Genomic DNA, 56,574 nt, shown 5'->3' with positions numbered 1-56,574 from the left:
TGCGGCCGTGCTCTTGCTGCTGATGGGCGCGCTGATGGGCGCATTGGTTGCCAGTGGCGATCCGGGCGGGCAGACGCGCGAAGCGATGCTGCAGGCCCAGCAGACCATCGAACTGCAGCGGCAGGCGTATGGCTACGGCAGTTGGAGCCAGGCCGTCGCGCAGCGTTTCAGCGACCTTGGCGCGATGCTGTCGGGCATCATGATCGTCGGGCCGGAAGTGCTGGGCATGTTCCTGATCGGCAGCTGGTTCGCGCGCAGCGGCGCACTGGCCGAGCCGGCACGTTTCGCCGGCCTGTACGCGGCGCTGCGCTGGGTCGCGCTGCCGGTGGGGCTGGCGCTGATGCTGGTGAGTGCGTACTGGGTGCCGTATCTGGCGCCGGGCACATTCACGCCGGCCAGTGGGGCGGCCTACGCGCTGTCGTCGGTGGCCAGCCTGCTGATGTGCCTGGGCTACCTGGCCTGGGTCGTGCGCGTGCGCGATCGGCTGCACTGGCTGGCGCCGGTGGGGCGGATGGCGCTCACCCACTACATCGGCCAGTCGCTGGTCTGCACGTGGATCTTCTACGGATACGGCCTGGGCCTGTTCGAGCAGGTGCCGCGGCTGTGGCAGGTGCCGTTCGCGCTGGCGTTGTTCGGCGTGCAGGTACTCGTCAGCCATTGGTGGCTGCGGCACTTCCGTTTCGGTCCGCTGGAATGGGTGTGGCGCGCCATGACCTACCTGCAGTGGCCGCCCCTGCGCCGAGGCGACGCGCGCGCGTGAGCCCGGTATCGTCACGCATGGCTCGCGGCCGGGCGTGGCATGCTCGGGGTCCTGTCTGAAGGTGGGCGACCGTCCACCTGCCATCTGTTCGAGTACTGCCAATGACGACGCACTACGACTATGACTTGATCGTGCTGGGGGGCGGCTCCGGTGGCCTGGCGGCGGCCTTCCGCGCCGCGCAGCACGGTCGCCGGGTGGCCATGCTGGAGCCCGGTGAACTCGGCGGCACCTGCGTCAACGTCGGCTGCGTACCGAAGAAGGCCATGTGGCTGGCGGCCGATCTGGCCGGGCGCATCGGCCTGGCTGCGGCAATGGGCTTTGATGTTCCGCTGCGTCCGGCGCTGGACTGGAAGGAACTGGTGGTGCACCGCCAGGCGTACATCGCCAACATCCATGCCAGTTATCTCAAGCGCCTGGACGAGAACAAGGTGGTCCGCGTGCCGCGCCGCGGCCGTCTGGTCGATGCGCATACCGTGGAATGCAGCGACGGCGTGCGCATCAGTGCCGAGCACATCCTGATCGCCACCGGCGCGCATCCGCAGCGCCCGGATATTCCGGGGGCGGCGCTTGGGCTGGTCTCCGATGATTTCTTCAACCTGTGCAGTGCCCCGGCGCGCGTGGCCATTGTCGGCGGTGGCTACATCGCCGTGGAGCTGGCCGGCCTGCTGCAGGCGCTGGGCAGCCGGGTGACACTGCTGGTGCGTGGCGACCGCCTGCTGGAACGGTTCGACGCGGAGCTGACCGCGCAGCTCGCCGACAACCTGCGCCACCAGGGCGTGCAGCTGCATTTCGGCTATCGCCTGCGCGAGTTGCAGCGCGACGGCGATGCAGTGGTGGCGTTGGGCCATGACGGGCCTGCCGACGGGCAGTTCGACGCGCTGTTCTTCGCCACCGGTCGCCGCGGCAACAGTGCCGACCTCGGGTTGGAAGCGCTGGGCGTGGTGGTGGGCGACAAGGGCGAGGTGGAGGTCGACGCATGGCAGACCACGGCCGTGCCGAGCGTGCACGCGGTGGGCGACATTGCCGGCAAGGTCGGTCTGACCCCGGTGGCCATCGCCGCGGCGCGCACGCTGATGGATCGCCTGTTCGGCGGCCAGCCGCAGGCGAAGATGGACTATGAGAACGTCGCCAGCGTGGTGTTCTCGCACCCCGCGCTCGGCGCGGTGGGGCTGAGTGAGGAAGAGGCCTGCGCGAGGTACGGCGATGTACGCGTGTATCGCAGCAACTTCCGCCCGATGCTGCAGGCACTGGCCGACGGTACCCAGCGCAGCCTGTTCAAGCTGGTCTGCGTGGGCGAGGAGGAGCGTGTGGTGGGCGTGCACCTGCTTGGCGAGGCGGCCGATGAAATCCTGCAGGGCTTCGCGCTGGCGGTGAAGATGGGGGCGACCAAGGCACAGTTCGATGCCACCGTGGCGATCCATCCGACCTCGGCCGAGGAAGTCGTGCTGATGCGATAACACGGCCATTCCAGCAAGGCCGTCGCGTCGGACGCGTGCGACAATCCCGTCCCGATTCCTCTGTTGCAGCCGCGCGCGCGGCTGCCCGCCGTCCTGATGCCGCCCACCGTGTCGTCGCTTCCCACCTCGTCCAGCCGCATCGCCGCCGGTGGCATCGCGCTGGCCGCGGTCGGTGCGATCGCGGCGTCCGGCAAGGCGGTGATCATCAAGCTGGCCTATCGGCATGGCGTGGATGCGACCACGCTGCTGGCGCTGCGCATGCTGATGGCCTTTCCGCTGTTCGCCGCGCTTGCGGTATGGTCGGCGCGGCGCGCCACGGCGCTGTCATGGGCGGATCGGGGCAGGGTGGTGTGGCTGGGTTTCACCGGCTACTACCTGTCCAGCCTGCTCGACTTCCAGGGGTTGCAGTACATCAGCGTGACCCTGGAACGGCTGATCCTCTATCTCAATCCGACCCTGGTGCTGCTGATCAGCCTGGTGCTGCTGAAAAAGCGCCCCGGCCGCTGGCAGCTCGCCGCGCTCGTGCTGAGCTATCTCGGCGTGCTGCTGGCGTTTGGCCACGACCTGCAGCTGGAGGGCGGACGCATCGTGCTGGGCAGTGCGCTGGTATTGGCCAGTGCACTCAGCTATGCGTTGTACCTGTTCGGCAGCGGCCAAGTGGTGGCGCGGATCGGTGCGATCCGCCTGACCGCCTATGCCAGCTGCGTCGCATGCGTGCTGTGCGTACTGCACTTCGCGCTGCTGCACCCGCTGGCCGCGCTCGGCCAGGCGCCGGCGCCGGTGTATGGGCTGTCGCTGCTCAATGCGACGGTGTGCACCGTCCTGCCGGTGCTGGCGATCATGCTGGCGGTCAAGCGGATCGGCTCGTCGCTGGCTGCGCAGGTCGGTATGCTCGGGCCGGTATCCACCATCGTGATGAGTCTATGGCTGCTCGACGAACCGATGGGTCCCTGGCAGATCCTGGGGACCGCGCTGGTACTGGTCGGCGTGCTGCTGGTCAGCCGCGTGCGCGCGTGACGGGCGCGCCCCCGCCGGCAGGCGATGATCCGGCGGCCCAGGCCCGTGAACGCATCCTGGCGGTGATCCGGGCGATTCCGCGAGGGCAGGTGATGGGCTATGGCCAGGTGGCGGCCAGGGCCGGATTGCCGGGCCGGGCGCGATTGACCGCGCGCGTGCTCGGGCAGAACGAGGACCCCGACCTGCCGTGGCATCGGGTGCTGCACTCTGACGGGCGCATCGCGATGCCGGAGGGATCGCGTGGCTGGCGTGAACAGACCCAGCGGCTGCGCGCCGAAGGCGTGGCGGTCGAACGCGGCAGGGTCAAGCACATGCCGCGCAGCGCCGATGATCTGGACGCGGCGCTGTGGGGTCCGGGCTGAGCGTTCGCCCGGGCCGGGTCGGGGGTGAACGGGCCGCGCTATGATGCACACGGTTCCAAAGGATGCCCCCATGTTCCCGCGACTGCCCACCGTCACCAAGGCGCTGTTGATCGCCAACATTCTGCTGTTTCTGCTGCAGCAGCCGTTCCTGCTCGGCAACGGCACGTTCGAGCCGTTCATGCTGCAGCCGCTGCGCAGCGGATTCGATCCGTTCTCGCCGGGCGGCAATTTCCAGCCCTGGCAGCTGCTGACTTACGGCTTCCTGCATGGCAGCGTGGGCCACCTGTTCTTCAACATGCTCGCACTGTTCATGTTCGGCGCGCCGCTGGAACAGACCTGGGGTGAAAAGCGGTTCCTCACCTATTACCTGGTCTGCGTGGTCGGCGCCGGGCTGTGCCAACTGGTGGTTGGCATGATGATGGAAAACCCGGCCACGGTGCTGGGCGCGTCCGGTGGCGTGTTCGGCCTGCTGCTGGCCTACGGCATGCTGTTCCCGAACCAGCGGGTGATGCTGCTGTTCCCGCCGATTCCGATGAAGGCACGCACCTTCGTGATCGTGTTCGGTGCGATCGAGCTGATGCTGGGCGCCACCGGCTGGCAGCCCGGCGTGGCCCACTTCGCCCACCTCGGCGGCATGCTGTTCGGCTGGCTGCTGATCCGCTACTGGCGCGGCCAGCCGCCGTTCAACCGTCGCCCGCCGGGCGGCCCGCGGCCCAACCATCTGCGTCGGGTCAAGTAGGACGGGGCAGGGCCGTCAGATGACGGTCGCAGGTCTGTACCGGCACGTGCTGGTACAGACCTGCGACGCGCTTCGTGTTCGTCGTCGAGATCGCCGTGCCGGTCACCGGCCTGATCGCCGCATACAGCGGCCCCCTGCAGCCAGAGCGGTAGTCCCGTGCGGCGCGGGCAGGCCGCAACGAAAAAGGCGCCCGGTGGGCGCCTTCTTCGTTACCTCACCGCGACAGGCTCAGCGCCAGACCTTGATCTGGTCGCCATCCACGCGCTGCATCGGCTGGCCCGGCTTGCAGCTGAAGGTCGCACCGAATGCCGGCAGGTTGGACAGCGGGCCATTGGTGCGCCAGCGGCCCGGCGCCAGGATGTCCGAGGTCACGCGCTGCGCCGCTTCGTTCGGCGACAGCTGCTGCGGCCACAGGGTGGCCCAGGCACGGAAGAAACCCTGGCGGGCGGCCGGCTTGGCGTTCGGTTCGACCGCGTTGTAAGCCTCCCACGCCAGTTCCAGGCCGGCCAGATCGGCCAGGTTCTCTTCGCGGGTCAGCTCGCCGTTGACCTTGGCGCCCTTGACGCCGGGGAACTCGTAGCCGCTGTACTGGGCGGCCACGCGGTTGCCGAACAGGGTCCAGGCGGTCTTGTCGGCCGGGGTCCACCAGCTGCGCAGTTCGCCCTTGGCATCCACCAGTGCGCCCTTGGCGTCGATGGCGCGGGTCAGCTCGTGCGCGACCAGCGCACCGAAGCTGCCGAACTTGTCGGCGGTGTCGGCCTTGGCGTTGAATACCGGGCCCTGCAGCACGGCGGCGGTGACGATCAGGCGGTTCTGCGCGATGTCATACGCCAGTGCCGGCTGCTGCGGCAGCACGTCCCAGCGGCGGTCCGCGTTGCCCTTGCCGATGCGCTTCATTTCCTCACGGTGGCGCCAGGTCGAGGCGATCAGCATGTTGCCGCCGAAGCTGCCACGGCCCATCGGCTGCACGGTGTAATCCAGGTCGCGCAGCGGGGTGCCGATTTCGATCTTCATCGCGGCCAGCTTGGCCTGTGCCTCGGTCTTGGCGTCCGCGCTCATCCAGGTGCTGCGCTTGACCGCTTCGATCTGCACTTCGCGCAGCTTGTCCACGATCAGCGCGGCCTGGCGGCGGTCATCGGCCGACAGGTACTTGCTGGCGTACTCGCGGCCAAGCATCGGGCCGGCGGCCACGTTGATGGCATCCAGGGTCTGCTCCCAGCGCGCCGGGGCGATGGTCTCGCCGCGGATCACCCGGCCGCGGAACTCGAATTCGGCGTCGCGGTAGGCCTTGGACAGGTACGGTGCCATCGCATCGCCCACGCGCCAGCGCAGGTAGGCCTTCCACTGGTCCGGTTTGATCCGGGTGACCATGCCGTCGAGCTGCTTGAACAGCGCCGGATCGGACAGCGAAACCAGGTCGTCATTGACACCCTGCACCTTGAGGAACGCATCCAGCTGCAGGTTGCGGTACCGGCCGGTGAGTTCCTTGGTGGAGATCGGCGCATAGTTGTTGAACGGGTTGTTGATGCCGGCCAGCGACTGCGCGTTGCGCGCCAGCTCGGTCTCCAGCGCGATCACCGCCTGCGACTCGGCATCCAGCTTGGCCGCCGGCGTGCCGGTCAGCGCCAGGATCTGCTTGACGTAGGTGCGGTAGCGGCCCATCAACGCCACGGTGTCGGCATCGGTGCGGGTATAGAACGCCGGGTCGGGCAGGCCCATGCCGCCCTGCATGAAGTAGCCGATGTGGCGGTCCAGCGCCTTGAGGTCCACGTCCGGTGCGAAGTTGAAGGCCACCGGGATGCCCACCTGGTGCAGCGCGGCGATCGAGGCCGGCACGTCCTTGGCCTTCTTGATCGCGTTGATGCGGGTCAGCAGCGGGGCGATCGGGTTGGAGCCGTCGGCCTCGACCGCGGCCTCGTCCAGGCCGCTGGCCCAGAAGTCACCCAGCAGTTTCTGCACGTTGCCCTGCGGGGCCGTCATCGCGGCATCCAGCAGTTCGCGCTGCTGCACGCGGGTACGCTCGGCCATCAGGCCCAACGCCGTGGTGGCTCCCACCTGCGGCACCGGGTTGGACTTCAGCCAGGCGGCATTGGTCGCCTCGTAGAAATCGGTGCACTGCGCGCTGGCGGCCGGCGCGCGGGCGGCCTTCTTCTTGGGAGCGGCATGGGCGTCGTTGGCGGCGACCAGGGTGACCAGGCTGAGGCCCAGCGCGACGGCGAGCGGACGGAAGTTGGGCATGTAAAGCAAATCCATCGAGGATTGAAGATCGCGCGAGTGTACCAAGCCGCACCGCACGGCGGCATGCATGGCGCACCCTTCGTCGGGCCCAAAAGCAAAGGCCCGGAAATCCGGGCCTTTGCGGGTTCAACAGGTCAGGCGGGGCTTACCAGATCACCACCTGCTGGTCGCCGGTGCGGACCATCGGCGAACCGGCCTTGCACTGGAACGCGGCCGCAAAGCTCGGCAGGTTCGACGGCGCGCCCATCGCGCGGAACTGCGAAGGGGCGTGCGGATCGGTGGCCAGGCGGACCTTGGCGTTTTCCGGGGTGTACTTGGTGCGCCACACGGTGGCCCAGTTGAAGAAGAAGCGCTGGTCGCGGGTGAAACCGTCGATCTTCGGATCTTCCTTGCCGGCCGACGCCTTCTGCAGCGCGTCGTAGGTAGTGGCCAGGCCGCCCAGGTCGGCGATGTTCTCGCCCAGGGTCAGGCTGCCGTTGACGTGCTGGTCGCCGACCTTGTAGCTGTCAAACTGCTTGACCAGCTTGCCGGTCAGGCCGCTGAAGTTCTTGGTGTCGGCCGGAGTCCACCAGTTCTCGAAGTTGCCGGTCGGCCCGAAGCGGCTGCCCTGGTCGTCGTAGCCGTGGGTCATCTCATGGCCGATCACCGCGCCGATGCCGCCGTAGTTCAGCGCGTCGTCGGCCTTGGGATCGAAGAACGGCGGCTGCAGGATGGCGGCCGGGAACACGATCTCGTTCTGCAGCGGGTTGTAGTACGCGTTGACCGTCTGCGGGGTCATGCCCCACTCGGTCTTGTCGACCGGCTGGCCGATCTTGGACAGCGCGAACCTGTAGTTGAACTCGTCCGCCGCGCGCACGTTGCCCAGGTAGCTGTCGCGGGTGGTGGTCAGGCCGCTCCAGTCACGCCACTTGTCCGGATAACCGATCTTCGGGGTGAAGGTCTCCCACTTGGCGATGGCCTTGGCCTTGGTCTCATCGCTCATCCAGGTCAGGCCCTGGATGCGTTCCTTGAGCGCGGCGGCCAGGTTCTTGACCAGCACTTCCATCTTCGCCTTGGCTTCCGGGGAGAAGGCGACCTTGACGTACAGCTGGCCGAAGGCTTCGCCCGCATCATCCTCGATGGTGCCGAGCACGCGCTTCCAGCGCGGCTTCATTTCCTTCTGGCCGTTGAGGATCTTGCCGTAGAAGTCGTAGCTTTCCTGCACGAAGGCATCGGCCAGGTACGGCGAGGCGGTGTCCACGGTGCGGAAACGCAGGTAGGCGCGCCACACCGACGGGTCGGTATCGCCCAGCGCCTTGCTCACTTCCTGGTGGAAGGCCGGCATGGCCAGCGAGAACGTCTTCGGCGTGGCAACGCCCTGGGCCTCGAAGAACTTGCTCCAGCTGAAGTTCGGGGTCAGCTTGTCGGCGTCGGCCACCGTGACCGGGTTGTAGTTCAGCTCGACGTTGCGCGACAGCTCCACGCTGGACTTGGAGGCCTTGGCCAGGCGGGTCTCGAACTTGACCACGTCGGCCGCCTGCTTGGCGGCGTCGGCGGCAGCCACGCCGGACAGCTCCAGCACCTTGGCCACGTGAGCCTGGTAGGCCTTCAGCTTGTCGGCGTACCTGGCGTCGGTGTAGTAAGTGGTGTCAGGCAGGCCCAGGCCGCCCTGGCTGGCGTACGCCATGTTCATGCTGGAGTTCTTGAAGTCCGCTTCCGGGCCGAAGGCGAACAGCACATTCTGGCCCTTGGCCGCGCTGCTGCGCAGGTAGTCGGCGATGGCGTCCTTGTTCTGCAGGCTGTCGATCGCGGTCAGGTCGGCCTTCAGCGGCTCGACGCCCTGTGCGTTGATCTTGGCCTCGTCCATGCCGGACGCCCAGAAGTCGCCGACGATCTTCTCGATGCCGGTCGGGTTCTTGATCGCGGCCACCTGCTCGGCGAGCTGGTGCTGGACGGTCACCGAGCGCTCGTCGAGGATGGTGAAGGCGCCCCAGCTGGTGCGGTCGGCCGGGATCTCGTTGGCGGCCAGCCACTTGCTGTTGACGTAGTCGCCGAACGCGGTGCACGCATCCAGGCTGGTATCCAGGTCGGACGGGTGGAAGGCGTTGTACGCCGGCAGCTTGGCCTCGTCCAGCGTCAGTGCGGGCGCAGCGGCGGGCGCCGGCGTGGCGGTGGAGGCGGCGCTGTCCGCAGCGGGCGTTTCGGTCTTGCCGCAGCCGACCAGCGCGGCCGAGACCGCCAGGGTCAGCAGAACAATCTTGGGTGTGCGAGCGATCACTTGAATGGCCTCCAGGCCGATGAGTCATGCGGAGTGCCCCCGGGAGGGCCGTGGGCCAGACGATACGCCGGTGGCCCAGCCTGCAAGGGTGTCGAAGGTCATGGCCGGTGGTCAAGGGGGACCGGCAGGCGGCCAATGCCCGGGCCGGGTACAGCGACCGGCCGGGATCGGCACGTCCCCGACGGCCGGGCAGCGGCCCATCCGGCGGTGTATATAGTGCCTATGGCACACGCATCGGCCCGGACGTGGGACGCGATCATCATCGGCGCCGGTCACAACGGCCTGGTGTGCGGCGCCTATCTGGCCCGCGCCGGCAAACGCGTGCTGATCCTGGAGCGCCGGGCCACGGTCGGCGGCGCTGCGGTGACCGAGACCTTCCATCCCGGCTTCCGCAATTCGGTGGCGTCGTACACGGTGTCGCTGCTGCAGCCGCAGGTGATCGCGGACCTGGACCTGGCCGGCCACGGACTGCAGGTGGTACCGCGCCGCATCAACAATTTCCTGCCGCTGCCGGATAACCGCTATCTGCTCGCCGGGCAGGGCAGGACCGCGGCCGAAGTGGCGCGCTTTTCCGCCCGCGATGCCGAACGCCTGCCACTGTATGAGCAGCGCCTGGAGGTGTTTGCCGACGTGCTGCGCGCGCTCGCGCTGCAACCGCCGCCGAACGTGGGCGAGGGCGGCTGGCTGCATGCGCTGCCGGCGTTGTGGCAGGCAGGCAAGCTGGGCAGGCAGCTGTACGCGTTGTCGCCGGCCCTGCGCCAGGAGCTGCTGGACCTGTTCACCATTTCCGCCGCCGAATACCTGGACCGCTGGTTTGAAAGCGAACCGATCAAGGCGCTGTTCGGTTTCGACGGCATCGTCGGCAACTATGCCAGTCCCCATGCGCCAGGCACCGCTTACGTCCTGCTGCATCACGCCTTCGGGCAGAGCAACGGCGTCAAGGGCGCCTGGGGCCACGCGCTCGGCGGGATGGGCGCGATCACCCAGGCGATGGCGGCGGCGGCGACCGCGGCCGGCGCCACCGTGCGCACTGGCGCGGGCGTGCGCCGCGTCCTGGTTGAACACGGTCGTGCGGTCGGCGTGGAAACGCTGGCCGGCGAGCGCATCGGCGCGCGCAGCGTGGTCGCCAACGTCAATCCGAAACTGCTGTACGAACGCCTGCTGGCGCCGGCCGAGGTGCCCGAGGCCACCCGCGAGCGCATGGCCCACTGGCGCTGTGGGTCCGGTACCTTCCGCATGAACGTGGCGCTGTCGCACCTGCCGTCCTTCACCTGCCTGCCCGGCCCGGGCGATCACCTCACTGCCGGCATCATCATCGCCCCCAGTCTGGATTACATGGACCGCGCCTGGCAGGACGCGCGGGCGCACGGGTGGTCGCGCGAACCGGTCGTCGAGCTGCTGATTCCCAGCACGCTGGACCCGTCGCTGGCGCCGCCGGGGCAACACGTGGCCAGCCTGTTCTGCCAGCACGTCGCGCCCCAGCTTCCGGACGGCCGGCACTGGGACGACCATCGTGAAGAAGTCGCCGACCTGATGATCGCCACGGTCGAGCGCCACGCGCCGGGATTCGCCGCATCGGTGCTGGGACGGCAGAGCCTCAGTCCCCTGGATCTGGAGCGCACCTTCGGGTTGATCGGTGGCGACATTTTCCACGGCGCGCTCAGCCTCAACCAGCTGTTCAGTGCGCGACCCATGCTGGGTCAGGCCGACTACCGGGGGGCGTTGCTGGGGTTGTATCTGTGCGGTGCGGGCACCCATCCCGGAGGCGGCGTCACCGGTGCGCCGGGCCACAACGCCGCCCGCGCCATCCTCGCCGACTAGCGGCGCAGCCAAAGAAAAAGCCCGGCGGATGCCGGGCTTTTTCGTGGTGCGGTTCTGGATGGATCAGAACTTGTAGGTGATGCCCATGTACATGTAACGACCGATGCTGTCGTACAGGGCGGCACCGGCGTCGGCACCGAAGTAGTTCACCGGCGGATCCTTGTCGAACACGTTGTCCACGCCCACGTAGACGTCGATGCCCGAGTTCGGGAACTTATAGCCGACCTGCATGTTGTGGTACAGGTACGACGGGTTGCGGATCGGGCTCTGCGAACCCGGGTTGGAGTTGTAGCTGTCCGGGGTGACGCGCAGGTTCCCGTCGACGTAGGTCATGTCCCACGAAGCGCGCCAGTCACCACGCTTGTACGTGGTGGTGAACTGACCGCGCCAGCGCGGATCGGTGTAGTACGTGACGTATTCGGTGAACTCGTCCGGGAACGACTGGAAGGCCCACTCACGCGACTGGATCAGACGGGTGCCGACCAGGCGCATGGTGGTGAAGCCACCCAGCAGGTTGAAGCGGTAGTCCATTTCCAGGTCGACGCCGACGCGACGCGACTTGGCCAGGTTTTCCGAGATCGCGACCCAGTTGTAGATGCTGTATTCCGGGAACGCGGTGCCGGTCGGCGAGGTGTAGCCGCCCACCGGGGCGCGCTTGATGGAATCGCAGAACGGGTTGTTCTGCACGCCTCCGGGCGAATCCACGCAGCGGGTGGCCAGGGTCTGGGCGGAGACCGAACCGATCGCGTCGGTCAGGGTCACGCGCCAGTAGTCCATCGACATGCCGAAGCCTTCCAGGAACTCCGGCTGCCACACGAAGCCGAACGACAGGGTCTTGGCTTCTTCCGGCTTCAGGTTCGGATTGCCGCCGCTGACGCCCGGACGGTTGGCCGAGTAGGTGTCAACCCAGTTGGCCGGGATGCCCAGCGCGGCGCAGTTGGCAGCGCGCAGAGCCGGGTCCTTGGCGGTCGCCGGACGGTTGCTGTTGGTGCTGAGCGTGCTGCAGGGGTCGGCGATGGTCGCGAAGTTCTGCGACTGCGGGTTGTACAGCTCGCCGATGCTCGGGGCACGCACGGCGCTGGCGTAGGTACCACGCACGCGCAGGCTGCTCAGGATTTCCCAATCCAGGCCGACGTTCCAGGTCTTGGTGTCGCCGATGGAGTTGTAGTCCGACCAGCGGCCGGCCAGATCCAGGTTCAGTCGGCGGATCAGCGGCAGGTCGGCCAGCAGCGGCACGGTGGTTTCCGCGAACACTTCCTTGACGTCGTACTCACCGCCGCGGCTCGGAATGGCGTTGAGGAAGGTCAGGCCCAGCGCCGACAGGGCGTCGGTGTTTTCCTGGCTCTGTTCCTTGCGGTACTCGACACCGCCGGCGAAGCCGACGTCGCCGGCCGGCAGCGAGAACAGCGAGTTGTTGGCGACCGAGGCGCTGAACACCTGCTGCTTCAGCTTGGACTGGTTCAGCGAACGGGTGTTGAACCACTCGGCCGCTTCCTTGGAAATGGCGCCGTTGCCGAAGACCGAGAACGGCACGCAGCCGGCGATCAGAGCCTGGTTGTAGCGCTGCCCGGTGTTCGGGTTGATCGCGTTCGGGTCCAGCGAGGCACGGCAGACGACACGGCCGCTGGAATCCAGGGCGGTATCCATACCGGCGTGCCAACGCTCGTTGATGCGGTTGTTCAGGTTGATGCGGTCGATGGTGGTCTGGCCGAAGTTGGCCGACGCTTCATACGTCCACTCTTCGCCCAGGTTGCCTTCCAGGCCCAGCACGGCGCGGGTGGTCTGGCGTTCGATCTGCTCGCCGCGACGGCCGGCATCGACGTTGAAGCGGGCCAGGATCAGATTGCTTTCCGCGTTGTTGCTGTCGGTCGAGATCGCACGATTGGTGGTGCTGCCATCGGCGTTCGTCACGGTCACGCGGCGCGAATCCATCAGCGCGCGCAGATCGTTGGAGATGTACGCGTTGTCGCGGCGCAGACGCAGGCTGCTGTCGAACGCCGGCTGGCCGTAGAACTCCGACTCGGTCTTGGTGTACTTGCCTTCGAAGAACAGACGGTGGTTGTCGTTCAGTTCGAAGTTGAGCACGGTGTTGAAGCTGACGCGGTCGAACGACGGCTGCAGGTCGGCAACGGCGTTCAGGTCGGCGAAGTCGCAGTCCACGCAGCTGGTGGCGCTGACGATGGTGCCGTCGTAGCGGTTCTTGCGGAAGGTGCCGTCATCGTTGAACAGGTAACGGTTGGACGGGCTGAACGCCGTGGTGCGGGTGCCGGTACGCGAGATCGTCATCGGCCCCAGATCCATCGTACCGCCGTACGAGATGGAGTGGTTGCCACCCGGGCTGGCCAGGATGGTCTGCGGATTGCTTTCGCTCGGCGGCTTGGTGCGGTCGTAGTTCGGGTTCGGCACCGAGACCTGGTAGCGACGGCCGATTTCACGGTCGCCACGGCCGAAGCGGCCCTGCTTGCTGTATTCCAGCGCGATGGCGGCGCTGCCGCGGCCGTCGGCGAAGTCGCTGCCGCCGGAGAAGCTGACGAACGAACGGTCGAAGCTGCCTTCGTCTGCCTGGCCCGCCTGGGCACGCAGCTCGAAGCCTTCGAAGCTCTTCTTCATGATGAAGTTGACCACGCCGGCCACGGCGTCGGCACCGTACACGGCCGAGGCGCCGCCGGTGATCACTTCAACGCGCTCGATCCATTCCACCGGGATCGTGTTGACGTCGACCGAGGTCGAGCCCGGGCTGGCGCCCACGTGGCGACGACCATTGACCAGCACCAGGGTACGCGACGGACCCATGCCGCGCAGATCCATCAGGCCCAGACCAGCGGTACCGATGAAGCGCGTCGAGTTGCCCAGCGAGTAGCTCGGGGTCAACTGCGGCATCTTGTTCATCAGGTCGCCGATGTTCAGCGCGCCCGTGCTGCGGATTTCCTCAGCGGTGATCGCCGTCACCGGCGACGGGGTCACAAAGCCGGTACGCGCGATGCGCGAGCCGGTTACGGTCACTTTGTCGAGGTCGATCGGGTTGGTGCCGGCTTCCTGCGCGAACGCGGGTGCCGAACCGGCGGCGACTGCCAGGCCGGCCAGCAGGGCGCTGGTCAGCGGGTGGCGGATGTGCCGGATGCTGTGGTTGGTCATCTATGAATCCCCTGGTGAAGTGAGACGGCCTCATTCCGTGGTGGCCGTTTTGTGTAGGTTCAGTCGCCGTCCTAGCGTCATTCGAACCTAACATGCAATTAACAAGAAATGTACATGACCATCACGCGAATGAACGAATCAAGCCCCTCGTTTTAAGAAAAGTGCAATAAATACAATCGCTTGGTTGTCATTACAGTTTGCTCATCCTGTCTTTATGAGTGAACTATGAATAGGTGACTTCGTGTCGTTTTGCGCAATCGGGCGGTTCGCCGACACAGTCCGACACAAAAAAAGGCCCCCGTCCGAAGACGGGGGCCTGGAGCGACACGGCAGCGTGGCCGGTCGGGTCCGGGTCAGTTGCTGCTCACGCCGAAGTCATACTTGGCCTGCACGTAGATGGCCCGGCCATACGGGTTGTACATGTAGGTGTTGTACGGCGAAGCGATGTTGCCCGCGTAGCTGTGGGCCTGGCCGTCGGGCATCTTGTTGAAGACGTTGTTGACCATCACCGACAGGGTCAGGTTGTCCAGTGCCCGGTAGTTCACGCTCAGGTTGTAGGTGGTGTAGGAGCCCCACTTGCCGGCCTTGTAGCCGGACGAATGGACGTAGTCGAAGCTCTCGCCCAGGTAGGACATGTAGTTGGCCGTCTTGCCGATGTAGTTGAAGTACATCGTGGTCGTCCACTTGTCCTTGGCCCAGCCGACCGAGCCGTCGGTGCGCACCTTGGCGTACGCGTCGTAGTACCACATCGCGTAGGGGTCACGCAGCAGGTCCAGGTAGTTGTCGCCCGGCTGCGGCTGCAGTTCACGCTTCAGGATATTGGTGTAGTTGCTGGTGAACTGGAGGGAGCCGAAGCGGCCGATGTCCTGCACATACTTGAAGCTGGCGGTGACCGCCTGCAGGTTCTGGCGGGCCACGTTGAGCTTCGGGGTGAAGATCTGCTCCAGGTTGCCCGCCGCATCGCGGGTGATCCAGTCGGCGACGTTGTCGCAGGTGGCCGACGTGGCGTTGTCCAGGTTGTTGCGGCAGTAATACTCCGCGCGCAGCAGCTGGTCCGAGCTGAGGTTGTCCACCTCGTTCTCGATCTTCCAGTTGTAGTAGTCCACCGACAGCGACAGGTTGCTCATCGGCGCCCATACGATGCCTGCGTTCCAGACATCGGCGGTGATCGGTTCCAGGTCAGGATTGCCGGCCTGGGTGCCGAACACCGATTCCTGCGCGTAGGGGCAGCCGACGGTATCGGCCGGGTCATAGCCGAGCTGGCCGCAGCGGTAGTAGTCCACCGCACCGTTGGCGTAGAAGCCGCTCTCACCCTGGAAGGCATCGGGCAGGGTCGGCGCGCGGAAGGCGGTGCCGTACTTGCCGCGGAACAGCAGGCTCTCGATCGGGCGGTACTCCACGCCGATGCTGTAAGTGGCCTTGTCGACGGTGTTGTCGGCGATCTTGAACGCGTCATAGCGCCCCGAGCCGGTCACGGTCAGCGATTCCAGCAGCGGCAGACGCAGTTCGGTGGTCAGCGCGTAGTTGCTGCGATGGCCGGCACCGGCCACCGAGGTGGTGCCCCACACCGTGCCATCCATCAGGCGCGCGTCGGGGGTGTAGTCCCAGCCTTCGCTGCCCGCTTCGGCCACCACGGCGAAACCGGCATCGCCGCCGGGCAGGGTGAACAGCGAACCGTTGGTGATCTGGAAGCGCCCCAGGTTCTGCCAGGTGCGGCTTTCACTGGTGGTAAAGCCGGTGAAGCTCTGGAAGTCGCCGGCCGGCAGCGTGGAGTAGAACGCGGTCCAGTTCGGGTTGTAGATGTTGTAGCCGTCATCGGTGGTGCCCAGCACCGGGCCCAGCACGCGGTCCTCGAAGTAGCTGTCGATCGCATCGGCCCAGCGCACGAAGCCACGTTCGGTCAGCTTGTACTCGCCACGGCTGAAGCTGGCGCTGTAGTCCCAGTTGCCGAACGTGCCGCGGCCGCCCAACGTGAACTGGTAGGCCTTGTTGCGGTCGGTGTTGAGGATGTCCTTGTAACCGTTGGGCCCGATGTCCTCCGGCGCGAACGCGCGCTGCAGGTTCATGTACTGATCGGTGCCCTGGTCGTAGAAGGCACCGAAGCTCAGGTCGCTGCCCCAGAAGGTGTAGCCCGAACCGGCGGTGTACTTGACCTCTTCCAGGCTGTACAGCGCATCGGCGAACAGCTCGAAGTTGTCGTTCACATCGAACGTCATCGAGCTGTAGAACTGGCTGCTTTCCTTGTCGTTCTTCAGCGTGCGGTAGCCGGCGCCATAGGCCGAGCCGCAGGACTCGCCGGAGGCACGGGTGCCCAGTACGGTGGTGCCGCCGAACTGCCCGGCAACGCTCGCGCAGCGGGTCGGGTCCATCATCACGAACCGGTTGCGGTCGGCAGGCAGGTACACCAGGAAGTCATTGGACGGCACCTGCGGGCTGTAACCGTGTGCATTGTTGGTGCGGGTCAGATCGCGCTGGTAGCCCCAGATCGGGCTGCTCTTTTCGTACTGCACGTTGACCAGTGCGTTGAAGCGGTCATCGGCGCTGTTGAAGCCCTTGGCCGCGCTGAAGCGGAAGTTGCTGCCGCCGCCCTCGGAGTAGGCGCCGCCACGGACGTTGAGCACGCCGCCGTCCATGCGCTCCTTGAGGATGATGTTGACCACGCCGGCGATCGCGTCCGAACCGTACAGCGAGGACTGGCCGCCCGGCAGGATTTCAATGCGCTCGACGATGTCGATCGGGATGCCGCTGAGGTTGTTGAAGGCGTCGCTGCCGTTGTACAGCGCCGGATACTGCAGCATCGGGCGGCCGTTGATCAGGTACTTGGTGTAGCCCGGATCCAGGCCGAACATGCCCGACGCCTCGGCGCCCTGGGTGAACGAGGCGGCGGTCTGCCCGCCCTGCAGGCCGCCGGTGGTCAGCGAGGACTGCTGCAGCACTTCGGCCACGCTGGTGAAGCCACGGGTCTGGATGTCTTCGGCGGTGACGGTCAGCACCGGGGTGTGCGTTTCGATCTGGGTCTGCGGAATGAGCGAACCGGTGACGGTGACGCGATCCAGGTTGGTCGCAGGCTCGTTGTCCTGCGCGAGGGCGCTGGCGCTGACAAACAGCAGGCCGGAGAGAACGGCGGCGGTGAGCGGGTGACGCGAAATCTTCAAACCTTGGCAGGACATGTGGATACCCGTGTTGTGGTGAAGTCGAAGCTTTCCCTTCCGTGGGGATGACACTCGGTTGTACGGACGGCTGTCAGGGAAAGTAACGCAGGCTTAACGTGGATGCCGCAGGGTTGTCAATTAATCGGCGCGCGTGAATGTACGAGGCAGGTAAAAAAGCTGGTAAAAACAAGTGGTTGCGCAATCCATAAAAAATGCGATCTGCACCATCATGAGTGGCAAGTGAATTTACACGCAGTATTAACAATTGAGATTGATCGTCAGATCGAGTTTCACACCGCAAAAAAAAGCCCCGCCGAAGCGGGGCCCTGAAGCGGGGTTGACGCGGCGATTACTTGCCGAAGTCGTACTTCATCTGCGCGTACACGGCGCGGCCGTAGATGCTGTAGAAGGCGTTGTTGTACGGCGTGCCGGAGGTACCCGGGTAGCTGTACACCTGGCCTTCCGGCATCTTGTTGAACACGTTGTTGACCATCACCGACAGGGTCAGATCGTCCTGCGCGCGGTAGTTCACACTCAGGTTGTAGGTGGTGTACGAGCCCCACTTGCCTGCCGACTTGCCCGACGCGGGGTGGGTGTAGTCGTAACCGTTCAGACCGGCCAGGTAGTTCGGCGTCTTGCCGACATAGTTGGCGTAGGCGGTGGTGGTGAACTTGCCGATCGACCAGGCCACGGCGGCATCGCTGCGCACCTTGGCGTAGTTGTCGTAGTTCCACATCGCGATCGGATTGCCCAGCAGATCCTGGAAATCTTCACCCGGCTCGGACTGCACTTCACGCTTGAGCATGTTGGTGTAGTTGCCCGAGAACTGCAGCGCGCCGAAGCGGCCGATGTCCTGCAGGTACTTGAAGCCAACGGTCACGGCCTGCAGGTTCTGGCGCGCGACGTTCATCTTCGGCGTGTACAGGCTGCTCAGGTTGCCGGCGGCGTCGCGCACGACCCAGTCGGCCACGTTCTGGCAGCTGGCCGAGGCGGCGTTGGGCAGGCTGTTGCGGCAGTAGTACTCGGCCAGCAGCAGCTGGTCGGTGCTGGCCGTGTCGACTTCGTTCTCGATCTTCCAGTTGTAGTAGTCGGCGGAGATCGACAGGGTCGGCATCGGCGCCCACACCAGGCCGGCGTTCCACACGTCGGCGGTGATCGGCTCCAGGTCCGGGTTGCCGGCGCGCTCGGAGTACACCGAGACGCTGTTGTCGTAACGGCAGTCGGCGGTGTTGCCCGGGGTGTAGCCCAGCTGGCCGCAACGGTAGTAGTCGGTCGAGTTGTTGGCGTAGTAGCCGCTGGTGCCCTGGAAGGCATCGGACAGGGTCGGCGCGCGGAAGGCGGTGCCGTACTTGCCGCGGAACAGCAGGCTTTCAAGCGGACGGTATTCCAGACCCAGGCTGTAGGTGGCCTTGTCGACGGTGTTGTCGGCGATCTTGAACGCGTCATAGCGACCCGAGGCGGTCACGGTCAGCGATTCCAGCAGCGGCATGCGCAGCTCGGAGGTCACCGCGTAGTTGCTGCGGTGGCCGTTGCCGGCCACGGCCGACGAGCCCCATGCCTGGCCGTCCAGCAGGCGCTGGTCCGGGGAGTAGTCCCAGCCTTCGCTGCCGCCTTCGACGACGACCGCGAAGCCGGCGTCACCGCCCGGCAGCGAGAACAGCGAACCGTTGGTGACCTGCGCGCGGGCCAGGTTCTGCCAGGTGCGGCTGCGGTTGTGCGCGTAGCCGGTGAAGCTGGCGAAATCTTCCGGCGAGATCGCCGAGTAGAACGCGCCCCAGTTCGGGTTGTAGATGTCCCAGCCGTCGGCGGTGGTGCCCAGTACCGGACCCAGTACGTGCTCGGCAAAGTAGTTGTTGATCGGGTCCTTCCAGCGCATGAACTTGTTCTCGGTGAGCTTGTACTCACCGCGGGTGAAGCTGGCGCTGTAGTCCCAGTCGCCGAAGACACCCTTGGCACCCAGAGTCACCTGGTAGGAGCGGCTCTCATCGCTGTTGAGCACGTCCTTGTAGCCCTGGCCGCCGATGTCTTCCGGCGCGAAGGCGCGCTGCAGGTTGACCACCTTGCCCGAGGACTGGTCGTAGAAACCGCCCATCGTGCTCTTGGTGCCCCACCACAGGTAGTTCGAGCCGGAGGTGTATTCGGTCTTTTCCTTGCTGTACAGCACGTCGGCGAACAACTGCAGGTCGTCGTTGACGTCGAAGGTCATTGCCGAATAGAACTGGCCGCTGTCCTTGCCGTTCTTCACGGTCTTGTAGCCGGCGCCGTACACCGAGCCGCAGGACAGGCCCGAGGCGCGCGAACCCATCACGGTGGTGCCACCGAACTGGCCGGCGACGCTGGCGCAGTTGGTTGGATCCATCATGTACAGGCGGTTGGTGTCGGCGTCGATGACCGCGAAGTCGTTGCCCGGCACCTGTGCGGTGTAGCCGTTGGCATTGGTGGTCCTGGTCAGGTCGCGCTGGTAGCCCCAGATCGGGTTGCTCGACTCGATCTGCACGTTGACCAGTGCGTTGAAGCGGTCATCGAAGGCGCTGAAGCCGTGGGCCGCGCTGACGCGCAGGTTGTTGCCGCCGCCTTCGCTGTAGGTGCCGCCACGGACGGTGAGCGTGCCACCTTCCATGCGTTCCTTGAGGATGATGTTGACCACGCCGGCGATTGCGTCCGAGCCGTACAGGGAGGACTGGCCGCCCGGCAGGATTTCGATGCGCTCGACGATGTCGATCGGAATGCCGCTGATGTTGTTGAACGTATCGCCGCCGTTGTACAGCGCCGGGTACGACATCATCGGACGACCGTTGATCAGGTACTTGGTGTAACCCGGGTTCAGGCCGAACATGCCAGCCGCTTCGGCGCCCTGGGTGAACGAGGCGGAGGTCTGGCCGCCCTGCAGGCCGCCGGTGGTCAGCGAGGACTGCTGCAGCACTTCGGCCACGCTGGTGAAGCCGCGGGTCTGGATGTCCTGCGCGGTGATGGACATCACCGGGGTCTGGGTTTCGATATCGGTCTGCGGGATCAGCGAGCCGGTGACGGTGACTTTGTCCAGCGTCGTGGCCTGGTCCTGTGCCAGGGCCGGTGCGGCCGCGGTGGCGATCAGGGCAGAGAACAGTGCAGCAGCGAGGGTGTTGCGACGAGCAGTATTGCGTGGGTAATTCATTGATAGTCCATAGAGCAGATACGAATGCACGACGTCAATGATTCCCTCCCGAAAACGCGCAGAAAACGCTCAACGTGGTGCCAATCGACCGTAACATGAACTTAACGAAAATTGCATGGATTCGTAGCAATCGCGATTCTTAGTCAGGCACCGTCAAGGTTGTATAGTGTTGGGTTCCCCTGAAGCGTTTCCGGAGTGCCCGCAGTGAGTGCCAGCCAGTCTCGTCGTCCCCATGCCAGCCAGGTGCAGAAGGGGCTGACGCCGCATCCGCGCATCCGCAACGTGATCGCCGTTGGCTCGGGCAAGGGCGGTGTCGGCAAGTCCACCACGGCCGTCAACCTGGCGGTCGCACTGGCCCGTCTGGGCGCGCGCGTCGGCCTTCTGGACGCTGATATCTACGGCCCCAGCGTGCCGATGATGCTCGGCCTGAGCGGGCGCCCGGAGAGCCCGGACAACAAGTCGATCGAACCGCTGCGCGCGTTCGGCGTGGAGACCATGTCCATCGGCTACCTGATCGAGGACGAGACGCCGATGATCTGGCGCGGTCCGATGGCGACGTCGGCGATGACGCAGTTCTTCAACGACACGCTGTGGGACGACCTGGACTACCTGCTGATCGACCTGCCGCCGGGCACCGGCGACATCCAGCTGACGCTGACCCAGAAGATTCCGCTGGCCGGTGCGGTGATCGTCACCACGCCGCAGGATATCGCCACGCTGGATGCGAAGAAGGCGCTGAAGATGTTCGAGAAGGTCGAGGTGCCGGTGCTGGGCCTGGTCGAGAACATGGCCGTGCACACCTGCAGCAACTGCGGCCACGTCGAGCACCTGTTCGGCCAGGGCGGTGGCGAGCGCATGGCTGCGCAGTACGGCGTGCCGCTGCTCGGCTCGCTGCCGCTGGACATCGGCATCCGGGAGCAGGGCGACGCGGGCACCCCGATCGTCGCCGCCGCACCGGACTCGCCGGCCGCGCAGGCCTATCTGCGGGCGGCCGAACGGCTGGTGGAAGAGATGGGCAAGCGCCCGCGGGCCAGCATTCCGATCCTGTCCTCGCTGCTCTGACCGGCGCCGGGGCCGGCTGCTAGAATCGTGCCCGGCCCCGACCTGCCCCTTGCCCTTCAGGACCCCTACATGAGCATCAAGAGTGACCGCTGGATCCGCCAGATGGCCGAACAGCACGGCATGATCGAGCCGTTCGAATCCGGCCAGGTCAAGCAGGCCAATGGCGAGCGCATCGTCAGCTACGGCACCTCCAGCTACGGTTACGACGTGCGCTGCTCGCGCGAGTTCAAGGTGTTCACCAACATCAATTCCACCATTGTCGACCCGAAGCACTTCGATCCGGGCAGCTTCGTGGACATCGTCGGCGACGAGTGCATCATTCCGCCGAACAGCTTCGCGCTGGCCCGCACCGTGGAGTACTTCCGCATTCCGCGCGACACGCTGGTGGTGTGCCTGGGCAAGAGCACCTACGCGCGCTGCGGGATCATCGTCAATGTGACCCCGCTGGAGCCGGAGTGGGAAGGCCATGTCACCCTTGAATTCAGCAACACCACGCCGCTGCCGGCGCGCATCTATGCCAACGAAGGCGTGGCGCAGATGCTGTTCTTCCAGGCCGACAGGGACGATATCTGCGAGACCTCCTACAAGGATCGCGGCGGCAAGTACCAGGGCCAGACCGGCGTGACCCTGCCGCGCACCTGAGCGGCAGGTCGGCTGTCTACCCCCCCCCGTAAACGAAAAAAGCGCGGAGCAATCCGCGCTTTTTCCGTTCATCGCCGCCGCATTACTTGCCGCGGCCGAACAGCAGCCCGATGCCCACCGCCACCAGGATCACCGGCCACCAGGTGAGGATCAGGCGGCCCATGTTCATGTTGGTCCAACCCAGGTTGCTGGCCAGCAGGAACAGGCCCACCAGGATCAGGACGATGGCGGCAATCAGGTTCGAACGCATCAGGGCAGGGTCCGTCAGGAGTGGGCCGGATATCCTAGCCGTTCCTTCCAGTACGCGACACGCTCGGCAAGCACGTCCGGATCGTGACGGTGGGCCTGGCCGTGGCCCCAGACGGGCCCGGGCCACGCCGGATCGCCGACGTGGCGGCCGATGACGTGGAAATGCAGCTGGCGGACGATATTGCCCAGCGCGCCGATGTTGATCTTCTCCACGCCGTCGGTGCCTTTGAGGGCCTTGCAGGCCCGGTTCAACTCGGTGCGCAGCTTGTCCTGCTGCTCGCCGTCCAGCTCGATCCATTCGGTGATGCCGGCCAGGCGCGGCACCAGGATCAACCACGGGTACCGCTCGTCGTTCATCAGCCGCACTTGCGACAACGGCCCTTCTGCTACCAGTACGCTATCGGTGGCCAGGCGTGAATCCAGTTCGAACTCGCTCATCCAAGATGCTCCGCAAAGAAGTCCAGGGTGCGTTCCAGCGCCAGGGCGGCGCTGTCTGGATCATACGCATGTCCGACATTGCGGTTGAAGGCGTGGTCGGCCGGGTAGACGAAGGTGGCCATCTGCGGCAGCTTCTCGCGGTGGGCCTTGATCGCCTCCGGCGGGATGCTCCTGTCCTGGGCACCGAAGTGGAACATCACTGGTGCCTTGGCCGTTTCGTCGAGGAACTGCACGTTGCGTGCGCCGTAGTAGCTGACCGACGGCAGGCCCAGGCGCAGCGCGGCCAGCAGCGCGATGCTGCCGCCCCAGCAGTAACCCACGGTACCGACCCTGCCGGCCGGGGCCAGCCGCGAGGCGGCGGCGCGGACGACTTCCAGGGCCTTCTCCACCCCCAGGGTGGTGACCCGCTCCAGCCCCCGCTTCACGCCATCCGGGTCGTAGGGCAGGGTGTCGGGATCGGCGGCCGGGCCGTCGACCAGGTCGAAGAAGGACGGTGCCAGCACCGCATAGCCTTTGGCGGCGAAGCCTTCGGCCACTTCGCGGATGTGCGCGTTGGCACCGAAGATCTCCTGGATGACCACCAGCCCGCCACGGGGCTTGCCGTCCGGTTCGGCCTGCCAGGCGCGGACCGGGCCGTGATGCGTATCGAGCGTGACCCACTCACCCATGATGCGAGACTCCCGTTGCTGAAGGGCGTCATTATCGGCCCCGCACCGGTTAGCGCGGTGTCGCCGGTCATGCCGGGTCTGGCGGCTTCGCCCGCGATCCGGTTCAGGGCTGGGCGTGCAACGCCGGTATACTTGCCGCCGTTTCCGGCCCCAGGTCATTCCGACCCAGGCCCCCAGAGTCCTGATCCATGTCCCAGCTGAACCCCAAAGTCGGCTTCGTCAGCCTTGGCTGCCCGAAGGCCCTGGTCGATTCCGAGCGCATCCTCACCCAGCTGCGGTCCGAGGGCTACGACATTGTGCCGTCCTACGACTCGGCCGATGTGGTGGTGGTCAACACCTGCGGCTTCATTGATTCGGCGGTGACCGAATCGCTGGATGCGATCGGCGAGGCGATGAACGCCAACGGCAAGGTGATCGTCACCGGCTGCCTGGGCAAGCGCCCCGAGCAGATCCGGGAGGCCTACCCGAACGTGCTGGCGGTGTCCGGCCCGCAGGACTACACGAGCGTGATGGAGGCGGTGCACGCCGCGCTGCCGCCCAGGCACGACCCGTTCGTGGACCTGGTGCCCGACTACGGCATCAAGCTGACCCCGCGCCACTACGCGTACCTGAAGATTTCCGAGGGCTGCAACCACACGTGCAGCTTCTGCATCATTCCCTCGATGCGCGGCAAGCTGGTCTCGCGTCCGGTCGACGAGGTGCTGCGCGAAGCCGAGCGGCTGGTGCGCGGCGGCGTCAAGGAACTGCTGGTGGTGTCCCAGGACACCTCGGCCTACGGCGTGGACGTGAAGTACGCCGAGCGCATGTGGCGCGACAAGGCTTACCAGACCCGTCTGAAAGCCCTGTGCGAAGGCCTGTCCGAACTGGACGCCTGGACCCGCATGCACTACGTGTACCCGTACCCGCACGTGGACGAGATCGTGCCGTTGATGGCCGAGAACCGGATCCTGCCGTACCTGGACATCCCGTTCCAGCATGCCAGCCCGCGCATCCTCAAGCTGATGAAGCGCCCCGGCGCGGTCGACAAGACCCTCGAGCGCGTGCAGCGCTGGCGCCAGCTGTGCCCGGACATCACCGTGCGCTCGACCTTCATCGTCGGCTTCCCCGGCGAGACCGAGGCCGAGTTCGAGGACCTGTTGTCGTTCCTTGACGAAGCGCAGCTGGATCGCGTGGGTGCCTTCGCGTACTCGCCGGTTACGGGTGCCACCGCCAACACTCTGCCCGACCCGGTGCCCGAGGAAGTGAAGCAGGAGCGCCTGGCCCGCTTCATGGCCCGCCAGGCCGAGATTTCCGCGGCGCGCCTGGAGGCCAGGATCGGCACTGTGCAGCAGTGCCTGGTGGATGTGATCGAGGACGGCATCGCCGTGGCGCGCTCGAAGGCCGATGCACCGGAAATCGATGGTCTGGTGCACATCCAGAATGCCGACGAGGCGCGTCTGCGCGTGGGCCAGTTCGTGGACGTGGAAATCACCGAAAGCGACGAGCACGACCTGTACGGCGATGCGCTGATCGACGAAGGCGCGGCCAAGACGCGGCTCGACATCAAGGTGCTGTGACCGACGCGGCCGCCCGCGAGGCGGTTGGCCGCCGGCGTTTCCTTGCGCCGGCGCGTGCACAGGTGGACCGGGCGTGCTTCGGTCACCCCCTGTTTACGGCATACGCGGCCTACGAAGATCTGATGGTGGCCGGTGACTGGCCGGCCATCGATGCCCTGGACGTCCGCCTGGCGCTGCCGGGCAGGCAACTGGTCGAGCAGGATGACGCCTTGCTCGCCGATGGACTGCATTACGAGCAGCGCATTGCGCAAGGCCGTATCGCGACCCGCCCGTGCAACTGGCATGACCTGTTCAATGCGCTGGTCTGGGCGCGCTATCCGCAGATCAAGCACGCGCTCAACGCGCGCCAATGCCGTGACCTCCATCGCGATGCGCCGGGAGGGCGGACGCGCGCACAGGCCGCGCTGACCCAGTTCGATGAGACCGGTGTCGTCGTCCGGGTGCGCGATGCGGCACTGGCAGGCGCGTGGGACCGGCATGACTGGGATGCGCTGTTCGTGCAAGGTGCCGACGCATGGCGCAACGGTGATATTGCCGTGGCCGCAGTGTTCGGCCATGCCCTCATGGAGCAGGCATTGCTGCCCGGGCGGCGGCTGGTGGGCAAATGCCTGCTGACAGAAGCCGAAGACGATGCGCAGGCGGTGGCGCAGGTGGCGCAGGCCATCATGCACGGCGAACGGCTGTGCGACCCGCTGGACCTGCGACCGCTGCCGCTGATGGGCATCCCGGGTTGGCATGGGCTGCAGGATGCGGCGTTCTACCGCCAGGTCGACTACTTCAGGCCACGGCGCGAGGGCAGGACGTACCCGCCGATCAACGGGCGGACTACTCCACCCCGTGCGCTCCATACGCCACCGCCAGAACCGCAAATCCGGTCCGGCCGCTCGGCAGCTCCACCTCGAACTCGTCGTCCACGCGCTTCCTGAGCAGCGCACGCGCCAGCGGCGAATCGATGCTGATCCAGCCTGCACCCGCATCGGTCTCGTCCGGTCCCACGATGCGATAGCGGCTGACATCGCCGCTGTCCACATTCTCCAGGTCCACCCACGCGCCAAAGAACACCGCCTGCGGATCGCTCGGAACGGTATCAACCACCCGCAGCGACTCGAGCCGCTTGGTCAGGTAGCGCACGCGGCGGTCGATCTCGCCCAGCTGCTTCTTGCGGTAGGTGTACTCGGCGTTCTCCGAACGGTCGCCTTCGGCCGCAGCGGCCGCCAGCGCCTTGACCACCTCCGGCCGGCGCACCCGCCACAGATCGTCCAACTCGGCCTTCAGCCGCTGGTGGCCCTGCGCGGTGATCAGGGCCGTACTCTTTTCCGCAGGGGGACGCCAACGCGACATCAGGTCTTCTTTCGTGGTGAGGTGACGCGGTTCAACGCTTGCCGCCGAAGATGCCGCCGAGGATGCCGCGCACGATCTGGTTGCCGAGCCTGGTGCCGACGGTGCGCGTTGTCTGCTTGGCCATCGTTTCGATCATGCCCTGGCGGCGCTTGGTGCCGAAGATCGCATCCTTGATCGACTGGCCGAAGCCGCCGGCCTGGGCGTCGTCCTGCTCGCGCGTGCGGGCTTTGGGGGCATCGGCCTGCTGCACCGCCTTCTGCGCGCGCTGGGCCAGCAGTTCGGCGGCCGACTCGCGGTTGATGGCGGTGTCGTAGCGGCTGCCCACCGGGCTGCCGGCGCGTACCTGGGCGCGTTCGGCCTCGGTGATGGTGCCCATGCGGCAGCGTGGCGGCGCGATCAGGGTCTGCTGCACGGGCGAGGGGATGCCCTTGTCCTGCAACGTGGAGACCAGCGCCTCGCCGGTGCCGAGTCTGGCCAGCGTGGCGGCGACATCGAGCTTGGGATTGGGGACGAAGGTCTCGGCTGCCACCTTCACCGCCTTCTGGTCGCGCGGGGTGAAGGCACGCAGCGCATGCTGCACGCGGTTGCCGAGCTGCCCGAGGATGTTGGCCGGGACGTCGTCGGGGAACTGCGAACAGAAGTACACGCCCACGCCCTTGGAGCGGATCAGCCGCACTACCTGCTCGATCCGCTGCACCAGCGCCGGCGGCGCGTCGTCGAACAGCAGGTGCGCCTCGTCAAAGATGAAGACCAGCTTGGGCTTGTCCAGATCACCCACCTCCGGCAGCGTTTCGAACAGCTCCGACAGCAGCCACAGCAGGAACGTCGAATACAGCCGCGGCTTGAGCACCAGCTGGTCGGCGGCGAGGATGCCGATCACGCCGCGGCCGTCGTGATTGACCCGCATCAGGTCGGCCAGCTCCAGCGCCGGTTCGCCGAAGAACGCTTCGCCACCGTCCTGCGACAGGCGCAGCAGTGAGCGCTGGATGGCGGCCACGGTCTGCGCACTGACCAGGCCATAGTCAGTGGAAATGTCCTTGCGCTCCTCGGCGACCAGGCCGAGCAGGGCGCGCAGGTCGTCCAGGTCGAGCAGCAGCAGACCACGGTCGTCGGCCAGCTTGAACACGATGTCCAGCACGCCGGCCTGTGTGTCGTTGAGTTCCAGTATCCGCGCCAGCAGGGTCGGGCCCATCTCGCTCACGGTGGTGCGCACCGGGTGGCCGAGCTTGCCGTACAGATCCCAGAAAATCGCCGGGCTGGCAGCCGGGGCGTAGTCGGCCACGCCGATGTCGTGGGCACGCTGCAGCAGCGCATCGCCGCCCGCGCCGCCGACGGCGAGGCCGGATACGTCGCCCTTCACATCGGCCAGGAACACCGGCACCCCCAGCCGCGAAAAGCCTTCGGCCAGGGTCATCAGGGTCACGGTCTTGCCCGTGCCGGTGGCGCCGGCCACGAGTCCGTGGCGGTTGCCGAGGCGCGGCAGCAGGGTGACCGGAATGTCGTCGGTGATGCCTTTGCCGAGCAGAATCGGGTTCATGGTCAACTCGTTGTGTGAATGCGCGGGATTGCAGACAGTGGCGGCAGGCGCGGCGATGAGCGGGTTGCCCCGATGCGATGGCCGCGGCTACTCTGCCCCATCTCTCGCACACAGTGCCAAAAATGCCCGTTCCTGTCTTGCTTGTCCGCGCTTGGCCTTTGTTGGCGCTCGCTGCGATGGTGTCGTTGGTGCCGGAGGCACATGCCCAGCGGGTCTCGGCCCGCGACCGGGTGAAGATCGAAGCGCTGGAGCAGCGCATGACAGCGGCGGAGAAGCGCTACGGCGACGCGCTGGTGCTGGTGGCCAACGCCGACCCCAAGGGCCGCAACGAGGCCGATGCGGCGCTGGAGGACATGGAGGATGTGATCAGCGCCTGTGTGGCCCAGAAGGGCTGCCAGGTCAGCAATCTGCTGACCACCTACAAGCGCCTGCTCAAGAACACCGCCGATGGCCAGGGCGAAGACGCCGATGCCGTGGTTGCCGATGGCGTCCTGCTCGAGGCCGATCCGGACCACGTCGGGCCGCTGGCGGCCGATGTGCCCGAAGCGGCGCGCGCGGCCGCGCTGCTGAACGACAAGCGCCACGCCTTCGACAGCATGGTCGAGTACAACCCGGCCGTGCAGGCGGGCATCCGCCGCTGGCTCACCGATATGCGTCCGGCGCTGCTCACCAGCTATGAGAACTACCAGAACCTGCGTGCGGTGATGTGGCCGGAGTGGGAGAAGCGTGGCCTGCCCGAGGCGCTGCTGTTCGGCATCATGGCCAAGGAATCCAATGGCCGCGTGCACGCCTCCTCACGCGCCGGTGCGGCCGGTCTGATGCAGTTCATGCCGGCCACCGGCCGCCGTTTCGGGCTCGGCCCGGATGGCACCGGCTTTGACACCCGCTTCGATGCACGCAGCGCGGCCGAGGCCAGTGCCTCGTACATGAACGAGCGCATGCGCGAGCTCAACAAGAACATCGAACTGTCGCTGGCCGCCTACAACGGCGGCGAAGGCCGTGCGGCGCGGGTGTATCGCCAGAGCGCGGGCCAGGGCTTCTGGACCGACAGCGTCTACAACCAGTTCCCCGGCGAGACCAAAGACTACGTGCCGATGGTGATTGCGGCGGCCTGGATCTACCTGCACCCGCAGCAGTACGGTGTGGAGTTCCCCAAAATCAGCGCGCAGCCGGCCACTCTGCGCCTGGCCAAGTCGACCACCATCTACGAACTGACCATCTGCCTGGGCAGCGCCGGCACGCGTGACGGGTACATGCGCGTGCTGCGCAATCTCAACCCGCGTTACGAAGCGGACGGCTGGATTCCGGCGGGCACCACGATCAACGCCACCACGCGCATCGCCGGGCTTTACAACCGCTACTGCGTCAGCGGCCCGCGCGCGGACCTGGCGCGTACGCTGATCACCGCCGACCTCAACGCCGCCATCGTGCGCCCGTCGGCCGCCACCTACACCGGCAATGTGGCCGTGGGCAGCGTGGTGCCGATCGCCGAAGCACGGGACAGCGCTCCGGCGGTCACGCCGACCGCTCCGGTGGCCGTGCCGCGTGCGTCGGCCAAGCCGAAAGCCAAGCCGGTGCGCAGCCACAAGGTGGCCAAGGGCGATACCCTGGGCGGGATCGCCGCCAGGTACCAGTGCGACCTGCCGGCGCTGGCGCGGGCCAATGGCCTCAAGGCGCCGGGCTACGCGCTGCGCCCCGGCCAGACGCTCAAGCTGCAGGGCTGCGACAGGTAACCGACATCCATCATCGGCCGTGGCAACGCGCCACGGCCCCCATGTACACAGACAAAGGAAGCAGGATGGATATCACCGCAATCAACGAGATGTTCGCCAACATCCGCGAAAACACAGACTGGGACCTCAACGGCCCGATGCTGTGGGGGTACTTCTTCGTCAACACCACCCCGGAACCGCTCAATGGCCTGGCCGAGAAGCTGGTCGCGATGGGCTACAGCCTGGTGGAGATCTTCGAGCCGGAGCTGGAGGAGGGCGAGGCGCCGTACCACGTGCTGCACGTGGAGCGCGCCGAGGTGCACACCGAGGCCTCGCTGGATGCCCGCAACCACGAGCTGCAGACCCTGGCCGAGCAGAACGGCGTGGAAGACTACGACGGCATGGACGTCGGACCGGTCGAGATCTGACCGCCCGTCGGGCGCTGCGCGCCATCGCAAACGCCCCGCGGGAGCGGGGCGTTCTGCGTTGGGGTCAGCGCAACGTCGCCAGCGCCTGGCCCAGCTGCACGGCGTGCTCGGCGTCCAGGTGCGGCGCGAAATCGGCCACGCCTGGTGGCAGCAGCACGATCACCGTGGAGCCGTAGTTGAAACGCGCCATCTCCGCGAACCGTGCCAGGGTAATGCCCTTGCCGCGGTAATCCTTGCGCGTGATCGTGTCGCCATAGCGCGGGATCTCTTCGCCGCCCCACGCCGTTTCCACGCCCGATACCAGCAGCGCACCGACCATCACCGACACCATCGGCCCGAAGTCGGTATCGAAATGGCAGACCAGCCGTTCGTTGCGGGCGAACAGCCCCGGCACCGTGTTGACCGCTGCCGGCCCGACGCTGAACAGCCGGCCGGGCACGTGCACCGTCTCGCGCAGGGTGCCGGTCCACGGCATGTGCACGCGATGGTAGTCCTTCGGCGAGAGGTACACGGTGGCGTACAGGCCGTGGCGGAAGACCTCGGCATCGGCGGCGTCGCCCAGCAGTTCGGCGGCCGTGAACGACTGGCCCTTGGCCTGGAAGATCCGCCCGTCCTCGATCGCGCCGAGCTGGCTGATCCGGCCATCGGCCGGCATCACCAGCGTGCGCGGATCGGGATCGGCCACGCGTGCACCGGGCTTCAGGGCGCGGGTGAAGAACTGGTTGAACGTGGCGTAGCTGCGCGGGTCCGGATTGGCGGCTTCGGCCAGGTTCACGCCGAACCTGGCGGTGACCGTATCGATCAGCCAGCGCGAGATGCGCGGATTGCTGGAATACGCCAGGCGCCGCGCCATCGAGGACAGCAGACGATGGGGCAGGGCGTAGCTCAGCGTGGTCATCAGACTCATGGGGCGGATTTCTCGGTCAGCAGTTGCAGGTCGCGCGCGATGGCCAGCGCATTGAAGGGAGGGCGGATCAGGCCGGCCAGGCGGCCCTGCGGGTCCAGTACGGCCAGGCTGGCCGAGTGTTCGACGGTGTAATCCTCGGGGTTCTCATCGAAGTGGTTGCCGGGCACCTTCTGGAACACGAAGCCCAGGGAGGTGGCGAACCGCTCCAGCGACGGCACGTCGGCGGTAGCGGCCAGGGTGTCCTTGTGGAACGCATGTACGTACTCGCCCAGGCGGGCCGGCGTATCGCGCTCGGGGTCGACGGAGATGAACACCAGCCGCGGACGCAGCGTCTCCGGCAGCGCTTCCCACTGCTTCTGGGCCTGCGCCAGGTCGCCCAGGGTGGTCGGGCAGACATCGGGGCAGAAGGTGAAGCCCAGGAATACCAGGGTCCAATGCCCCTTCAGCTCGCCCGGGATCAGGCGCGTGCCGTCGGACTGGCCCAGGTTGAAGTCGGGCAGGGCCCGCGGCTGCGGATAGAAGGTGATCGACGTGGTGGCCGGCCGGTCGCCGGCCGGCGTGGGCGCGAACACCTTCTGGGCCACGACCAGGCCGAGCCCGGCGGCCAGTGCGATGAGCAGGATGATGCCGACGTTGCGATTGAACATGTAAGGCCCGTTCCCGGAAGGGGCCACCATGATAGGGGCGGCGGCGGCCTGGGTGGTTGTTTTGGCCGGGACGGGTTCCCTCGGCGGTGGACTGGCGCGCAATGAAGGGCAGGTGCAAGGGGGAAGGGGGAGAGCGTGGGTCCCCACCACCCGTTTCTTCTGCAACGGATGCTGCCCGGCATGGGGTCGCCTATAATCGGGGGCCACTTTGTCTGTTGCCCCGCCATGACTGCCGAAACGGCCGCCGAACTCCACACGATCATCGATCTGATCCGCTACGGCACCAGCCGTTTCAACGCCGCCGGGCTGACCTTCGGTCACAGCTACGACAATGCCCTGGACGAAGCGACCCAGCTCGTCCTGCATACGCTCCATCTCCCGCATGACCTTGGCCCGGCCTATGGTGCCGCCCGCGTGACCACGCCGGAGAAGGCCGAGGTGCTGGCCCTGTTCGAGCGCCGCATCACCGAGCGCCTGCCCGCCTCCTACCTCACCGGGGAGACCTGGTTCGCCGGCCTGAGCTTCAAGAGCGACCCGCGCGCTCTGGTGCCGCGCTCGCCGATCGCCGAACTGATCGAAACCGGTTTCGAGCCCTGGCTGGCCGGCCGTGACGTGCACCGCGCGCTGGACCTGTGCACCGGCTCGGGCTGCATCGCCATCGCGATGGGCCACTACTACCCGCATTGGGAGGTGGATGGCGTGGACCTCAGCGATGATGCCCTGGCCCTGGCCGCCGAGAACAAGGAACGCCTCGACGCCCACAACGTCACCCTGATCAAGTCCGACCTGTTCAACGGCCTCACCGGCCGTCACTACGACCTGATCGTCACCAACCCCCCGTACGTCACCAACGACGAGACCGATGCCCTGCCGCCGGAGTACTCCCACGAGCCGGAGATGGGCCTGCGTGCCGGCGACGACGGCCTGGACCTGGTGCTGAAGATCCTCCGCGATGCGCCGCTGCACCTCAGCGAAGACGGCCTGCTGATCTGCGAGGTGGGCGAATCCGAGCGCCACCTGACCAAGCTGCTGCCCGAGGTGGTTTTCAACTGGATCGAGTTCAAGGTCGGCCAGATGGGCATCTTCGCCGTCGAGTGCCGCGAGCTCATCGCCCACAGCACCCGCATCACCGAGCTGGCCAATGCCCGATAGGCCGGCCGTCGCCGCGCGCATCCGCTGGGCCGATCTGGCCCTGCTGATGCCGTTGGCGCTGCTGCTGCCGTTCGCGCTGATCATCGTGATGATGTCCCTGCAGAGCGGCGTCGCCTGTTTCAGCGGCGACACGATGCACTGCCGTTATGCCGCCGCACCCGGCGAACAGCTCTGGTACCACCTCAAGGGCCTGGTCTACGGCGTCTCGGCCCTGCTTGGCGGCGCCGCCGTGATCTGCTGCGCGATTGTCGATGCAACGCTGCTGCAACGGCGCCCGCTGCTGTCGCGGGCGCTGACGGTCGCGCTGGTGATCGGCCTGGCGGTCGCCGTGGCCACCGTGGTTGCCAGCATCGGCAGCAGCCCGGACGGCTGGCGCGATGGCTGGGGCCGCCCGGTGTTCATCCTCAGCTTCACCCTGCTGCCGGCCATCGTCGCCGTGCGCCACCTGCCGCGCGTTCTGCGCGCCGCCTTCCCCCGTCATGCGGTATCCCATGTCCAGTAATACCTTCGGCAAGCTGCTCTCGGTCACCACGTTCGGCGAATCGCACGGTCCGGCGATCGGCTGCGTGATCGACGGCTGCCCGCCGGGCCTGGAGATCGACGCTGCGGAATTCGTCCACGATCTGCAGCGCCGTGCCACCGGCAAGAGCCGGCATACCTCCGCGCGTCGCGAAGAAGACGCCGTGGAAATCCTGTCCGGCGTCTACGAAGGGCGTACCACCGGTACCCCGATCGCGCTGCTGATCCGCAACACCGACCAGCGCAGCAAGGACTACAGCAACATCGCCCAGCAGTTCCGTCCCGGCCACGCCGACTACAGCTACTGGCAGAAGTACGGCATCCGCGACCCGCGCGGCGGCGGTCGCTCGTCCGCACGCGAAACCACCATGCGCGTGGCCGCCGGCGTGATCGCCAAGAAATGGCTTCTGCAGCGCTATGGCGTGCGCGTACGCGGTTACCTGTCGCAGCTGGGCGAGATCACGCCGACCGGCTTCGACTGGTCGGCCGTGGAAGACAACCCGTTCTTCTGGCCGGTGGCCGGGCAGGTGCCCGCACTGGAAAGCTACATGGATGCCCTGCGCAAGTCCGGCGATTCGGTCGGCGCGCGCGTCAACGTCGTCGCCGATGGCGTGCCGCCGGGTTGGGGCGAACCGATCTACGGCAAGCTCGACGGCGAACTGGCCGCTGCGCTGATGAGCATCAACGCGGTCAAGGGCGTGGAGATCGGCGACGGTTTCGCCAGCGCAGCCCAGAAGGGCACCGGGCACCGCGACCTGATCACCCCCGACGGCTTCGCCAGCAACCATGCCGGGGGCATCCTCGGCGGCATCTCCACCGGCCAGCAGGTCACCGCCTCGATCGTGCTCAAGCCGACCTCCAGCCTGCGCCTGCCCGGTGCCACGGTGGACGCCAGCGGCGCGGCCGTGGAGGTGATCACCACCGGCCGTCACGATCCCTGCGTGGGCATCCGCGCCACCCCGATCGCCGAGGCGATGATGGCGCTGGTGCTGATGGACCAGGCCCTGCGTCATCGGGCCCAGTGCGGCGACGTGGGCGAGGTCGCGCCGCGCATCCCGGGCAGCATCGATGGCTGATCCGCGTCCGAGGGTCTGGGTCAGCCAGCCGCTGTTCGACGATGTCGTCGAACGGCTCGGGCAGTACTTCGACCTGGACATGACCGCCGAGGTCACCCGCTACACGCCACCGCAGCTGGCCGCGCGGCTGGCAGGTGCCGACGGCGCGCTGATCACCCTCAACGAACGCATCGGCGCGGCCGAGATCGCCAACGCCCCGCGGTTGCGTGCGATCGCCAATGTCGGGGTGGGTTACAACAACCTGGATGTCGACGCGCTCAGCGCCGCCGGCATCCTGGCCAGCAACACCCCGGACGTGCTGACCGAGACCACCGCCGATCTCGGTTTCGCACTGTTGATGGCCGCCGCCCGCCGCATCACCGAGTCCGAGCGCTGGCTGCGTGAGGGCCAGTGGGGGCAGTGGTCGTTCCGGACCATGCTCGGCGCGGACATCCACGGCAGCACGCTGGGCATCCTCGGCATGGGCCGCATCGGCCAGGGCATCGCCCGCCGCGGCGCCCTGGGCTTTGGCATGCGTGTGCTGTACCACAACCGGTCACGCCTGCCGGAGGCCACCGAGGCCGAGGTCGGCGCGACGTACGTCGACCTGGACACGCTGCTGGCACAGGCCGACCACCTGGTACTGGTATTGCCGTACAGCGCCGCCTCGCATCACATCATCGATGCGGCCGCCCTGGCGAAGATGAAGCCGGGCGCCACCCTGGTCAACATCGCGCGTGGCGGCATCGTTGACGAGCTGGCACTGGCCGATGCGCTGGCCAATGGCCGCCTGGCGGCCGCCGGGCTGGACGTGTTCGACGGCGAGCCCACGGTCCGTCCGGAACTGCTGGCCCTGCGCAACGTGGTGCTTACCCCGCACATCGGCAGCGCCAGCCAGGCCACGCGCCGGGCGATGGTGCAGCTGGCCGTGGAGAACCTGACGGCCGCGCTGGACAAGGGACCCCATGCCGGGCGTCCGCCAAGCGCGATCAACGCCGGCGCCGTGCACGCTGCCCGTGCCGGCGCGGCTTTCGTGGGCGCCAAGAAAACCGACGACGCAAAACGATAGGGAACCGCCGCGTCCATCACGCGAGGTTCCCCGAACCCACTCCGCGTTCCCTGCACAGCGGGCAGGTACCGACCGTCGGCCGGTACGCCCTTCAAACAGACACGACAGTGCCGGCCCTGGGTCGGCACCCCATCACACGAGGTTCCCCATGAACAACCCTGATCGTCGTTTCCACGTCGCCGTCGTCGGTGCCACCGGTGCTGTCGGCGAAACCATGCTGGCCATCCTGGCCGAGCGTGATTTCCCGATCGCCACCCTGAGCCTGCTCGCGTCCTCGCGCTCGGCCGGCGGCGAGATCGAGTACAAGGGCGAGAAGATCAAGGTCCAGGACCTGTCCGATTTCGATCCGACCGGCGTGGATATCGCGCTGTTCTCGGCCGGTGGCAGCGTCTCCAAGGAGTTCGGTCCCAGGTTCGCCGCGGCCGGCGCGGTGGTGATCGACAACTCCTCGGCCTTCCGCTACGACGACGACGTGCCGCTGGTGGTGTCCGAAGTGAACCCGGAGGCATTGAAGAACCGTCCCCGCGGCATCATCGCCAATCCGAACTGCTCGACCATGCAGATGCTGGTGGCGCTGGCTCCGCTGCATCGCCAGTACGGCATCCAGCGCATCAACGTGGCCACCTACCAGTCGGTGTCCGGCGGCGGGCGTTCGGCGTTGGAGGAACTTGGCAAGCAGACCGGCCAGCTGCTCAGCTTCCAGGAGATCGACCCGCAGCGCTTCCCGGTGCAGATCGCCTTCAACCTGATCCCGCACATCGACGACTTCCAGGACAACGGCTTCACCAAGGAAGAAATGAAGCTGGTGTGGGAGACCCGCAAGATCCTCGGCGACGACAGCATCCTGGTGAACCCCACCGCCGTGCGTGTGCCGGTGTTCTACGGTCACTCCGAAGCGGTCACCATCGAAACCCGTGACAAGGTCACCCCCGACGCCGCACGTGAACTGCTGTCGCGTTCGCCGGGCGTGGAAGTGGTCGACCGGCATGAGGCCGGCGGCTATCCGACGCCGGTCACGCATGCGTCGGGCAACGATGCGGTGTATGTCGGCCGCATCCGCGAGGATCTGTCGCATCCGCGCGGACTCAACCTGTGGATCGTGTCGGACAACATCCGCAAGGGCGCTGCGCTCAACGCCGTGCAGTTGGCCGAGCTGGTTGCCGCCGAAGGTTGAGCGGGTGGGCGGCGGCGGCATGGGGATGCCGCCGACCGCACCACATGAATCATCGCCGATCACGGGGGGAGCCGTTATATTGGCCGCCATGAAGAACCGGGCTCCGGGCGCATTGCGCCCGCTCAAGTATGTGTCGACGCTGCTGCTGGCCCTGGCCAGCAGCTCCGCCCTGGCCCTCGGCCTGGGCGATATCCGTGTGCTGTCCAAGCCCGGCCAGCCACTCCTGGCAGAGATTCCGGTGATTTCGGCCGATCCAGCGGAACTGGAACAGCTTCGGGTCTCGCTGGCGTCGCCGGCCACCTTCGCCCGCGTCGGGCTGGAACCGCCCAGTGGCCTGGTCAGCGAGCTGCAGTTCGAGCTGACCCGCAATGCGCAGGGCCGGGCCGTGGTCCGCGTAAGCAGCCATGCGCCGGTCGCGACAGCGTCGCTGAACTTCCTGATCGAGGCTGATTGGGGGCAGGGCAGGCTGGTGCGCGAGTATTCGGCGCTGGTCGATGCGCCCAACAGCGCCGCCGCCGTTGCCGAGCCGGAGATCGTCGCGCCTGCCGGCGCCCTGTCCAATGCCATCGTGCGTGAGCCGGCCCCTGCGCCAGCCGTGGTGCCGCCGGCCGCTGCTGCGGCGGCCCCCGCGCCGCGGACGGCGGCGGCCGCACCGCGCCCCACCGTCAACCGTCCGCCGGCCCCGGCCGCCCTGGGCGCCGAGGGCATTACCGTCCAGCGCGGCCAGACGCTGTCGCAGATCGCCGCGACAGTCGCACGCGAGCAGGGCGTCAGCCGCGACCAGGCGATGATCGCGCTGCTGCGCGCCAACCCCGAGGCCTTCATCCGTGGCAACGTCAACCTGCTCAAGCAGGGCGCGGTGCTGCGCGGTCCGGCCGGCAACGGCGGCGCGGCCATCGATCCCGGCGAGGCGGCTGCGATCGTGCGTGAACATACCGCCCAGTGGCGCCAGTCGCGCGCAGCGATTCCGCAGCCGGCCGACACCGCCGCCAGTGCACCGGCCCCTGCCAGCGCTGCCGCTGCCACGCCGCCGCGCCAGGGGGCCCGTCTGGAAATCGCGCCGGCCGTCGCCGCTGCCGACCACACCGCAGGAACAACCACCGGCACCGCCGCCGGCAGTGAGGGTGACATGCTGGGCAACGAACAACTGCGTCAGGCCAAGGAAGATGTCGCCACCCGCGATGCCGAGATCCAGGAGCTGCGCAACCGGGTGGCCGAACTGGAGAAGCTCAAGACCCAGCAGCAGTCACTCATCGCAATGAAGGACAGCGACCTGGCGGCTGCCCAGCAGCGTCTTGCGCAGGCGCCGTCGCCACGCGACAGCAGTGGGGGTGGGTGGTACTGGCTGGGTCTGGTCGTCCTGGTGCTGGGCGTGGTCGGCTGGCTCTTCGGTCGCCGTCGCAAAGCCTCACCGTTGCCGCCGCTGTCGCGTGACGGCCTTGACGGTGCCGCACTTGCCGCCGCCGTGCCGGCCGCCGATTACGTGGATGAGCTGGCCGCGCAGCAGCGCCTGGCCGACGAAGACGACAACGTACACGTCGCCGCGCTGGACGAAGCGCCGCTGGCCGACGACCTGCGCCGCGAGCCGGTGTTCGCGCTGGCGCCGGTGACCGGCGACAGCCCGGCCGTGGACGAGGACGAGGTGGTCGCCGAGGCCGCGCCCGAGGCCGCGCCGGTGCTGCCGGGCCCGCCGGCGCATGCGCTGGAAGCGGCGGCGCAGCCGTCCTTCCGTGGCGTGTTCGAGTACCCGGCCGAGCCGGTGTCCGACGCCGACCCGACGGACATCGCCGCCGCAGGCCACGATGCGATCGAGGCAGGGGACGCGCCTGCCGATGGCACCGTGTTCGGGCCCGCGCCGGGACGCGACCGCCTGGAGCTGGCGATCGCCTACCTGGACCTGGGCGACGCCGAAACCGCGCGCACGCTGCTGCAGGAAGTCGCCGTGGGCGCGGACCCGCACATGCAGGCCGAAGCGCGCGAGCTGCTGGCGCGCCTGGGATGAACGACGCGTTTGCCCGTCGTTTCCCCGCTTGATTCCCGGGCCGACGCCGGCCCGGTTCCCCGACGAAACAGAGGTTGAGCATGCGCTACGCGTTGGGCGTGGAATACGACGGCAGTGAGTACAAGGGCTGGCAGCAGCTGGGCGAGAGTGGGTGTCCCAGCGTGCAGGCCAGCCTGCAGGAGGCGTTGTCCTCGGTGGCCGATGCACCGATCCAGGTGACGTGCGCCGGCCGCACCGATGCCGGCGTGCACGGCGAATGCCAGGTGGTCCATTTCGATACCGACGTGGTGCGCGATCCGCGCGGGTGGACCTTGGGCACCACGACCCGGTTGCCGCGTTCGATCGCCGTGCGCTGGTGCGTGCCGGTGGCCGACGACTTCCACGCACGCTTCTCGGCCCGGGCGCGGCGCTACCGCTATCGGCTGCTCAACCGTCAGGTGCGGCCGGCGCTGTACCGCCAGACCCTGAGCTGGGAACGTCGCCCGCTGGACGCCGGGCTGATGCACGCGGCTGGCCAGGCGCTGCTGGGCGAGAACGACTTCAGTGCCTTCCGCAGCATCCAGTGCGAGGCCCTGCATGCCCGCCGCGAGCTCCAGGCGATCAGCGTGGTCCGCCACGATGAGGTGGTGGAGGTCTGCGTTCAGGCCAATGCATTCCTTCATCACATGGTGCGCAATATCGTCGGCTCACTGATTCTGATCGGTTGTGGGGACAAGCCGGTGTCGTGGATGGCCGAGCTGCTGGCTGGCCAGGACCGCACCGTGGCCGGTCCCACCGCCCCCCCGCAGGGACTGGTGTTCGTTGGCCCCCTGTATCCCGACAACTGGCATCTGCCCGCCGAGGTCACCTTATGAGCCGCTCCTTCTATCGCACCCGCATCAAGTTCTGCGGCATGACCCGGGCCGGCGACGTCCGCCTGGCCGGCGAGCTGGGCGTGGACGCGGTCGGCTTCATCTTTGCCCGCGAGAGCAGACGCCGCGTCGCGCCGGCTGAGGCCCGCGCAATGCGCCAGGCCATCGCGCCGATGGTGGACGTGGTCGCGCTGTTCCGTGACAACACCAAGGAGGAAGTCCGCGAAGTGCTGCGTACCGTGCGGCCAACCCTGCTGCAGTTCCACGGCGACGAGGACGAGTCGTTCTGCCGCAGCTTCAACATGCCCTATCTGAAGGCCGTGGCGATGGGCGGGCGCGACGACGTCAACGCCCGTCAGCTGCAGCTGCGCTATCCCGGCGCGGCCGGCTTCCTGTTCGACAGCCACGCACCGGGCGGTGGCGGCGGCACCGGCGTCGCGTTCGACTGGACACGTCTGCCCACCGGCCTGCACCGTCCCTTCCTGCTGGCCGGTGGCATCACCCCGGACAACGTATTCGATGCCATCGTCGCCACCCTGCCGTGGGGTGTGGATGTGTCCAGCGGCATCGAAACCGAACCGGGCATCAAGGACGGCTACAAGATGCGCAAGTTCGTCGAGGAAGTGCGCCGCGCCGACTGCCACGAGGCGGATTAGCCTCCACGGCGGCATTCGACGGCAGCGCCCGACCGTGGGCCGGGAGACCGGTTCACGTCAGTTGTCCGGCCAACCAGTCCGCCAAGGCGTCCACCCGCGCATCCTGGGTCCCCTCCGGCGTTGCCAGCACCCAGAAGCCGCCGGTGGCGGCGAACCCCCACGGTGCGAGCAGCCGCCCTGCCGCCAGGTCGTCGGCCACCAGCGGTTCGGGGGCGATCGCCACGCCCAGCCCGGCCACGGCCGCTTCCAGCAGGTAGTACAGATGCTCGAACCCGGTGCCCAGTTGCAGGCGCGCCGGGTCCAGTCCCTGCGACGTTGCCCACGCCGGCCACGCCTGCGGGCGTGAGGTGGTCTGCAGGAGCGTTTCGTCCAGCAACGCGTGCGGCGGCTTCCCGCGCAGGCGCGCAGCGGCAGGGTGCTGCGGACTCACCACCACGCCGACCCGTTCCGGTGCCAGTGCGCGCACCCGCCAGCCGCGGGGCCACGGCGGTTGCGCCAGCAGCAGGATGGCATCCAGCGCCTGCTGGTCGGCGGTGAAGCTGCCATCCTGCGCCGACCAGTGCAGCGGCAGCCCGGGCAGGGCAGCCTGCAGTGCCTGCAGCCGCGGAATCATCCAGCGCGCCAGAATGCTGCCACTGCAGCCGAGCACCAGCGGCCCCGGCCGTTGCTCGCGACTGATCACCGCAACCGCGTCGCGGATCTGCGCGAAAGCGCCCTCACAGGCGGTCTGCAGCACGGTGCCGGCGGGGGTCAGCCGCAGTCCGCGGCCGTCGCGCACGAACAGGGCCACGCCCAGGACGTCTTCCAGCACGCGCAACTGGCGGCTGATTGCCCCATGCGTCACGTGCAGCGACGCGGCCGCGCGGCCCACGCCGCCGAGCCGGGCCGTTGCCTCGAAACTGCGCAGGGCGTTGAGCGGGGGCAGGGGGGAGGTGATCATGTGAGTTTTCCTGACAGGTCATGGCAGATATTGTCGATATTACTGTCATGACCCGTGCGTTAAAGTGTCAGCCTGTCTCCACCGGTTGTCGCGCCATGTCCTCCACCCCCGCATCCCCCATCGCCGATTTCCATGCCTATCCGGATGCCCAGGGGCATTTCGGCCGTTACGGCGGCAGCTTCGTCGCCGAAACCCTGATCGGGCCGCTGCAGGAGCTGGCCGCCGCCTATGACGAGGCGCGCCGCGATCCGGCCTTTATCGCCGCCTACGACAAGGACCTCACCCACTACGTGGGCCGGCCGAGTCCGATCTACCACGCCGAACGCCTCAGCCGTCAGGTCGGTGGCGCACAGATCCTGCTCAAGCGCGAGGACCTGAACCACACCGGCGCGCACAAGATCAACAACACCATCGGCCAGGCGCTGTTGGCCGCGCGCATGGGCAAGAAGCGCATCATCGCCGAGACCGGTGCCGGCCAGCATGGCGTCGCCAGCGCCACCGTGGCGGCGCGGCTGGGCCTGGAATGCGTGGTGTACATGGGCGCCACCGACATCGAGCGGCAGAAGATCAACGTCTACCGCATGAAGCTGCTGGGCGCGACGGTGGTGCCGGTCACCTCCGGGTCGGCCACGCTCAAGGACGCGCTCAATGAAGCGATGCGCGACTGGGTCACCAACGTGCGCGATACCTTCTACATCATCGGTACCGTCGCCGGGCCGGACCCGTATCCGCGCATGGTGCGTGATTTCAACGCCATCGTCGGGCGCGAAGCGCGCGCGCAGATGCTCACCGACTACGGCCGCCTGCCCGATGCGATCACCGCCTGCGTGGGCGGTGGCAGCAACGCGATCGGCCTGTTCCATGCTTTCCTCAACGATCGCGATGTGCGCATCGTCGGCGCCGAGGCCGCCGGTGACGGCATTGAAACCGGTCGTCATGCGGCCTCGATCGCGGCCGGCCGCCCGGGCGTGCTGCATGGCAACCGCACTTATGTGATCTGCGACGACGACGGGCAGATCATCGAAACCCACTCGGTTTCAGCCGGCCTGGACTACCCCGGCGTGGGCCCGGAGCACGCCTTCCTGGCCGATGCCGGTCGCGCCGAGTATGTCGGTATCACCGACGACGAAGCATTGGCCGCGTTCCATCAACTGGCCCACAGCGAGGGCATCCTCGCCGCGCTGGAATCCAGCCACGCGGTCGCCCAGGCGATCAAGCTGGCGCGCGCGCTGCCCAGCGACAAGCTGGTGCTGTGCAATCTGTCCGGTCGGGGCGACAAGGACGTGCACACCATCGCCGCGCGCGAGGGTCTGATGCTGTGACCCCCCTGCTGCGCCAGGGAAGTGCGCTGCTGATCGTGGTCGGCCTGACCGGCTGTACCCCGCCGGACCCGCCGGTGCTGCCGGCCGCGCCTGCGGCGCCCGCGGCGATCGCACCGGCACGGATGCCGGCAAGCAACGAAGACGACATTGCCAACCGCCCGATCGAGGACGACCCGGCGCCCGAACCGGCCGTCGAGCCGGTTGCCCCCGACGCCGCGGCTCCGGCGGTGGTCTCGGTCGCCCTGGACCATGCCGGCGACATCGTGATCGGGCAGCGCTTCAGCGTGACCGATGCCGATGACCAGTGGCATTCGGCGGGTCTGAGCGAGGGCGGGGCGCCCGGCAGCTGCGAGTTCTATGAGCGCGGCAGTCTGCCCGAGGGCGTTTCGATGATGGTCCAGGATGAGCACGTACTGCGTTTCGACCTGGCGTTGCTGGACGGATCGGGCGAGACCATCACCCAGCCCGGGCCGTTCGGGCTGCGCCTGGGCATGTCGCGCGAAGACGCCCTGCGGCGCCTGCCCGGCGGCAGCACCGTGCAGCCGCATGCCTATGTCCCTGACGCGGGCGAGTACCTCACCTGGCAGGACCCGGGCTCGGATCTGGCGATCCGGCTGGAGATCGTCGATGGGGCGATAACGAAGATGTACTGGGGCGCCAGCGGCGCCGTTGAAACGTTCGAAGGATGTGCCTGACATGAGTGTGGACCGTATCGATGCCTGTTTTGCCCGTCTGCGCGCCTCCGGCCGCAAGGCGCTGATTCCTTTCATCACCGCGGGTGACCCGGGCCTGGAGGCGACCGTGCCGGTCATGCACGCATTGGCTGCCGCGGGGGCGGACGTGATCGAACTGGGCGTCCCGTTCTCCGACCCGATGGCCGACGGACCGACCATCCAGCGCAGCTCCGAGCGCGCCTTGGCGCGTGGTGCAGGGCTGCGCTACGTACTGGAGACCGTGGCTGCCTTCCGCCATGACGACGCTGCCACCCCGGTGGTACTGATGGGGTATCTGAATCCGGTCGAGATCCACGGCACCGCACGCTTTGCCGAGGCGGCGATCCGCGCCGGCGTGGACGGTGTGCTGCTGGTGGACCTGCCGCCGGAAGAGGCCGACGAAACCCGCAGCATCTTCGCGGCCGCAGGCCTGGCCCTGATCCTGCTGGCCTCGCCGACCACCGCCGATGCACGGCTGGACACCCTGTCCACGATGGCCCAGGGCTACCTGTACTACGTCAGCTTCGCCGGCGTCACCGGTGCATCCGACCGCCTGGACAGCAGCGCCGCCAGCGCCCGCCTGCGCGACCTGCGCCAGCGCTCCCACGTGCCGGTGGTGGCCGGTTTCGGCATCAAGGATGCGGCCAGTGCGGCGGCGATGGCGGTGGAGGCCGATGGTGTCGTGGTCGGCAGCGCCCTGGTTGCCGCCCTGGCCGGGACCGGTGATGCCGCTGCCGCCGCGCACGTGGCCCGGACGTTCCTGCAACCGCTGCGCGAGGCGCTGGACGTGCGGTAACGCCGGCCGCCGCGCCCCCTCGAACGTACGCCCCAGCACGGTTTTCACGCCCGCTTTACTGCACGGGCAGGGGGTCCCGGGCACCGTACGGGTGAGCTAGACTGTCGGCCTTTGCGGCCCCCGGGCCGCCCTGAACGGAAGTAGCATCCCGCATGAGTTGGCTCAGCAAGTTGATGCCGTCTGGCATCCGCACCGACAACGTCCCCAGCAAGAAGCGCAGCGTCCCCGAGGGCCTGTGGGAGAAGTGCAGCAGCTGCGGAAGCGCGCTCTACCGTCCCGAGCTGGAGGAGAACCTCGAGGTCTGCCCCAAGTGTGGCCATCACATGGCCATCCGCGCACGCGCGCGTCTGGCGGCGCTGTTCGACGTCGACAGCACCACCGAGATCGGCGCGCGCCTGGGCCCGACGGACCTGCTCAAGTTCAAGGACCAGAAGAAGTACAGCGAACGCATCAAGGCCTCGCAGAAGAACACCGGCGAGTACGACGCGCTGATTGCCATGCAGGGCCTGATGAAGGGCCGCCCGCTGGTGGCCTCGGCCTTCGACTTCGCCTTCATGGGCGGTTCGATGGGCTCGGTGGTGGGGGAGCGCTTCTCGCTGGCCGCCGAAAAGGCGCTGGAGATCGGTGCGCCCTACGTGTGCTTCTCCGCCAGCGGCGGCGCGCGCATGCAGGAAGGCCTGTTCTCGCTGATGCAGATGGCCAAGACCTCGGCCGCGCTGGGTCGCCTGCGTGATGCCGGCCTGCCGTACATCTCGGTACTGACCCACCCGACCACCGGTGGCGTGTCGGCGTCGTTTGCCATGCTGGGCGACATCAACATCGCCGAACCGCAGGCGCTGATCGGCTTCGCCGGTCCGCGTGTGATCGAGCAGACCGTGCGCGAAAAGCTGCCCGAAGGCTTCCAGCGCTCGGAGTTCCTGCTGGAGCATGGGGCGATCGACCAGATCTGCGATCGCCGCGAAATGCGTGACCGTCTGTCCGAGCTGCTGGCCATGCTGGGCCGCCAGCCCGCGCCTGCCGCGGACGCCGCTGCCTGATGGGCGCGCGCAGGTATTTCGGCACCGACGGCATCCGCGGTCGGGTCGGCCAGGGGGTGATCTCGGCCGATTTCGTGCTGCGCCTGGGCAACGCGCTCGGTCGCGTGCTGACCGCGCGCAACGGCCATCGGCCGGGCCACCGCCCGGTGGTGGTGATCGGCAAGGACACGCGCATCTCCGGCTACATGTTCGAAGCCGCGCTCGAGGCGGGGCTGGTTGCCGCCGGCGCGGACGTGCAGCTGCTGGGGCCGATGCCGACCCCGGCCGTCGCGTTCCTGACCCGCACGCTCGGGGCCGACGCCGGCATCGTCATCAGCGCCTCGCACAACCCGCATTACGACAACGGCATCAAGTTCTTCTCCGCCGATGGCGAGAAGCTCGATGACGCCACCGAGCTGGCACTGGAAGCAGCGCTGGACGAACCGTTCACCACTGCCGAATCGGACCGTCTCGGCAAGGCCATGCGCGCCCGGGACGCGGTGGGCCGCTACATCGAATTCTGCAAGGCCAGCGTGCCGCGTGCCTTCGACCTGCGCGGGTTGAAGATCGTGCTCGACTGCGCCCACGGCGCCACCTACCACATCGCGCCGCTGCTGTTCCGCGAGCTCGGTGCGGAGGTGGTCGCCATCGGCGCCGAGCCGAACGGTGTGAACATCAATGACGGCGTCGGGTCGATGCACATCGACAACCTTGCCGCCAAGGTGCGCGAGACCGGTGCGGATCTCGGCATCGCGTTCGATGGCGACGGCGACCGCGTGCTGATGGCCGACGACCAGGGCAATCCGGTCGATGGCGACGACCTGCTGTACGTGCTGGCGCCCTCCTGGCGCGGCAATGGACGCCTGCGCGGTCCGGTGGTCGGCACGTTGATGACCAACTTCGGGCTCGAGCAGGCGATGGAGCGGCTGGGCATACCGTTCCTGCGCAGCAACGTCGGTGACCGCTACGTGCACCAGGCGCTGGTCGAAGGCGGTGGCGTGCTCGGCGGTGAGGCCTCCGGTCACCTGCTGTGCCTGGACCGCGCCACCACGGGCGACGCCATCGTCAGCGCACTGCAGGTGCTGGAAGTGCTGCGGCGTGAGAATACATCGCTGCGGCAGGCGCTGTCGGGCCTGCACAAAGTGCCGCAGAAGACCGTCAACGTGCGTCTGGCCGGTGTCTCGGCCAAGGCCGTCGTGCAGTCCGACAGCGTGCAGGCCGCGCTCGCGGCCGCGCAGCAGTCGGTGCAGGGCCGCGGTCGTGCGTTCCTGCGGCCGTCGGGGACCGAGCCGGTGGTACGCGTGACCGTCGAAGCGGACAGCAGCGACCTGATGCAGGCCACGCTGGACAACCTGTCCGATGCGGTGAAGGCCGCCGCAGCGGCCTGACATGTCGCAGGCGGCGCAAACGAAGAACCCGGCCTCGGCCGGGTTTTTTCGTGGCGCACGCGTTCGTTTCCGGGCCGTTACGGCCCCGGCGCCATCTTCTTCTGTTTCGCCTTGAAGCGGTTGAACAGCGGCGCGATCAGCGGGTGGTAGCTCAACGCGATCCGCTTGCGCAGCCAGCGTGCCGGACGGTTGCGGATGGCGAAGCGATAGATGTGGCCAGGATCGCCGCCCACCACATTGCGGCCGAACGGATGGGTGGTATGCAGGTGGGTGAAGCCCTGTTGCCGTGCGATCGCCACGTAGTCCTCGTCGAAATCGCCGTACGGCCAGCACAGCGTGTCCGAGACGCTGCCAAGCTCCTGCTGCAGCACCGCGCGCGCGCGCGACAGGTCGCTCTCGATACCCACGCATTTCTGCGCCCGGCTGATCGCCTGCTTCATCCAGCGCGTATGCGTATGGGTGTGGCAGTGCACTTCGAAGGTGCCGGCGGCGATCATCGCGCGCGCCTCGCTCCAGCGCATCATCACCGAGTCGGCGCGGTCCTGTTCCAGGATCGCCGCTTCGCAGCCGCGATGGTCCGGTGTTGCCGGCAGGGTCGCGCCGGTCTGGCCGGCATGCGGCCGTTCCGGGCCATCGCCCATCCAGCCGGTCACCACGAACACCACCGCGTGCATGCCGTACTTGAGCAGGATCGGGTGCGCGTAGACCCAGTTGTCCAGGTAGCCGTCGTCGAAGGTGATCACGATCGACTTGCGCGGCACCGGCTGGCCGGCGAGGAAGCCGGCGTACTGCTCCAGCGTCAGCGAGGTCCAGCCGTCGGCGGCCAGCCACGCAATCTGGCTTTCGAAGTTCTCCGGGGACACGGTGATCATGCCCGGCGAGGGCGATACATGGTGATGCATCAGCACCGGGACGGATCTAGCGTTGGCCATGCCCAAGTTCCTTCAACCACTGGTGGTAATAGTGTTCGGTCGCTTCGGTGTGGCCGGCCGGCGTGAAGCGCTGCGCGCTGTGCATCCATTCCCAGCCGGCGCGGCCCATGCGGCGGCGCTCCTGCGGGTCTTCGACCAGCGTCTGCAGCGCGTGCGTCAGCGCGGCCGGGTCGCCAAGCGGCGCGAGCATAGCATTGCTCCCTTCCATCACCATTTCCGGCACGCCACCCACCCGCGTGGCCACGATCGGCACGCCGACGTAAGCTGCTTCCAGGAACACGGTGCCGGCCGCTTCCTTGTGGCTGGCCAGCGCGAAGATGTCGAAGGCGGTCATCAGCCGGCACGCGCCGAGGCGGTAGCCCAGCAGGTGCACCTGGCTGGCGATGCCCAGTTCCGCGCGCAGCGCCAGCAGGCGGTCCATCACCGGCTGTCCGTCGCCGACGATCACCAGCTGCAGGTTGCGGTGGCGGCGGCAGAGCGGGGCGATGGCGTGCAGCAGGTCGGCGTGGCCCTTCGGCTCACGCAGCACCGCCACGCAGCCGACCACGATCTGGTCGTCGTCGAAACCGAGTTCGCGCCGCACCTCGGTGCGGGTCTCCTGCAGGCACTGCCACGGATCGTCCTTGTTGATCTGCGTCCACTGCGGCGGGACCGCGATCGGCGGCACGATGCCGATCCGCTCCCCGGCGATGCCGCGCGTCACCAGCAACTGCTTCACGAAGCTGCTGACGGTCAGGACCCGGTGCGGCAGGCCGGTGTAGGTCAGCAGTGAGTTGACCGGGCTCATCAGGTGACGCGAGCGCACCACCAGGGGCGTGCCGCCCAGGCGCGCTCCGGCAGCGGCGATAAGGCTGTCGCGCCGGCTGGTCGTGTTGACCACGTGGTAGCCGTGGCGTCGCACCAGTCGCGAGACCGTGCCGATGCCGCGCAGCAGGCGCAGCAGGCCGCCCATCTTCAGGGTGTGCACGGTAAACCCGGCTTCCCGTGCGATTTCGCCGAGCCGCGCGCCGGGTTGGCACAGCAGCGACACGTCATGGCCGCGCTCGCGCATGGCCAGCATGTGCCGGTAGATGTAGATCTCCTGACCGCCAAAGCCTTTGGCCGCTTCGGTATGCAGGATCTTCAGCGGGATGACGCGGTGGCCGGCAGCCTCCGCGCCCGCCGCGAGGGCCTGAGCGTGGGGATCGGCGACGGGCGGACCGGCGTCGGCCTGCCGGGGGCTGCCAGCGAAGGAAGAGGGCTCAGCGGGAACCGGCGAGGTGGCGTCCATAGGGCGGATCGAGTGCTGCAGCAGAGGAGGGGACGCGTGGCGGCGGCAGCGTCGTTGGCCCGTTCACACAGCCCGGGTGGCGCGCATTGTATCGGCTTGTATCAATGTATCGGTGGCGGCATGAGCCCGATCTGTCACAATGTTCAGCCGGGCCACAGGTGCGGCCCTTCGTCCATCCAAGAACAAGCCAGGTAACGCTGTGAGCCAGATTCCGACCCTCGACATCACCCGTTTCGACAGTGACCGCGACGCCTTCGTTGCAGAGCTGGGCGCGGCCTACCGCGAATGGGGTTTCGCGGGCATCCGCAACCACGGCATCCCGCAGGCCGACATCGATGCGGCCTACGACGTCTTCAAGGCCTTCTTCGCTCTGCCGGAGGAGACCAAGCGCCAGTACCACGTGCCGGGCAGCGGTGGCGCCCGCGGCTACACCCCGTTCGGCGTGGAAACCGCCAAGGGCTCCCAGCACTTCGACCTGAAGGAGTTCTGGCACATCGGCCGCGAGATCCCGGACGATTCCAAGTACCGTGACGTGATGGCCCCGAACCTGTGGCCGTCCGAGGTTCCCGGTTTCCGTGAGCGCGGTTACGGCCTGTACCAGGCCCTGGACAACCTGGGCTCGCGGGTCCTGTCGGCGCTGGCGCTGCACATCGGCCTGCCGATCGACTTCTTTGCCGACAAGACCAACAACGGCAACTCGATCCTGCGCCCGATCCACTACCCGCCGATCACCGCCGAGAACATTCCCAACGTGCGCGCCGGCGCACACGGCGACATCAATTTCATCACGCTGCTGGTCGGTGCCAGCGCGGCGGGGCTGGAAGTGCAGTCGCACGAAGGCAAGTGGGTGCCGTTCACCTCCGACGCGGACACCATCGTGGTCAACATCGGCGACATGCTGCAGCGCCTGACCAACCATGTGTACCCGTCCACCATCCATCGCGTGGTCAATCCCCCGGGCGAGCAGGCGCGCCAGCCGCGTTACTCGGTGCCGTTCTTCCTGCACCCCAACCCGGACTTCCTGATCGACGTGCTGCCGACCTGCATCACCCCGGACAACCCGAGCCGCTACCCGGAGCCGATCACTGCCCACGGCTTCCTGGAAGAGCGCCTGCGCGAGATCAAATTGAAGTAATCGCCCCCCCGACCCAACCAGTGGGTACCGACCGGTGGTCGGTACGCCCCCGGAAAGGCCACCGTCATGGTGGCCTTTTTGTTTACGGCGCTGGAGCAGAAGCGCGGCTGTCTGATGCTGTCGGGAGGGGCCTCGGCCCTGCGCGATAGCAAACAAACAGCCGCGCCCTGCGCGCCAAACCCGGCCACAGATCATTATCCATTTGAAATGTAAGCGTTTTCGGCGGGACGCTGATTCGTTACATCCGGTATCATTGCCCGTTGATACCCAACTGGAGCCCCGCCATGCGCCGCAAGATCGTCGCCGGTAACTGGAAGCTGCACGGCAGCCGCCAATTCGCCACCGACCTGGTCAGTGACCTGGTCGCCAGCCTGCCGTGCGATGGGGTGGAGGTGGTCATCCTGCCGCCCCTGCCGTACCTGGGCGAACTGGTCGAGGACTTCGAGGGCCGGGCCATCGCCTTTGGCTCCCAGGACGTGAGCTCCAACGAGAAGGGCGCCTACACCGGCGAGGTCTCGGCCTCGATGCTGGCCGAGGTCGGCGCCCGCTATGGCCTGGTCGGCCATTCCGAGCGCCGGCAGTACCACAATGAATCCAGCGAGCTGGTGGCACGCAAGTTCGCCGCCGCTCTGCATGCCGGCCTGGTCCCGGTGCTCTGCGTGGGCGAGACGCTGGAGCAGCGCGAGGCCGGCCAGACCGAGCAGGTCATCGCCGCCCAGCTGGCCCCGGTGCTGGCCCTGGTGGGCCCCTCCGGCTTCCAGCATGCCGTGGTCGCCTATGAGCCGGTCTGGGCCATCGGCACCGGCCGGACCGCCAGCAAAGAGCAGGCCCAGCAGGTCCATGCCTTCATCCGTGGCGAAGTGGCCAAGCTGGATGCTAGAATCGCTGATTCGTTGCCGATCCTTTACGGCGGCAGCGTGAAGCCCGACAACGCTGGGGAACTGTTCGCGCAGCCCGATGTCGATGGTGGGCTGGTGGGCGGCGCCTCCCTGGTGGCCGCGGACTTCCTGGCCATCGTCGATGCGGCGGCCGGGCGCTAACAAGATAATGTGCCGACCGACCGTCGGCGCGACATGTCCGAGGACGGATTCGAAATGCTGATGTTGATCCTCAATGTGGTCTACGTGCTGGTGGCGGTGGCCATGATCGCGCTCATCCTGATGCAGCGTGGTTCCGGCGCGGCCGCGGGTTCGGGTTTCGGCGCGGGCGCCTCGGGGACCGTGTTCGGCGCGCGCGGCGCGTCCAATTTCCTGTCCAAGTCGACCAAGTGGCTGGCCGTGGTGTTCTTCGGCATCAGCCTCTTCATGGCCTGGTACGCCAGCCACGGCTCGCGCCCGGCAGCGCAGCAGGACCTGGGCCTGATGTCGGCCCCGGTGGAAAGCGTGCCGGCAGCGCCGGCAGGTGAGTTGCCGGCCGTGCCGAAGGCCCCGGCAGCACCCGTCCAGACCCCGGTCCAGCAGCCGGTTCCGCAGGCCACTGTGCCGGCTGAGGCGGGAGCGAAAACTTCTGGTGAAGAAAAGCCTTCGGAAGGCACCCAGAATCGCTGAAGACGGTTACAATATGCGGCGCATTGGGAAGTAACCCCCGGTGCGATCGTAAGCCCAGGTGGCGGAATTGGTAGACGCACTACCTTGAGGTGGTAGCGACGAGAGTCGTAGGGGTTCGAGTCCCCTCTTGGGCACCATTGTTTGTAAGCGGATTTCGTCTGGCGCGCACGGCGCCAGGGTGCGGAGTCCGTCCACTCCCCCATGCCAAAGCGCCTGCAGGCGCAGCGGCAGAGGCAAGAGAGAATCGCTGTGCTGGCCGAATATTTGCCGTCTCTGCTGTTTCTGATCGTTGCCACCGGTATCGGCGTTGCGCTGATGCTGGTCGGCCGATTCCTCGGTCCACGACGTCCTGATCTGGAAAAGCTCTCGCCGTACGAGTGCGGCTTCGAGGCTTTCGAGGACGCGCGCATGAAGTTCGATGTGCGCTACTACCTGATCGCGATCCAGTTCATCGTATTTGACTTGGAAATCATTTTCATCGTGCCTTGGACCCAGGTCTTCATGGAACTGGGTGCGCGTTCGCTGGTCACGATGGGCCTGTTCGTGGGCATGCTTTTCCTCGGTTTCATTTACGTCTGGAAGAAGGGAGCGCTGGAATGGGAGTGATTCAGACTCTCGATGGCCTGATGAACAACCCGGTCCCGGAAGGGCGGGTCGACGACATCCTGCGCCCCGAAGGCGACAACCCGCTGCTCGAAAAGGGCTACGTGACCACCAGCGTCGATGCGCTGTTGAACTGGGCGCGGACCGGCTCGATGTGGCCGATGACCTTTGGTCTGGCCTGCTGCGCGGTGGAGATGATGCATGCCGGCGCGGCGCGCCTGGATCTTGACCGCTACGGCGTGGTGTTCCGCCCGTCGCCGCGTCAGTCCGACGTGATGATCGTGGCCGGCACCCTGGTCAACAAGATGGCCCCGGCGCTGCGCAAGGTCTACGACCAGATGCCGGACCCGAAGTGGGTCATTTCGATGGGCAGCTGTGCCAACGGTGGCGGCTACTACCACTACTCCTATGCAGTAGTGCGTGGTTGCGACCGCGTGGTCCCGGTGGACGTCTACGTTCCCGGGTGTCCGCCTACCGCCGAAGCGCTGGTGTACGGGATCCTGCAGCTGCAGAAGAAGATCTGGCGTACGCAGACCATCGCCCGCTGACATTCCTCCTGACAAGAGCACGCCAAGCCCCCATGGCAGAGCAAGCATCCTTCATCGACCGACTCTCCGCACGCTTTGCCGGTGCGCAGGTCTTCGTGGTCGAACCCCGCGGCGAAGTGACGCTGGAAGTGCCCGCCGCTGACTGGCATGCCACCGCCCTGGCGCTGCGCGACGAATTCGGTTTCGAGCAGTCCGTCGACCTGTGCGGCCTGGACTACCTCGGCTACGGCAGCGACGAATGGGATACGGCCGACGTGTCGTCCCAAGGCTTCAGCCGCGGCGTCGAGGGCAAGTCCGTCGGTCGTTTCGCATGGGGCGAGTTCCCCACCCGCGAAACCAGCGATGGCGCCCAGCCGCAGCCGATCCCGCTGCAGCGTTTCGCCGTGGTCGCCCAGCTGCGTTCCTACCAGCACAACCTCACCATGCGCATCCGCTGCTTCGCGCCGAATGAGGAACTGCCGGTGGTCGCGTCGCTGACCAGCGTCTGGCCGGGCCTGAACTGGTTCGAGCGCGAAGCGTTCGACCTCTACGGCGTGATCTTCGAAGGTCACCCGGACCTGCGCCGGATCCTGACCGATTACGGTTTCGTCGGCCATCCGTTCCGCAAGGATTTCCCGCTGATCGGCAACGTCGAAGTGCGCTACGACGAAGAGAAGAAGCGCGTGATCTACGAGCCGGTGACCTCGGTGGAGCCGCGTGTCGGCGTGCCGCGCGTGATCCGTGACGATGCCCGTTTCCAGACCGCTGCCGGCGAAAGCGCGCAGACGGAGGCAGTAAAGTGAGTGAATTCCACCAGGCCAGCCAGGCCTTTGCGAGCAATCCCGCCGAAAGCCGGCAGGAAATCCGCAACTACACGATGAACTTCGGCCCGCAGCATCCGGCCGCGCACGGTGTGCTGCGCCTGATCCTGGAAATGGACGGCGAAACCATCATGCGTGCCGACCCCCATGTGGGCCTGCTGCACCGTGGTACCGAGAAGCTGGCCGAGTCCAAGCCCTTCAACCAGTCGATCGGCTACATGGATCGCCTGGATTACGTGTCGATGATGTGCAACGAGCACGCCTACGTGCGCGCGATCGAAACCCTGATGGGGATCGAAGCGCCCGAACGCGCGCAGTACATCCGCACCATGTTCGACGAAATCACCCGCATCCTGAACCACCTGATGTGGCTGGGTTCCAACGCGCTCGATCTGGGCGCGATGGCGGTGATGCTGTACGCCTTCCGTGAGCGTGAAGAGCTGATGGACTGCTACGAAGCGGTCTCCGGCGCGCGCATGCACGCGGCCTACTACCGTCCGGGTGGCGTCTATCGCGACCTGCCGGATCGTATGCCCAAGTACAAGGAATCGCGCTGGCACAAGGGCAAGGCCCTGAAGAACCTCAACGCCGCGCGCGAAGGGTCGCTGCTCGATTTCCTCGAGAACTTCACCGTCGAGTTCCCCAAGCGTGTCGACGAGTACGAGACCCTGCTGACCGACAACCGTATCTGGAAGCAGCGTACCGTCGGCATCGGCGTGGTCAGCCCGGAACTGGCCCATGCGTGGGGCATGACCGGGGTGATGCTGCGTGGCTCGGGCATTGCCTGGGATCTGCGCAAGAAGCAGCCGTACGCCAAGTACGATGCCGTCGAGTTCGACATTCCGCTGGGCAAGGAAGGCGACTGCTACGACCGCTACCTGGTCCGCGTGGCCGAGATGCGCGAGTCCAACCGCATCATCAAGCAGTGCGTGCAGTGGCTGCGTGCCAACCCCGGCCCGGTCATGGTCAAGAACTTCAAGGTCGCGCCGCCCAGCCGCGAGGACATGAAGGACGACATGGAAGCGCTGATCCATCACTTCAAGCTGTTCAGTGAAGGCTACTGCGTCCCCGCCGGCGAAACCTACGCTGCGGTCGAAGCGCCCAAGGGCGAGTTCGGCTGCTACCTGATGTCCGATGGCGCCAACAAGCCGTTCCGCGTGCACCTGCGCGCGCCGGGTTTCGCCCATCTGTCCTCGATCGACTCGGTCGTGCGCGGGCACATGCTCGCCGACGTGGTGGCCATGATCGGCACCTACGACCTGGTGTTCGGTGAGGTGGACCGGTGATCCCGGCCGCATGCACGATGCCTGACACCCGCCGGCTTCTGCCGGCGCTGCAGGTTCTGGTCTTTCACGATTTGGTATTCGCTGAGGTCGGCCGATGAAGGCGACAGGTAATTTCGAGGCGGCGCGCGACGTCGACCCGATGGTGGTGTTGAGCGACAAGACGCGCGCGCACATCGATCACTGGCTGGCCAAGTTCCCGCCGGATCGCAAGCGCTCGGCCGTGTTGCAGGGCCTGCATGCGGCACAGGAACAGAACCAGGGCTGGCTGACCGACGAGTTGATCGCCGGCGTCGCCAGGTATCTGGATCTGCCGCCGGTGTGGGCCTATGAGGTTGCCAGCTTCTACTCGATGTTCGAGACCGAGAAGGTGGGCCGCCACAACGTCGCCTTCTGCACCAACATCAGCTGCTGGCTGAATGGCGCCGAGGACCTGGTTGCGCACGCCGAGAAGAAGCTCGGCTGCAAGACCGGCCAGTCCACCGCCGACGGCCGCGTCTACCTCAAGCGCGAAGAAGAATGCCTGGCTGGTTGCGCCGGTGCGCCGATGATGGTCATCAACGGCCATTACCACGAGCGCCTGACCGTCGAGAAAGTCGACGAGCTGCTGGACGGGTTGGAGTAAGACATGGCACATCATCACGCACCCACGGGTCCGGTCGGTCCTGCGCCGCTGCCGCACCAGGTGGTCTACACCACGCTGCACTACGACACCCCGTGGTCGTACGAAAGCTACCTCAAGACCGGTGGCTACGCCGCCCTGCGCAAGATCCTCGAAGAGAAGATCTCGCCGGAACAGGTCATCGAGATGGTCAAGCAGTCCAACCTGCGCGGCCGCGGTGGCGCCGGCTTCCCGACCGGCCTGAAGTGGTCCTTCATGCCCAAGGGCACCATGCAGAAGTACATCCTCTGCAACTCGGATGAATCCGAGCCGGGCACCTGCAAGGATCGCGACATCCTGCGCTACAACCCGCATTCGGTCGTGGAAGGCATGGCAATCGCCTGCTACGCCACCGGCAGCACCGTGGGCTACAACTACCTGCGCGGTGAGTTCCACCACGAGCCCTTCGAGCACTTCGAGCAGGCCCTGGCCGACGCGTACGCGAACGGCTGGCTGGGCAAGAACATCCTCGGCAGCGGCGTGGACATCGACATCTACGGTGCGCTCGGTGCCGGCGCTTACATCTGCGGCGAAGAAACCGCGCTGATGGAGTCGCTGGAAGGCAAGAAGGGCCAGCCGCGCTACAAGCCGCCGTTCCCGGCCAACTTCGGCCTGTACGGCAAGCCGTCGACGATCAACAACACCGAGACCTATGCCTCGGTGCCGGCGATCATCCGCAACGGCCCGGAGTGGTTCCAGAGCCTGAGCCTGACCAAGAACGGCGGTCCGAAGATCTTCTCGGTTTCCGGCTGCGTGCAGAAGGGCGGCAACTTCGAAGTGCCGCTGGGCACCACTTTCGACGAGCTGCTGGAAATGGCCGGCGGCCTCAAGCCGGGTCGCACCCTGAAGGGCGCGGTTCCGGGCGGTGTGTCGATGCCGGTGCTCAAGGCCGAAGAACTCAAGGGCCTGCAGATGGACTACGACACCCTGCGTGCCTTGGGCACCGGTCTGGGCTCGGGCGCCATCGTGGTGCTCGACGACAGCGTCTGCTGCGTCAAGTTCGCCTGCCGCATCTCGCAGTTCTTCCACAAGGAATCCTGTGGCCAGTGCACCCCGTGCCGCGAAGGCACCGGCTGGATGCACCGCGTCCTGGAACGCATCGTTGCCGGCAAGGCCACGATGGAAGACCTGCACCAGTTGAAGGCAGTGGCCGGCCAGATCGAAGGCCACACCATCTGCGCGTTCGGTGAAGCGGCGGCATGGCCCATCCAGGGCTTCCTGCGCCAGTTCTGGGACGAATTCGAGTACTACATCGTCAACGGTCATTCGATGGTTGACGGCAAGAAGGTGGAGGCAGCCGCTGCATGAGCGCGCAACCCGTAAATCCGAGCGTGCCACCGGATCATGTGACCGTCGAAATCGACGGCCAGTCCCTGGTCGTGCCCAAGGGCTCGATGATCATCCAGGCCGCCGACAAGGCCGGCATTCCGATCCCGCGCTTCTGCTACCACGAGAAGCTGCCGATCGCGGCCAACTGCCGCATGTGCCTGGTCGACGTCGAGAAGTCGCCCAAGCCGGCGCCGGCCTGCGCCACGCCGGTCATGGATGGCATGAAGGTCGCCACCCGCAGTGAGAAGGCACTGAAGTTCCAGCGCTCGGTGATGGAGTTCCTGCTGATCAACCATCCGCTGGACTGCCCGATCTGCGATCAGGGCGGCGAGTGCGAGCTGCAGGACGTCTCGCTCGGCTACGGTCGTTCGGTGAGCCGCTTCAACGAGCGCAAGCGCGTGGTGCCGGACGAGGACATGGGCCCGCTGGTCGCCACCGAGATGACCCGCTGCATCCAGTGCACGCGCTGCGTCCGCTTCACCGCCCCGGGCCTGAACCGTTCCCGGCCAATTGCGTCTTGCGCACCGTGGATGA

At 67.0% G+C, this 56,574-nt stretch carries 49 protein-coding genes, 1 tRNA gene and 2 pseudogenes (1 of these 52 only partly in view); 36 read left to right on the top strand and 16 right to left on the bottom strand.

Translation table 11 applies throughout. The features are described from left to right. From ACPEH1_RS04245 to ACPEH1_RS04225, 5 genes are all read left to right on the top strand, one after another. Positions 1 to 760: the 3' portion of a DUF418 domain-containing protein gene (locus ACPEH1_RS04245; protein ID WP_153165238.1), read on the top strand. 500 nt of this gene lie to the left of the window's left edge; 760 of the gene's 1,260 nt are visible here — the last part of the coding sequence; its start codon lies off the left edge, out of view; its stop codon occupies positions 758 to 760. 101 nt (positions 761 to 861) lie between these two features. Further along, complete coding sequence (gorA, locus tag ACPEH1_RS04240) at positions 862 to 2,217, top strand: glutathione-disulfide reductase (protein WP_136003172.1); 1,356 nt, start codon at positions 862 to 864, stop codon at positions 2,215 to 2,217. Positions 2,218 to 2,313: 96 nt separating this feature from the next. Continuing rightward, on the top strand, positions 2,314 to 3,234 hold the full coding sequence (locus ACPEH1_RS04235) for a DMT family transporter (protein WP_312711525.1): 921 nt from the start codon (positions 2,314 to 2,316) through the stop codon (positions 3,232 to 3,234). After that, positions 3,231 to 3,596, top strand: coding sequence for an MGMT family protein (locus ACPEH1_RS04230; protein ID WP_423715316.1), 366 nt, complete (start codon positions 3,231 to 3,233; stop codon positions 3,594 to 3,596). Before ACPEH1_RS04235 ends, ACPEH1_RS04230 begins: the two co-directional genes overlap by 4 nt. Positions 3,597 to 3,666: 70 nt before the next feature. Next, positions 3,667 to 4,335, top strand: coding sequence for a rhomboid family intramembrane serine protease (locus tag ACPEH1_RS04225; RefSeq protein WP_017355812.1), 669 nt, complete (start codon positions 3,667 to 3,669; stop codon positions 4,333 to 4,335). Between the two features lie 228 nt (positions 4,336 to 4,563). Here ACPEH1_RS04225 and ACPEH1_RS04220 read toward each other — a convergent pair whose 3' ends face one another. Then, the gene (locus tag ACPEH1_RS04220) at positions 4,564 to 6,573 is read right to left on the bottom strand and encodes a M13 family metallopeptidase (protein ID WP_026070743.1); all 2,010 of its coding nucleotides are present in this window, start codon (positions 6,571 to 6,573) and stop codon (positions 4,564 to 4,566) included. Positions 6,574 to 6,718: 145 nt separating this feature from the next. After that, the gene (locus ACPEH1_RS04215) at positions 6,719 to 8,827 is read right to left on the bottom strand and encodes a M13 family metallopeptidase (protein WP_423715340.1); all 2,109 of its coding nucleotides are present in this window, start codon (positions 8,825 to 8,827) and stop codon (positions 6,719 to 6,721) included. Between the two features lie 225 nt (positions 8,828 to 9,052). On the opposite strand from ACPEH1_RS04215, the gene ACPEH1_RS04210 reads away from it, so the two are divergent. Further along, positions 9,053 to 10,651, top strand: a complete 1,599-nt coding sequence (locus tag ACPEH1_RS04210) for a phytoene desaturase family protein (RefSeq protein WP_423715315.1) — start codon at positions 9,053 to 9,055, stop codon at positions 10,649 to 10,651. A gap of 63 nt (positions 10,652 to 10,714) precedes the next feature. Here the strand turns inward: ACPEH1_RS04210 and ACPEH1_RS04205 are convergent. From ACPEH1_RS04205 to ACPEH1_RS04190, 4 genes and pseudogenes are all read right to left on the bottom strand, one after another. Then, positions 10,715 to 12,484: pseudogene (locus ACPEH1_RS04205) on the bottom strand (TonB-dependent receptor domain-containing protein); the annotation flags it as partial. Positions 12,485 to 12,562: 78 nt separating this feature from the next. Beyond that, a pseudogene (locus tag ACPEH1_RS04200) lies at positions 12,563 to 13,786 on the bottom strand (TonB-dependent receptor plug domain-containing protein); the annotation flags it as partial. A 353-nt stretch (positions 13,787 to 14,139) separates the two neighbouring features. Next, the gene (locus ACPEH1_RS04195) at positions 14,140 to 16,956 is read right to left on the bottom strand and encodes a TonB-dependent receptor plug domain-containing protein (protein ID WP_026070475.1); all 2,817 of its coding nucleotides are present in this window, start codon (positions 16,954 to 16,956) and stop codon (positions 14,140 to 14,142) included. Between the two features lie 331 nt (positions 16,957 to 17,287). Continuing rightward, the gene (locus tag ACPEH1_RS04190; protein ID WP_017354315.1) at positions 17,288 to 20,092 is read right to left on the bottom strand and encodes a TonB-dependent receptor plug domain-containing protein; all 2,805 of its coding nucleotides are present in this window, start codon (positions 20,090 to 20,092) and stop codon (positions 17,288 to 17,290) included. A 204-nt stretch (positions 20,093 to 20,296) separates the two neighbouring features. Between ACPEH1_RS04190 and apbC the strand changes: the two genes are divergently transcribed. Then, positions 20,297 to 21,154, top strand: coding sequence for an iron-sulfur cluster carrier protein ApbC (apbC, locus tag ACPEH1_RS04185; RefSeq protein WP_017354314.1), 858 nt, complete (start codon positions 20,297 to 20,299; stop codon positions 21,152 to 21,154). A 69-nt stretch (positions 21,155 to 21,223) separates the two neighbouring features. Continuing rightward, the gene (gene dcd / locus ACPEH1_RS04180) at positions 21,224 to 21,796 is read left to right on the top strand and encodes a dCTP deaminase (protein WP_017354313.1); all 573 of its coding nucleotides are present in this window, start codon (positions 21,224 to 21,226) and stop codon (positions 21,794 to 21,796) included. 82 nt (positions 21,797 to 21,878) lie between these two features. Here dcd and ACPEH1_RS04175 read toward each other — a convergent pair whose 3' ends face one another. The 3 genes from ACPEH1_RS04175 to ACPEH1_RS04165 are packed head-to-tail and all read right to left on the bottom strand — an operon-like array spanning position 21,879 to position 23,151. After that, a complete protein-coding gene (locus ACPEH1_RS04175) occupies positions 21,879 to 22,046 on the bottom strand; it encodes a LiaI-LiaF-like domain-containing protein (RefSeq protein ID WP_017354312.1) in 168 nt (55 codons plus the stop codon). 14 nt (positions 22,047 to 22,060) lie between these two features. Then, positions 22,061 to 22,483, bottom strand: a complete 423-nt coding sequence (locus ACPEH1_RS04170; protein WP_017354311.1) for an HIT domain-containing protein — start codon at positions 22,481 to 22,483, stop codon at positions 22,061 to 22,063. After that, positions 22,480 to 23,151 (bottom strand): dienelactone hydrolase family protein, encoded by a 672-nt coding sequence (locus tag ACPEH1_RS04165; RefSeq protein WP_423715313.1) that lies wholly within the window; start codon positions 23,149 to 23,151, stop codon positions 22,480 to 22,482. The genes ACPEH1_RS04170 and ACPEH1_RS04165 overlap by 4 nt, the downstream gene beginning before the upstream one ends. 188 nt (positions 23,152 to 23,339) lie before the next feature. Here ACPEH1_RS04165 and rimO point away from each other — a divergent pair, with 188 nt between their 5' ends. Continuing rightward, a complete protein-coding gene (gene rimO, locus ACPEH1_RS04160) occupies positions 23,340 to 24,707 on the top strand; it encodes a 30S ribosomal protein S12 methylthiotransferase RimO (RefSeq protein ID WP_136003204.1) in 1,368 nt (455 codons plus the stop codon). After that, on the top strand, positions 24,704 to 25,633 hold the full coding sequence (locus ACPEH1_RS04155; RefSeq protein ID WP_017354308.1) for a DUF3025 domain-containing protein: 930 nt from the start codon (positions 24,704 to 24,706) through the stop codon (positions 25,631 to 25,633). Before rimO ends, ACPEH1_RS04155 begins: the two co-directional genes overlap by 4 nt. Here the strand turns inward: ACPEH1_RS04155 and greB are convergent. Both greB and ACPEH1_RS04145 read right to left on the bottom strand, forming a co-directional pair. Next, positions 25,533 to 26,048, bottom strand: a complete 516-nt coding sequence (greB, locus tag ACPEH1_RS04150; protein ID WP_017354307.1) for a transcription elongation factor GreB — start codon at positions 26,046 to 26,048, stop codon at positions 25,533 to 25,535. The two genes, ACPEH1_RS04155 and greB, sit on opposite strands and share 101 nt — an antisense overlap. 31 nt (positions 26,049 to 26,079) lie before the next feature. Then, positions 26,080 to 27,642 (bottom strand): helicase HerA-like domain-containing protein, encoded by a 1,563-nt coding sequence (locus tag ACPEH1_RS04145; protein ID WP_313241801.1) that lies wholly within the window; start codon positions 27,640 to 27,642, stop codon positions 26,080 to 26,082. Positions 27,643 to 27,707: 65 nt separating this feature from the next. Here ACPEH1_RS04145 and ACPEH1_RS04140 point away from each other — a divergent pair, with 65 nt between their 5' ends. After that, positions 27,708 to 29,318 carry a transglycosylase SLT domain-containing protein gene (locus tag ACPEH1_RS04140; RefSeq protein ID WP_153165191.1) on the top strand — a complete coding sequence of 537 codons (1,611 nt, stop codon included), beginning with the start codon at positions 27,708 to 27,710 and terminating at the stop codon, positions 29,316 to 29,318. 65 nt (positions 29,319 to 29,383) lie between these two features. Next, positions 29,384 to 29,725, top strand: coding sequence for a ribonuclease E inhibitor RraB (locus ACPEH1_RS04135; RefSeq protein WP_017354304.1), 342 nt, complete (start codon positions 29,384 to 29,386; stop codon positions 29,723 to 29,725). Positions 29,726 to 29,789: 64 nt separating this feature from the next. Here ACPEH1_RS04135 and asd read toward each other — a convergent pair whose 3' ends face one another. Both asd and ACPEH1_RS04125 read right to left on the bottom strand, forming a co-directional pair. Further along, entirely contained in the window at positions 29,790 to 30,632 is an 843-nt protein-coding gene (asd, locus tag ACPEH1_RS04130; RefSeq protein WP_313241789.1) for an archaetidylserine decarboxylase, read from the bottom strand. Further along, positions 30,629 to 31,279 (bottom strand): SCO family protein, encoded by a 651-nt coding sequence (locus ACPEH1_RS04125; RefSeq protein ID WP_423715312.1) that lies wholly within the window; start codon positions 31,277 to 31,279, stop codon positions 30,629 to 30,631. The genes asd and ACPEH1_RS04125 overlap by 4 nt, the downstream gene beginning before the upstream one ends. Positions 31,280 to 31,504: 225 nt before the next feature. Between ACPEH1_RS04125 and prmB the strand changes: the two genes are divergently transcribed. The 8 genes from prmB to ACPEH1_RS04085 all read left to right on the top strand — a co-directional run bounded on the left by prmB (position 31,505) and on the right by ACPEH1_RS04085 (position 39,757). Continuing rightward, entirely contained in the window at positions 31,505 to 32,431 is a 927-nt protein-coding gene (gene prmB / locus ACPEH1_RS04120) for a 50S ribosomal protein L3 N(5)-glutamine methyltransferase (RefSeq protein ID WP_017354301.1), read from the top strand. Beyond that, entirely contained in the window at positions 32,421 to 32,933 is a 513-nt protein-coding gene (locus ACPEH1_RS04115; protein ID WP_136003209.1) for a hypothetical protein, read from the top strand. Before prmB ends, ACPEH1_RS04115 begins: the two co-directional genes overlap by 11 nt. Beyond that, positions 32,923 to 34,026, top strand: a complete 1,104-nt coding sequence (aroC, locus tag ACPEH1_RS04110) for a chorismate synthase (RefSeq protein WP_017354299.1) — start codon at positions 32,923 to 32,925, stop codon at positions 34,024 to 34,026. Before ACPEH1_RS04115 ends, aroC begins: the two co-directional genes overlap by 11 nt. Continuing rightward, a complete protein-coding gene (locus ACPEH1_RS04105; protein WP_423715311.1) occupies positions 34,019 to 35,074 on the top strand; it encodes a 2-hydroxyacid dehydrogenase in 1,056 nt (351 codons plus the stop codon). Before aroC ends, ACPEH1_RS04105 begins: the two co-directional genes overlap by 8 nt. Before the next feature lie 148 nt (positions 35,075 to 35,222). Further along, positions 35,223 to 36,248, top strand: a complete 1,026-nt coding sequence (locus ACPEH1_RS04100; protein ID WP_017354297.1) for an aspartate-semialdehyde dehydrogenase — start codon at positions 35,223 to 35,225, stop codon at positions 36,246 to 36,248. Between the two features lie 88 nt (positions 36,249 to 36,336). Next, positions 36,337 to 38,250: a FimV/HubP family polar landmark protein gene (locus ACPEH1_RS04095; protein ID WP_313241791.1), complete on the top strand. Its 1,914-nt coding sequence runs from the start codon at positions 36,337 to 36,339 to the stop codon at positions 38,248 to 38,250. A gap of 80 nt (positions 38,251 to 38,330) precedes the next feature. After that, a complete protein-coding gene (truA, locus tag ACPEH1_RS04090) occupies positions 38,331 to 39,104 on the top strand; it encodes a tRNA pseudouridine(38-40) synthase TruA (protein WP_017354643.1) in 774 nt (257 codons plus the stop codon). Beyond that, positions 39,101 to 39,757, top strand: a complete 657-nt coding sequence (locus tag ACPEH1_RS04085; protein WP_017354644.1) for a phosphoribosylanthranilate isomerase — start codon at positions 39,101 to 39,103, stop codon at positions 39,755 to 39,757. The genes truA and ACPEH1_RS04085 overlap by 4 nt, the downstream gene beginning before the upstream one ends. A gap of 52 nt (positions 39,758 to 39,809) precedes the next feature. Here ACPEH1_RS04085 and ACPEH1_RS04080 read toward each other — a convergent pair whose 3' ends face one another. Continuing rightward, positions 39,810 to 40,697, bottom strand: coding sequence for a LysR family transcriptional regulator (locus ACPEH1_RS04080; protein ID WP_017354645.1), 888 nt, complete (start codon positions 40,695 to 40,697; stop codon positions 39,810 to 39,812). 95 nt (positions 40,698 to 40,792) lie between these two features. On the opposite strand from ACPEH1_RS04080, the gene trpB reads away from it, so the two are divergent. From trpB to glmM, 5 genes are all read left to right on the top strand, one after another. Then, the gene (gene trpB / locus ACPEH1_RS04075) at positions 40,793 to 42,019 is read left to right on the top strand and encodes a tryptophan synthase subunit beta (protein WP_017354646.1); all 1,227 of its coding nucleotides are present in this window, start codon (positions 40,793 to 40,795) and stop codon (positions 42,017 to 42,019) included. Then, entirely contained in the window at positions 42,016 to 42,714 is a 699-nt protein-coding gene (locus ACPEH1_RS04070; RefSeq protein ID WP_017354647.1) for a hypothetical protein, read from the top strand. The genes trpB and ACPEH1_RS04070 overlap by 4 nt, the downstream gene beginning before the upstream one ends. Before the next feature lies 1 nt (position 42,715). Continuing rightward, on the top strand, positions 42,716 to 43,528 hold the full coding sequence (trpA, locus tag ACPEH1_RS04065) for a tryptophan synthase subunit alpha (RefSeq protein ID WP_017354648.1): 813 nt from the start codon (positions 42,716 to 42,718) through the stop codon (positions 43,526 to 43,528). A 152-nt stretch (positions 43,529 to 43,680) separates the two neighbouring features. Continuing rightward, on the top strand, positions 43,681 to 44,565 hold the full coding sequence (gene accD / locus ACPEH1_RS04060) for an acetyl-CoA carboxylase, carboxyltransferase subunit beta (protein ID WP_017354649.1): 885 nt from the start codon (positions 43,681 to 43,683) through the stop codon (positions 44,563 to 44,565). Beyond that, the gene (gene glmM, locus ACPEH1_RS04055) at positions 44,565 to 45,932 is read left to right on the top strand and encodes a phosphoglucosamine mutase (RefSeq protein ID WP_153165183.1); all 1,368 of its coding nucleotides are present in this window, start codon (positions 44,565 to 44,567) and stop codon (positions 45,930 to 45,932) included. The genes accD and glmM overlap by 1 nt, the downstream gene beginning before the upstream one ends. 77 nt (positions 45,933 to 46,009) lie before the next feature. Here the strand turns inward: glmM and ACPEH1_RS04050 are convergent, their stop codons facing one another. Then, positions 46,010 to 46,864, bottom strand: coding sequence for a polysaccharide deacetylase family protein (locus tag ACPEH1_RS04050; protein WP_017354651.1), 855 nt, complete (start codon positions 46,862 to 46,864; stop codon positions 46,010 to 46,012). After that, entirely contained in the window at positions 46,851 to 48,134 is a 1,284-nt protein-coding gene (locus tag ACPEH1_RS04045; protein ID WP_423715310.1) for a glycosyltransferase family 4 protein, read from the bottom strand. The genes ACPEH1_RS04050 and ACPEH1_RS04045 overlap by 14 nt, the downstream gene beginning before the upstream one ends. Before the next feature lie 199 nt (positions 48,135 to 48,333). Between ACPEH1_RS04045 and ACPEH1_RS04040 the strand changes: the two genes are divergently transcribed. The 11 genes from ACPEH1_RS04040 to ACPEH1_RS03990 all read left to right on the top strand — a co-directional run. Next, complete coding sequence (locus ACPEH1_RS04040) at positions 48,334 to 49,269, top strand: isopenicillin N synthase family dioxygenase (protein ID WP_136003216.1); 936 nt, start codon at positions 48,334 to 48,336, stop codon at positions 49,267 to 49,269. Between the two features lie 284 nt (positions 49,270 to 49,553). Then, positions 49,554 to 50,309 (top strand): triose-phosphate isomerase, encoded by a 756-nt coding sequence (tpiA, locus tag ACPEH1_RS04035; protein WP_423715309.1) that lies wholly within the window; start codon positions 49,554 to 49,556, stop codon positions 50,307 to 50,309. Positions 50,310 to 50,363: 54 nt separating this feature from the next. Then, complete coding sequence (gene secG / locus ACPEH1_RS04030) at positions 50,364 to 50,816, top strand: preprotein translocase subunit SecG (protein WP_026070542.1); 453 nt, start codon at positions 50,364 to 50,366, stop codon at positions 50,814 to 50,816. A 52-nt stretch (positions 50,817 to 50,868) separates the two neighbouring features. Next, positions 50,869 to 50,953 (top strand) — tRNA-Leu (locus ACPEH1_RS04025). Between the two features lie 112 nt (positions 50,954 to 51,065). Next, complete coding sequence (locus tag ACPEH1_RS04020) at positions 51,066 to 51,422, top strand: NADH-quinone oxidoreductase subunit A (RefSeq protein ID WP_026070543.1); 357 nt, start codon at positions 51,066 to 51,068, stop codon at positions 51,420 to 51,422. After that, positions 51,413 to 51,967, top strand: coding sequence for a NuoB/complex I 20 kDa subunit family protein (locus ACPEH1_RS04015; RefSeq protein WP_017354657.1), 555 nt, complete (start codon positions 51,413 to 51,415; stop codon positions 51,965 to 51,967). The genes ACPEH1_RS04020 and ACPEH1_RS04015 overlap by 10 nt, the downstream gene beginning before the upstream one ends. A 32-nt stretch (positions 51,968 to 51,999) precedes the next feature. After that, entirely contained in the window at positions 52,000 to 52,749 is a 750-nt protein-coding gene (locus ACPEH1_RS04010; RefSeq protein WP_017354658.1) for an NADH-quinone oxidoreductase subunit C, read from the top strand. Further along, positions 52,746 to 54,053 (top strand): NADH-quinone oxidoreductase subunit D, encoded by a 1,308-nt coding sequence (locus ACPEH1_RS04005; protein WP_017354659.1) that lies wholly within the window; start codon positions 52,746 to 52,748, stop codon positions 54,051 to 54,053. Before ACPEH1_RS04010 ends, ACPEH1_RS04005 begins: the two co-directional genes overlap by 4 nt. A 94-nt stretch (positions 54,054 to 54,147) precedes the next feature. Next, positions 54,148 to 54,675, top strand: coding sequence for an NADH-quinone oxidoreductase subunit NuoE (gene nuoE / locus ACPEH1_RS04000; RefSeq protein ID WP_017354660.1), 528 nt, complete (start codon positions 54,148 to 54,150; stop codon positions 54,673 to 54,675). A gap of 3 nt (positions 54,676 to 54,678) precedes the next feature. Further along, a complete protein-coding gene (nuoF, locus tag ACPEH1_RS03995; protein WP_017354661.1) occupies positions 54,679 to 56,019 on the top strand; it encodes an NADH-quinone oxidoreductase subunit NuoF in 1,341 nt (446 codons plus the stop codon). Then, positions 56,016 to 56,574, top strand: a 559-nt coding sequence (locus ACPEH1_RS03990; RefSeq protein ID WP_423715308.1) for a 2Fe-2S iron-sulfur cluster-binding protein, incomplete at its 3' end; no start/stop codon positions are given. The genes nuoF and ACPEH1_RS03990, both read left to right, overlap by 4 nt.

It is taken from the genome of Stenotrophomonas sp. NPDC077421, assembly GCF_049545505.1.
Lineage (GTDB): Bacteria > Pseudomonadota > Gammaproteobacteria > Xanthomonadales > Xanthomonadaceae > Stenotrophomonas > Stenotrophomonas nematodicola.
The sequence above is the reverse complement of the archived record's forward strand: the minus strand, read 5'-3'. Positions and strand labels throughout refer to the sequence as shown.

Bases quoted from the DNA above. Each gene is read 5' to 3' on its own strand.
- gorA (WP_136003172.1), top strand. From the start codon at position 862: ATGACGACGCACTACGACTATGACTTGATCGTGCTGGGGGGCGGCTCC.
- ACPEH1_RS04235 (WP_312711525.1), top strand. From the start codon at position 2,314: ATGCCGCCCACCGTGTCGTCGCTTCCCACCTCGTCCAGCCGCATCGCC.
- ACPEH1_RS04225 (WP_017355812.1), top strand. From the start codon at position 3,667: ATGTTCCCGCGACTGCCCACCGTCACCAAGGCGCTGTTGATCGCCAAC.
- ACPEH1_RS04220 (WP_026070743.1), bottom strand. From the start codon at position 6,573: ATGCCCAACTTCCGTCCGCTCGCCGTCGCGCTGGGCCTCAGCCTGGTC.
- ACPEH1_RS04210 (WP_423715315.1), top strand. From the start codon at position 9,053: ATGGCACACGCATCGGCCCGGACGTGGGACGCGATCATCATCGGCGCC.
- ACPEH1_RS04195 (WP_026070475.1), bottom strand. From the start codon at position 16,956: ATGTCCTGCCAAGGTTTGAAGATTTCGCGTCACCCGCTCACCGCCGCC.
- ACPEH1_RS04190 (WP_017354315.1), bottom strand. From the start codon at position 20,092: ATGAATTACCCACGCAATACTGCTCGTCGCAACACCCTCGCTGCTGCA.
- dcd (WP_017354313.1), top strand. From the start codon at position 21,224: ATGAGCATCAAGAGTGACCGCTGGATCCGCCAGATGGCCGAACAGCAC.
- ACPEH1_RS04175 (WP_017354312.1), bottom strand. From the start codon at position 22,046: ATGCGTTCGAACCTGATTGCCGCCATCGTCCTGATCCTGGTGGGCCTG.
- ACPEH1_RS04170 (WP_017354311.1), bottom strand. From the start codon at position 22,483: ATGAGCGAGTTCGAACTGGATTCACGCCTGGCCACCGATAGCGTACTG.
- ACPEH1_RS04165 (WP_423715313.1), bottom strand. From the start codon at position 23,151: ATGGGTGAGTGGGTCACGCTCGATACGCATCACGGCCCGGTCCGCGCC.
- rimO (WP_136003204.1), top strand. From the start codon at position 23,340: ATGTCCCAGCTGAACCCCAAAGTCGGCTTCGTCAGCCTTGGCTGCCCG.
- greB (WP_017354307.1), bottom strand. From the start codon at position 26,048: ATGTCGCGTTGGCGTCCCCCTGCGGAAAAGAGTACGGCCCTGATCACC.
- ACPEH1_RS04140 (WP_153165191.1), top strand. From the start codon at position 27,708: ATGCCCGTTCCTGTCTTGCTTGTCCGCGCTTGGCCTTTGTTGGCGCTC.
- ACPEH1_RS04135 (WP_017354304.1), top strand. From the start codon at position 29,384: ATGGATATCACCGCAATCAACGAGATGTTCGCCAACATCCGCGAAAAC.
- asd (WP_313241789.1), bottom strand. From the start codon at position 30,632: ATGAGTCTGATGACCACGCTGAGCTACGCCCTGCCCCATCGTCTGCTG.
- ACPEH1_RS04125 (WP_423715312.1), bottom strand. From the start codon at position 31,279: ATGTTCAATCGCAACGTCGGCATCATCCTGCTCATCGCACTGGCCGCC.
- prmB (WP_017354301.1), top strand. From the start codon at position 31,505: ATGACTGCCGAAACGGCCGCCGAACTCCACACGATCATCGATCTGATC.
- ACPEH1_RS04115 (WP_136003209.1), top strand. From the start codon at position 32,421: ATGCCCGATAGGCCGGCCGTCGCCGCGCGCATCCGCTGGGCCGATCTG.
- aroC (WP_017354299.1), top strand. From the start codon at position 32,923: ATGTCCAGTAATACCTTCGGCAAGCTGCTCTCGGTCACCACGTTCGGC.
- ACPEH1_RS04105 (WP_423715311.1), top strand. From the start codon at position 34,019: ATGGCTGATCCGCGTCCGAGGGTCTGGGTCAGCCAGCCGCTGTTCGAC.
- ACPEH1_RS04100 (WP_017354297.1), top strand. From the start codon at position 35,223: ATGAACAACCCTGATCGTCGTTTCCACGTCGCCGTCGTCGGTGCCACC.
- ACPEH1_RS04095 (WP_313241791.1), top strand. From the start codon at position 36,337: ATGAAGAACCGGGCTCCGGGCGCATTGCGCCCGCTCAAGTATGTGTCG.
- truA (WP_017354643.1), top strand. From the start codon at position 38,331: ATGCGCTACGCGTTGGGCGTGGAATACGACGGCAGTGAGTACAAGGGC.
- ACPEH1_RS04085 (WP_017354644.1), top strand. From the start codon at position 39,101: ATGAGCCGCTCCTTCTATCGCACCCGCATCAAGTTCTGCGGCATGACC.
- ACPEH1_RS04080 (WP_017354645.1), bottom strand. From the start codon at position 40,697: ATGATCACCTCCCCCCTGCCCCCGCTCAACGCCCTGCGCAGTTTCGAG.
- trpB (WP_017354646.1), top strand. From the start codon at position 40,793: ATGTCCTCCACCCCCGCATCCCCCATCGCCGATTTCCATGCCTATCCG.
- trpA (WP_017354648.1), top strand. From the start codon at position 42,716: ATGAGTGTGGACCGTATCGATGCCTGTTTTGCCCGTCTGCGCGCCTCC.
- accD (WP_017354649.1), top strand. From the start codon at position 43,681: ATGAGTTGGCTCAGCAAGTTGATGCCGTCTGGCATCCGCACCGACAAC.
- glmM (WP_153165183.1), top strand. From the start codon at position 44,565: ATGGGCGCGCGCAGGTATTTCGGCACCGACGGCATCCGCGGTCGGGTC.
- ACPEH1_RS04050 (WP_017354651.1), bottom strand. From the start codon at position 46,864: ATGGCCAACGCTAGATCCGTCCCGGTGCTGATGCATCACCATGTATCG.
- ACPEH1_RS04045 (WP_423715310.1), bottom strand. From the start codon at position 48,134: ATGGACGCCACCTCGCCGGTTCCCGCTGAGCCCTCTTCCTTCGCTGGC.
- tpiA (WP_423715309.1), top strand. From the start codon at position 49,554: ATGCGCCGCAAGATCGTCGCCGGTAACTGGAAGCTGCACGGCAGCCGC.
- secG (WP_026070542.1), top strand. From the start codon at position 50,364: ATGCTGATGTTGATCCTCAATGTGGTCTACGTGCTGGTGGCGGTGGCC.
- ACPEH1_RS04015 (WP_017354657.1), top strand. From the start codon at position 51,413: ATGGGAGTGATTCAGACTCTCGATGGCCTGATGAACAACCCGGTCCCG.
- ACPEH1_RS04010 (WP_017354658.1), top strand. From the start codon at position 52,000: ATGGCAGAGCAAGCATCCTTCATCGACCGACTCTCCGCACGCTTTGCC.
- nuoE (WP_017354660.1), top strand. From the start codon at position 54,148: ATGAAGGCGACAGGTAATTTCGAGGCGGCGCGCGACGTCGACCCGATG.
- nuoF (WP_017354661.1), top strand. From the start codon at position 54,679: ATGGCACATCATCACGCACCCACGGGTCCGGTCGGTCCTGCGCCGCTG.